Origin of the sequence: Halomonas salinarum (genome assembly GCF_012062845.1) — a bacterium.
Classification (GTDB): Bacteria; Pseudomonadota; Gammaproteobacteria; order Pseudomonadales; family Halomonadaceae; genus Onishia; species Onishia salinarum.
Genome location: NZ_WWNB01000001.1, coordinates 57264 through 114934 on the forward strand (window position 1 = coordinate 57264; position 57671 = coordinate 114934).

General features: G+C 62.0%; 44 protein-coding genes (2 of these 44 cut by a window edge). 21 read left to right on the plus strand and 23 right to left on the minus strand.

All coding sequences use genetic code 11. The features are described from left to right. Together HF027_RS00270 and HF027_RS00275 are read left to right on the plus strand one after the other, a co-directional pair. A protein-coding gene (locus tag HF027_RS00270) for a sigma-70 family RNA polymerase sigma factor (RefSeq protein ID WP_245184372.1) crosses the window boundary here: on the plus strand, positions 1-281 show its 3' portion. It extends 331 nt beyond the left edge of the window; only the last 281 of its 612 coding nucleotides appear in the window; its start codon lies off the left edge, out of view; it ends in the stop codon at positions 279-281. Positions 282-292: 11 nt separating this feature from the next. Then, on the plus strand, positions 293-508 hold the full coding sequence (locus tag HF027_RS00275) for a zf-HC2 domain-containing protein (RefSeq protein ID WP_245184374.1): 216 nt from the start codon (positions 293-295) through the stop codon (positions 506-508). Between the two features lie 95 nt (positions 509-603). Here the strand turns inward: HF027_RS00275 and HF027_RS00280 are convergent, their stop codons facing one another. The 13 genes from HF027_RS00280 to doeA form a co-directional block, all read right to left on the minus strand. After that, on the minus strand, positions 604-1068 hold the full coding sequence (locus HF027_RS00280) for a DUF302 domain-containing protein (RefSeq protein WP_168011821.1): 465 nt from the start codon (positions 1066-1068) through the stop codon (positions 604-606). A gap of 122 nt (positions 1069-1190) precedes the next feature. Beyond that, complete coding sequence (locus tag HF027_RS00285; protein WP_168011822.1) at positions 1191-1862, minus strand: haloacid dehalogenase type II; 672 nt, start codon at positions 1860-1862, stop codon at positions 1191-1193. 315 nt (positions 1863-2177) lie between these two features. Next, positions 2178-3131 (minus strand): cyclodeaminase, encoded by a 954-nt coding sequence (locus HF027_RS00290; RefSeq protein WP_168011823.1) that lies wholly within the window; start codon positions 3129-3131, stop codon positions 2178-2180. A 30-nt stretch (positions 3132-3161) separates the two neighbouring features. Beyond that, positions 3162-4160: a hydroxyectoine utilization dehydratase EutB gene (eutB, locus tag HF027_RS00295; protein WP_168011824.1), complete on the minus strand. Its 999-nt coding sequence runs from the start codon at positions 4158-4160 to the stop codon at positions 3162-3164. Between the two features lie 192 nt (positions 4161-4352). Next, positions 4353-5756, minus strand: a complete 1404-nt coding sequence (locus tag HF027_RS00300; protein WP_168011825.1) for an aminotransferase — start codon at positions 5754-5756, stop codon at positions 4353-4355. Positions 5757-5968: 212 nt separating this feature from the next. After that, complete coding sequence (locus HF027_RS00305; RefSeq protein ID WP_168011826.1) at positions 5969-7462, minus strand: NAD-dependent succinate-semialdehyde dehydrogenase; 1494 nt, start codon at positions 7460-7462, stop codon at positions 5969-5971. A gap of 286 nt (positions 7463-7748) precedes the next feature. Then, positions 7749-10538: an aminotransferase class I/II-fold pyridoxal phosphate-dependent enzyme gene (locus tag HF027_RS00310; protein WP_168011827.1), complete on the minus strand. Its 2790-nt coding sequence runs from the start codon at positions 10536-10538 to the stop codon at positions 7749-7751. 77 nt (positions 10539-10615) lie between these two features. Beyond that, complete coding sequence (locus tag HF027_RS00315; RefSeq protein WP_245184376.1) at positions 10616-11662, minus strand: C45 family autoproteolytic acyltransferase/hydrolase; 1047 nt, start codon at positions 11660-11662, stop codon at positions 10616-10618. Next, positions 11662-13131, minus strand: coding sequence for a biotin carboxylase (locus tag HF027_RS00320; protein ID WP_168011828.1), 1470 nt, complete (start codon positions 13129-13131; stop codon positions 11662-11664). Before HF027_RS00320 ends, HF027_RS00315 begins: the two co-directional genes overlap by 1 nt. Positions 13132-13313: 182 nt before the next feature. Continuing rightward, entirely contained in the window at positions 13314-14183 is an 870-nt protein-coding gene (locus HF027_RS00325; protein WP_168011830.1) for a carbon-nitrogen hydrolase family protein, read from the minus strand. A gap of 154 nt (positions 14184-14337) precedes the next feature. After that, positions 14338-14808, minus strand: coding sequence for an Lrp/AsnC family transcriptional regulator (locus tag HF027_RS00330; RefSeq protein WP_168011832.1), 471 nt, complete (start codon positions 14806-14808; stop codon positions 14338-14340). A 7-nt stretch (positions 14809-14815) separates the two neighbouring features. Next, complete coding sequence (gene doeB / locus HF027_RS00335) at positions 14816-15847, minus strand: N(2)-acetyl-L-2,4-diaminobutanoate deacetylase DoeB (RefSeq protein ID WP_168011834.1); 1032 nt, start codon at positions 15845-15847, stop codon at positions 14816-14818. Between the two features lie 10 nt (positions 15848-15857). Further along, positions 15858-17057 carry an ectoine hydrolase DoeA gene (doeA, locus tag HF027_RS00340; protein ID WP_168011836.1) on the minus strand — a complete coding sequence of 400 codons (1200 nt, stop codon included), beginning with the start codon at positions 17055-17057 and terminating at the stop codon, positions 15858-15860. Positions 17058-17331: 274 nt separating this feature from the next. On the opposite strand from doeA, the gene HF027_RS00345 reads away from it, so the two are divergent. Next, a complete protein-coding gene (locus HF027_RS00345) occupies positions 17332-18300 on the plus strand; it encodes a 2-hydroxyacid dehydrogenase (protein WP_168011838.1) in 969 nt (322 codons plus the stop codon). Between the two features lie 143 nt (positions 18301-18443). Here HF027_RS00345 and HF027_RS00350 read toward each other — a convergent pair whose 3' ends face one another. Together HF027_RS00350 and HF027_RS00355 are read right to left on the minus strand one after the other, a co-directional pair. Next, entirely contained in the window at positions 18444-19028 is a 585-nt protein-coding gene (locus HF027_RS00350) for a TetR/AcrR family transcriptional regulator (protein ID WP_168011840.1), read from the minus strand. A 279-nt stretch (positions 19029-19307) separates the two neighbouring features. After that, positions 19308-19865 carry a DJ-1/PfpI family protein gene (locus HF027_RS00355; RefSeq protein WP_168011842.1) on the minus strand — a complete coding sequence of 186 codons (558 nt, stop codon included), beginning with the start codon at positions 19863-19865 and terminating at the stop codon, positions 19308-19310. 189 nt (positions 19866-20054) lie between these two features. On the opposite strand from HF027_RS00355, the gene HF027_RS00360 reads away from it, so the two are divergent. The 14 genes from HF027_RS00360 (at position 20055) to betT (HF027_RS00425) (ending at position 39411) form a co-directional block, all read left to right on the plus strand. Beyond that, positions 20055-20783 (plus strand): hypothetical protein, encoded by a 729-nt coding sequence (locus tag HF027_RS00360; protein WP_168011844.1) that lies wholly within the window; start codon positions 20055-20057, stop codon positions 20781-20783. 185 nt (positions 20784-20968) lie between these two features. Continuing rightward, entirely contained in the window at positions 20969-21895 is a 927-nt protein-coding gene (locus tag HF027_RS00365) for a LysO family transporter (RefSeq protein WP_168012231.1), read from the plus strand. A gap of 236 nt (positions 21896-22131) precedes the next feature. Beyond that, positions 22132-23397, plus strand: coding sequence for an ABC transporter substrate-binding protein (locus tag HF027_RS00370; protein WP_168012232.1), 1266 nt, complete (start codon positions 22132-22134; stop codon positions 23395-23397). Positions 23398-23409: 12 nt separating this feature from the next. Next, the gene (locus HF027_RS00375; protein WP_168011846.1) at positions 23410-24387 is read left to right on the plus strand and encodes a carbohydrate ABC transporter permease; all 978 of its coding nucleotides are present in this window, start codon (positions 23410-23412) and stop codon (positions 24385-24387) included. Further along, positions 24384-25226 (plus strand): carbohydrate ABC transporter permease, encoded by an 843-nt coding sequence (locus HF027_RS00380; RefSeq protein ID WP_168011848.1) that lies wholly within the window; start codon positions 24384-24386, stop codon positions 25224-25226. The genes HF027_RS00375 and HF027_RS00380 overlap by 4 nt, the downstream gene beginning before the upstream one ends. 26 nt (positions 25227-25252) lie before the next feature. Next, positions 25253-26878, plus strand: a complete 1626-nt coding sequence (locus HF027_RS00385) for an alpha-glucosidase (RefSeq protein WP_168011850.1) — start codon at positions 25253-25255, stop codon at positions 26876-26878. A gap of 47 nt (positions 26879-26925) precedes the next feature. Then, the gene (locus tag HF027_RS00390) at positions 26926-28032 is read left to right on the plus strand and encodes an ABC transporter ATP-binding protein (protein ID WP_168011852.1); all 1107 of its coding nucleotides are present in this window, start codon (positions 26926-26928) and stop codon (positions 28030-28032) included. A 122-nt stretch (positions 28033-28154) separates the two neighbouring features. Further along, on the plus strand, positions 28155-29207 hold the full coding sequence (locus HF027_RS00395; protein ID WP_245184379.1) for a LacI family DNA-binding transcriptional regulator: 1053 nt from the start codon (positions 28155-28157) through the stop codon (positions 29205-29207). A 134-nt stretch (positions 29208-29341) separates the two neighbouring features. Further along, complete coding sequence (locus HF027_RS00400; RefSeq protein ID WP_168011854.1) at positions 29342-30715, plus strand: efflux RND transporter periplasmic adaptor subunit; 1374 nt, start codon at positions 29342-29344, stop codon at positions 30713-30715. Then, positions 30712-33891: an efflux RND transporter permease subunit gene (locus HF027_RS00405; RefSeq protein WP_168011855.1), complete on the plus strand. Its 3180-nt coding sequence runs from the start codon at positions 30712-30714 to the stop codon at positions 33889-33891. The genes HF027_RS00400 and HF027_RS00405 overlap by 4 nt, the downstream gene beginning before the upstream one ends. Further along, positions 33888-35327, plus strand: a complete 1440-nt coding sequence (locus HF027_RS00410; protein WP_168011856.1) for an ATP-binding protein — start codon at positions 33888-33890, stop codon at positions 35325-35327. The genes HF027_RS00405 and HF027_RS00410 overlap by 4 nt, the downstream gene beginning before the upstream one ends. A gap of 28 nt (positions 35328-35355) precedes the next feature. Next, entirely contained in the window at positions 35356-36069 is a 714-nt protein-coding gene (locus HF027_RS00415) for a response regulator (protein ID WP_168011857.1), read from the plus strand. A gap of 170 nt (positions 36070-36239) precedes the next feature. Continuing rightward, positions 36240-36914 (plus strand): hypothetical protein, encoded by a 675-nt coding sequence (locus HF027_RS00420; RefSeq protein WP_168011858.1) that lies wholly within the window; start codon positions 36240-36242, stop codon positions 36912-36914. 460 nt (positions 36915-37374) lie between these two features. Continuing rightward, positions 37375-39411 (plus strand): choline BCCT transporter BetT, encoded by a 2037-nt coding sequence (gene betT, locus HF027_RS00425; protein WP_209316371.1) that lies wholly within the window; start codon positions 37375-37377, stop codon positions 39409-39411. 189 nt (positions 39412-39600) lie between these two features. Here betT (HF027_RS00425) and exaC read toward each other — a convergent pair whose 3' ends face one another. Continuing rightward, entirely contained in the window at positions 39601-41121 is a 1521-nt protein-coding gene (gene exaC, locus HF027_RS00430) for an acetaldehyde dehydrogenase ExaC (RefSeq protein WP_168011860.1), read from the minus strand. A 225-nt stretch (positions 41122-41346) separates the two neighbouring features. After that, on the minus strand, positions 41347-42375 hold the full coding sequence (adhP, locus tag HF027_RS00435) for an alcohol dehydrogenase AdhP (RefSeq protein ID WP_209316372.1): 1029 nt from the start codon (positions 42373-42375) through the stop codon (positions 41347-41349). A 153-nt stretch (positions 42376-42528) separates the two neighbouring features. Here adhP and HF027_RS00440 point away from each other — a divergent pair, with 153 nt between their 5' ends. After that, positions 42529-43209, plus strand: a complete 681-nt coding sequence (locus HF027_RS00440) for a response regulator (RefSeq protein ID WP_168011861.1) — start codon at positions 42529-42531, stop codon at positions 43207-43209. Here the strand turns inward: HF027_RS00440 and HF027_RS00445 are convergent. The 3 genes from HF027_RS00445 to HF027_RS00455 form a co-directional block, all read right to left on the minus strand. After that, positions 43201-44664 carry a hybrid sensor histidine kinase/response regulator gene (locus HF027_RS00445; protein WP_168011863.1) on the minus strand — a complete coding sequence of 488 codons (1464 nt, stop codon included), beginning with the start codon at positions 44662-44664 and terminating at the stop codon, positions 43201-43203. The genes HF027_RS00440 and HF027_RS00445 overlap by 9 nt on opposite strands. Next, on the minus strand, positions 44603-45793 hold the full coding sequence (gene nosP / locus HF027_RS00450; protein ID WP_168011864.1) for a nitric oxide-sensing protein NosP: 1191 nt from the start codon (positions 45791-45793) through the stop codon (positions 44603-44605). The genes HF027_RS00445 and nosP overlap by 62 nt, the downstream gene beginning before the upstream one ends. Positions 45794-45902: 109 nt before the next feature. Next, the gene (locus HF027_RS00455) at positions 45903-46616 is read right to left on the minus strand and encodes a ZIP family metal transporter (RefSeq protein ID WP_168011865.1); all 714 of its coding nucleotides are present in this window, start codon (positions 46614-46616) and stop codon (positions 45903-45905) included. Between the two features lie 390 nt (positions 46617-47006). Here HF027_RS00455 and betT (HF027_RS00460) point away from each other — a divergent pair, with 390 nt between their 5' ends. Beyond that, on the plus strand, positions 47007-49079 hold the full coding sequence (betT, locus tag HF027_RS00460) for a choline BCCT transporter BetT (protein WP_168011866.1): 2073 nt from the start codon (positions 47007-47009) through the stop codon (positions 49077-49079). Between the two features lie 71 nt (positions 49080-49150). Beyond that, the gene (gene betA / locus HF027_RS00465) at positions 49151-50845 is read left to right on the plus strand and encodes a choline dehydrogenase (protein ID WP_168011867.1); all 1695 of its coding nucleotides are present in this window, start codon (positions 49151-49153) and stop codon (positions 50843-50845) included. Positions 50846-51011: 166 nt separating this feature from the next. Here the strand turns inward: betA and HF027_RS00470 are convergent, their stop codons facing one another. From HF027_RS00470 to ptsP, 3 genes are read right to left on the minus strand one after another with little or no spacing between them, the layout of a single operon-like run. Next, positions 51012-52757 carry a PTS fructose-like transporter subunit IIB gene (locus HF027_RS00470; RefSeq protein WP_168011868.1) on the minus strand — a complete coding sequence of 582 codons (1746 nt, stop codon included), beginning with the start codon at positions 52755-52757 and terminating at the stop codon, positions 51012-51014. Then, positions 52754-53728 (minus strand): 1-phosphofructokinase, encoded by a 975-nt coding sequence (pfkB, locus tag HF027_RS00475; protein ID WP_168011869.1) that lies wholly within the window; start codon positions 53726-53728, stop codon positions 52754-52756. The genes HF027_RS00470 and pfkB overlap by 4 nt, the downstream gene beginning before the upstream one ends. Next, on the minus strand, positions 53728-56616 hold the full coding sequence (ptsP, locus tag HF027_RS00480) for a phosphoenolpyruvate--protein phosphotransferase (protein ID WP_168011870.1): 2889 nt from the start codon (positions 56614-56616) through the stop codon (positions 53728-53730). Before ptsP ends, pfkB begins: the two co-directional genes overlap by 1 nt. Before the next feature lie 237 nt (positions 56617-56853). Here ptsP and cra point away from each other — a divergent pair, with 237 nt between their 5' ends. Next, positions 56854-57671, plus strand: the 5' portion of a protein-coding gene (cra, locus tag HF027_RS00485; protein ID WP_168011871.1) for a catabolite repressor/activator. The gene runs 175 nt beyond the window's last position; only the first 818 of its 993 coding nucleotides appear in the window; it begins with the start codon at positions 56854-56856; its stop codon lies off the right edge, out of view.

Below are 57671 nucleotides of genomic sequence, written 5' to 3' on the forward strand. Positions count from 1 at the left end.
ACGGCCGCTGGCAGGTAGCCGCCCGCCCCTCGGACTGGGGCGACCCGGAAGCCAGCTTCGCCAATGAACATTTCTGGCGGGTCTTTGACGCCTGCATGATCGCGTTGCCCGACAACATCGCCCGCGTCTTCTCGCTGCGCGAGCTGATGGGGCTCTCTACCGCGGATATCTGCAAGGAGACCGGACTGAAGGAGAACAACTGCTGGGTGATCCTGCACCGTGCTCGCCTTCGACTGAGGGCCTGCATCGAACGCGGTTTTCTCTCCCGGCACGACCTCTAGGAGCACAACAAATGATCAAGATGATGATGTGCAAGCAGGCCACCCGCCTGATGTCCAAGCGCCTCGATGTCCCCCTGAGTCTCAAGGAGCGTTTCGCCTTGCGTTTTCACCTGAGCATGTGCAATGCCTGCAGCGAGTGTGACAAGCAGTTCGAGCTGCTGCACCAGGCAGGCCAGCACTACCAAGACAGCCCGACACCGCAAGAGACTCCCGCTAGCGATGTCTAGGCCGGCATTGTCATGGCGTAACCGACCACCACCGTCACTACCCCTCACCAGCCCGGCAGACGGTCACCGGACAACGTGAGGGTCGCCGTCGTCGCTCAGGGCCTGGCGGCTTCTTCTGCCAGGGATTCGAGGAGGTTCGACACCTTATCCAGCGGCAGCTCGCAGTCGGTCAGCTGATGACGCTTGGCCAGGTAATGTGGGGAGTTCCATTCAAGGCGCGTACCGGCATCGCGCTGACGAATCAGCATCTTCTGTGGCAGATCCAGCGCCATGCTGCCCTGACACTGCATCATCGGCGTACCGGCCTTGGGATTGCCGAAGACGAAGGTACGGGTGGGCGGCAACGCGAGCCCCGCCTGCTCGGCATTGGCCGCATGATCGATGACCGTAAACAGGGTCAGGCCCTTGCTGTCCAGTGCCTCGCGCAACCCCTGATCGACGGCCTGTATATCCTTCGAGCTGTCCATAACCTCGATGCCATCGGCCCTGTCCTCGGCCAAGGCGATACCGGACAGGCTGAAGAGGGTCACGGCGACGAGCGCGAGTCTTGACTTGGTCATGGTGCTATTCCTTTCGGTTTGAAGCCTTCCTGTGGACAGGGCCGACACCGAGAAGTGCGGCACCTCGACGACAAGGCACGCCTCCTTGCATCAGCCCTAGTGCCTTACCCCCGTGCCAAGCCTCATCCCAGGCGATCGCTCAGCGCGAGTAGATCGGTCGCGGTAAGATCCGGCTCGCCCCCCCAGGCGTCGAAGGGTGCCTCGGCGCTACGACGTATCCAGGCGGCATGCAGGCCGGCATGGCGTGCCCCGATCACATCGAAGGGATTGCTCGAAATCAGCCAGGTGTCCTGAGCCTCGCTTTCCGTGCGATCACGCAGGTGCGCATAGACGGCGGGGTCGGGCTTGAAACGCTTGATTTCGTCGACGCTTATGATGTCGTCAAAGTGATCGCGCAGTCCGGCCTGGCCAAGCAACCCATCAACGGCATCACGGGTGCCGTTGGAGAAGGCCACGCAGGTGACCCCGGCCCGAGTGAAACGCGCCAGGGCCTCAGCGACCTCGGGAAAGGCCGGCAACTTGGCGTAGGTCGCCATCAGGCGATCCATCTGGCCTTCGCTCAGGCCGGTATTCAGGGCGCGGTCGGTAAATTCCAGTGCCTGCCGAGTGCAGTCGGAGAAAGGCGCATAGGCGCCCATCAGGCCCCGCCGAAAGCTGTATTCCAGCTGCTTGTCGCGCCAACGCTGGGAAAAGGCCTGAGCCCGCTCTCCCAGCGTGTCTTCCAGTTCGGCAATCACGCCGTGGGTATCAATCAGGGTGCCGTAGACATCGAAAGCCAGTACGCGCTTGCTCATGTTGCCTCCTTGTCCTTGGTCCTATGAAACGATGCTATGAAACGGTCCTATAAAGCGATATTGAGAACAACCCTGGGGAACGGTAGCGGCAACGTTCGGCAATTGGCTGAGGTGTCCTAGGCTTTGTCTGAAAAGTCGACGAGCGAAGGCCAGACAAGGCAAAAATTGGCGAAAGAGCGGAGTTTACGGGGTGTAAATGAGCATCTTGAGCCGATTTTTAACGCCGTATGGGCGAGCGCAGTACTTTTCAGACATTGCCTAATGAGCATAGTGGTCTTGACCAGGGGTGTCGGCAAGAAATCAAAGGTCACACGCTCAGACAAGCCGGCGCAGGGCGAAGTCAGCGATGGCGGTATCCTGCACACCGGTCCCGGTAAGATCGCAAACCGTGATGGTCGCCGGCGACAACCGCAGCCTCAGGCCCTGAGCCACTACCGAGCCAAGTTCGAAGACCTTGAAGGGCAGCTCGCCACCTTCTCCACCATCCGCGAATGCCTTGAGCTCACCGTTCTTGACACTCTGGGGGCGGCTATCGCAGACAAACGCATCGGCGCGGGTCAACACGCTGGTCTCCAGCTCACGCTTGTGCGGGCTATCAGACCCCATGGCGGTGACGTGCACGCCCTCGGGAAGGTCCGCCGCGGTAAGAATCGTTGTCTGTGACGAGGTAGCGGTCACGATGATATCGGCCTTTGCGCAGGCAGCCCGGACACTGTCATGCACCGTCACCGAAAGCCCCTTGGCGCGTAGCCGCTCAGCGTATTCCTGCGCCGCCTCTGAGCGACGCGCCCAGACATCGACTGCCTCGATATCCCGCACCAATCGCAGCGCCTCGACCTGGCGTTCGGCCTGCTCGCCGGCCCCCAGCACTGTCACGCGACGGCTGTCCTCACGGGACAGATGCTTGGCGGCAATAGCGCCAGCCAGGGCGGTGCGCAGCATGGTCAGGTAGCCCTCATCGAAGAGCACCGCCTCGACCAGGCCCGTCTGTGCCGAGAACACCATCATCAGGCCGTTGAGGCTCGCGAGCCCTTGCTTGGGGTTATCAAAGAACCCCGGACTGACCTTGATCGCGAAGCGGGAAAAGCCGCGAATATGCGCGGTCTTGACGTCGACTTCGCCATTGGCCTCTTCGATGGACATGGAGAGAACTGGCGGCTGTACCGCCTCACCACGCCCTAGCGCCGCGAAGCCTGCCTCCACGGCGGCCAGTGCATCCTGATCAAGCGTCACGGCCTCGCTGATCGCCGCCCGGTGGAAAAGCTGCACCCAAGCCTCCTGATGAATCAGTGTGATTGCTCAGCGTGCTACGAGACGCCGGGCGTGATCAAGCGTCTCGAGGGATACGCCATTGCCGGAGACAATCAGCGCAACCGTCTGCCCTCGAATGTCGATGTTGTGCTCCGCGATTGCCGCCAGCCCCACAACCGCCGCCCCTTCGACCAGCATTTTTTCATTCTCGAGCATGTCGACCATGGCGTGGGCGATGGCGGTCTCCGAGACCTGATAATGATCGTCCATCACCTCATCGACCAAGGCATAGCTGCAGCGGTTCTTAAGCCCGATGCCCCCACCCAGGGAGTCAGCCAGGCTTTCTGTTTCTTCGACCATTACCGGATGGCCGGCCTCGAGGCTCTTCCACATCGCCGCCCCGCGACTGAGGCTGACCCCGGTGAGCTGCGCCTCGGGGCGAATGGCCTTCATGGCTGCACCGATACCGCCAAGCAGGCCACCGCCTGAGAGCCCGACAAAGACCCGATCAAGTGCTGGCGTATCTTCCATGAGTTCAAGGCCGATGGTGCCCTGGCCGGCGGCGATCAGGGGATCATCGAAGGGGGGAATCAGGGTCATGCCCTCCTCGGCGACCAGGCGTGCCACCTCCTCGAAGGCCTCATCCTGGCTGGCCCCGACACTCGTGACGCGGGCACCCAGGGCCTCGATGGCGGCGACCTTGTTGGCCGGCACCAGCGTCGACAGGCAGATGGTCGCCGGCACCCCGAGGCGGGCGGCGGCGAACGCCACCGCCCGGCCGTGGTTGCCGGTGGAGGCGGTGGTGACACCACGCGCCAGGGCCTCGCGGCCATGGCGTTCAATCAGCGCGGCGATCATGTTGGTGGCCCCGCGCAGCTTGAAGGCCCCGGTGGGTTGGCAGGTTTCGAGCTTGAGCAGCACCTCGGCATCGAAGCGTTGCGAAAGCGCCGCTGAGCGCACCAGCGGTGAACGTACCACCTGGCCGGCAATGCGCTTACGGGCTCGGTAAAGCTCGGCCAGGGTGACGCCATGAAGGGAGCGAGACATGGGGCCTTTCTCCGAAATGAGTGACAGGGCCATCGCCGGGGCTAACACGAGAGCGAACCCCCGTGCCATCAGCAACGCTAGCATCTGATCGCTCGGGCCAGAACCAGACGCGCCGCCCTTATGGGCGGCGCATCTGGCTTGCTGTCAGCGCTTAGCTGTCAGGGCAAGCGAGCCACTCGCTGCCGGCAGCGCTCAGCGCAGGTCACCCGACTTGGTGAGCTCATCGGTCACCTTGTCCACGGCACGCTTGGTACGGGCGATGATCTCATCGACCTGCTCACGGCTGGCGATCAGCGGTGGCGCGAAACCGAGGATGTCGCCTTGGGGCATGGCCCGCGCGATCAGGTTCTCTTCTAGCGCCGCTGCTGCGATGCGCGGGCCGACCTTGAGACCTGGATCAAAGTGGACGCGCCTGGCCGGGTCGGCGGAGAACTCCAGCGAGGCCAGCATGCCCACACCACGTGCCTGCCCGACGATCGGATGGTCGCCGAAGGTGGCCTGCATCTGCTGCTGCAGGTAGGCGCCCGTCTCGGCGGCGTTGGCGGTGAGGCCCTCGCGCTCGATGATCGCCAGGTTGGCCAGGCCCGCCGCACAGCCCAGCGCATGGCCGGAGTAGGTCCAGCCATGGCCGATCGGGCCGTACTCGCCGGCCCCCTGCTCCAGCACCCGCCACACCCGGTCGCCGACGATCACCCCGGACAGCGGCTGGTAGGCACTGGTCAGGCCCTTGGCCACGGTGATCAGGTCCGGCTTGATGTCGTAATGATGGCTGCCGAAGTTGCTGCCGATACGGCCGAAACCGCATACCACTTCATCGGCGATCAGCAGCACATCGTACTTATCGAGCACCGCCTGGATCGCTGCCCAGTAGCCTTCCGGCGGCGGCACGATGCCGCCGGTACCAAGCACCGGCTCGCCGATGAAGGCCGCCACGGTGTCGGGGCCTTCATCGAGAATCATCTCCTCGAGCCGGGTCGCGCAGTAGGCCGAGAACTCCTGCTCGGTCATGCCTTCCTGCTCGGCGGCGCGATGGTAATAGTACGGCGCCTCGGTGTGGCGGATGGTATCGATCGGCAGATCGAAGTGATCGTGAAACGCCTTCAGGCCGGTCAATGAGCCGGAGGCGATACCTGAGCCGTGATAACCACGCATCCGTGAAATGACTTTCTTCTTCTGCGGCCGGCCGAGCACATTGTTGTAATAGCGCACCAGCTTGAGCTGAGTCTCGTTGGCGTCACTGCCAGACATGCCGTAATAGACCTTGGACATGCCAGGGCCGGCCAGTTCGAGGATCTTCTCGGACAGTGCGACCTGCACCTCGTTGGAGTGCCCCACATAGGTGTGATAGTAGGACATCTTCAGGGCCTGCTCGTAGATGGCATCTGCCACCTCGGTACGCCCATAACCGATGTTGACGCAGTACAGGCCGGCAAAGCCGTCGATGAACTCACGGCCGTCCATGTCGACGATGTTGATGCCCTGACCGCCGGTAATGACCCGGCCCGGCGCATCACCATGGGCGAAGTCACGCAGGTGGGTGGACGCATGGAAGGTAACCTTGCGGTCGCGGTCAATCAGCGCCTGATGGGGACTCATGTCTCTCTCCTGATACTCCCCGGCATGAAGGGAGGGTTTTAGTGTTGCCTTGTTCTGGAATAGGGGCTGGACTAGGTGTACTGGACTAGGTGTGCTGCATTAGGCGGGTAAGGTGGGCGCAAACACGCCATGACCCCCTCCCTGGGGGCTCGGCTTTTTCATCCCTGAAAAAGACGGTTCGCTTGGCACCTTGCCGCGCTGCCTGGGCGATATCAGCTGCCGGAAACAGATCCCAGCGCGCCGAGGCAGTAGTACTTGGTTTCCAGATACTCATCGATGCCGCTAACGCCGCCTTCACGCCCCAGGCCAGACTGCTTGACGCCCCCGAAGGGAACCGGCGGACCGGTCATCTTGACCGAATTGACCGAGACCATGCCGAACTCCAGCGCGCGCAGCAGTTTCCAGATACGACGGATGTCGTGAGTGTAGACGTAGGCGGCAAGGCCGTATTCGGTATCATTGGCCATGGCAATGGCTTCATCATCATCGCGATAAGCGGTGATGCCTGCCACAGGAGCAAAGTTCTCTTCCCGCCAGATTTGCATCTCGCGGGTCACACCGGTCAGCAGCACAGGCATGAAGAAGTTGGGTCCCGGCGCCGCCGACTGATCGCCGGCCACCAGCGTCGCGCCCTGGGAGATGGCATCATCGACAATGCTCGACGCCTTCTCGACCGCCTGGGCATGGATCAGCGGACCGAGATCGACCTCGCTATGAAGGCCGTTGCCGACAGTCAGCGCTGCCATGCGCTCGGCGAAATGCTCGACGAAGGCATCATGGATCGACTCGTGTACCAGAATGCGGTTGGCGGCCAGGCAGTCCTGACCGGCGGTCTGGAACTTGGCGGACACGGCCGACAGGGCGGCCTCACGCGGATCCATGTCCGGCCCGACGATAAAGGGCGCATTACCGCCAAGCTCCAGCGAAACCCGCTTGACGGTGCCAGCACACTGTTCAAGCAGCAGCCGCCCCACCCGGGTGGAACCGGTGAAGGACAGTGCCTTGACGCGCTCCTCCTTGCAAAGGATCGAGGACACCTCGGCAGCCTCGCCCAGCACCACATTGAAGACGCCGGCCGGAATACTGGCTCGCTCGGCCAGTTCAGCCAGGGCCAGCGCCGAGAACGGTGTCTCGCCCGCAGGCTTGACAATCACCGGGCAGCCAGCCGCCATGGCGGCGCCGGCCTTGCGCGTGATCATCGCCAACGGGAAATTCCAGGGGGTAATCAGGGCCGCGATACCGATGGGTTCCTTGAGCGTGCCCAGTGCCGCGTTAGGGATATGACTGGGGATGGTCTCACCAAAGGTACGCTTGGCCTGCTCGGCAAACCACTTGATGAAGCTGGCGCCGTACTCCACCTCGCCCCGGGCATCCGGCAGCGGCTTGCCCTGTTCCAGGGACATCAGGATGGCCAGGTCTTCACGGTGTGCCTGGATAAGGTCATACCAGGCCAGCAGCCGCTCGGCGCGCTCATCGACCCGCAGCGCACGCCACTGAACATACGCCCGGTCGGCGGCATCCACTGCGCTATGAATCTGATCCGCTTCCAGCCAGGGAATATGGCCCAAGACTTCGCCAGTGGCCGGGTCGGTCACGGCTTCCTCACGGCCCGCATCGCCATGGGTCCATCTGCCGTCGACATAGGCATACTGACGAAAGAGACGCGGATCCTCGAGTCGCTGAGTTACCGTCTTGGACACTTTCATGAAACACCTCCTGGAAAAGCAGCGCCAATGGCGCTCACGCTTGCAATAGGCTCCAACGGCAATGGCCGTCTGATACCTACAGGATAAAACGTTCAGGAAGATGAGACTTTTTGTTCGGCCGCTGTCAGTTACCTGTTTTTTTCGTGTTATGGCCCAAAGGACCAGAATCTTCTGCTTCCGAGACGAGGGAGCAGAAAGGCCATCATCTATGGGCCAGAAACGCCATCGCCCCGACCGAATGGCCGGGGCGATAGCGTTGCATGCGCTGCGAACTACAAGGCCCGCGTCAATCGGCACCCTCGGAGGTCGCCAACAGAGCGTCTTCGGTAAAGACGATCAGCCCCAGTTCAGGACGATAGCCGTGTATCTCGGTGACATCTAGCGCCTGCAGGAAATACAGGATTTCCTCGCTAACCACCTGACCTGGCACGAGAACCGGGAAGCCCGGTGGATAGGGAATCACGAAACTGGCCGATACAACGTCACGGCCCTCCATGATGGCTCGCTGCAGTTCGCCATTATCGAAGCGCAGGTACTCGGTGTTTTCCTCGTCGTAGCTGAGGAAGTAGGCCCGACGAATATCCCCATCGGGTGTGCCATCGGACACATGCGGCCTGAAGGCATCATGGAAGCGACTGAAGTCCGGCAGCGGCGGCAGATCATGCAGGAGCGACTTGACCTGATGTTCGATGATCTTGCGTTCGGGACGGCTGCTTTCTTCCCAGCGCCGATCGAAGGACTTGGCCAGCTTGATCAGCACGTCCAGCAGGTAAGCAATCGCCCCGCGCGTCGTACCGATATTGGTCATGAACAGCACAGTATTGCGCGAGGTCTTGTTGATCTGAATACCGTACTGGTTCATCAGGTAGTCGTTCTTGAAGGCATCACCATCGATACCCGTCTTGCCGATCGATATGGTGATGCGCGTCGGGTCCACCACGAACTCGTCCTGGGCCCAGGCCTCCTCCATCTTGTTCCAGCCGGCATTGGGATCATAGTAGGTCTCTACCCCTGACTGGCGGAACTCTGCCGGCACCAGATCGCTGTTCTTGAGTACCTCGAAGTACTTGTTCAACAGCGGATTGGTATAAAGCTGCTCGCGGAGCGAAAGCGCCGCTTCGACCTGGGAGTGCACCAGCTCGAAGCCTTCCATCTCGGCCTGCATCCGCCCCACATCGAGCGATGCCAGAATCTGATAGTTCGGCGATGTCGAGGTATGGGTCATGTAGGCTTCATGGAAAGGCGCCTCGACCTTCTGGCGGAAATCCTGATCGTAGACATGAATCATCGAGCCTTGGCGCAATGAGGTCAGGGTCTTGTGGGTCGAGTGGGTAGCATAGGTGCGAACCCGCACTACCTCGGGATCCGGCATCAGTGGGCGTTCGAGCCAGGTGGCGTCATCATCGGGATCGAGCTGATCGAAGTCGGCCTTCCAGGCGGCATACTCTGCGGCGTACTCCTCGCTTTGGTAGCGGTCGCGAAGGTGGCGCGCGGCATGCATGGCCGTGCGTGGCCGATAGGTCGGGTTGAAAGTAGCAAAGGCAAACCAGGCTTCATCCCAGAGGAAGACCAGGTCCGGCTTGATGGCCAGGCACTCTTCCATGACTCGGCGAACGTTGTAGACCACCCCATCGAAGGTACAGTTGGTCAATAGCAGCATCTTGACCTTGTGAAGCTGGCCAGAACGCTTGTATTCCAACAGTGTCTTCTTGATCTCGCGCAGCGGAACGGCGCCATACATCGAATAATCGTTAAGCGGATAGGAATCCAGATAGGCCACATGGGCACCGCTCAACACCATGCCGTAATGGTGAGACTTGTGGCAGTCACGATCGACCAGCACGATGTCGCGGGGCTTGATCAGCGCCTGGACCACAATCTTGTTGGCCGTTGAGGTGCCGTTGGTGACGAAGAAGCTCTGGCGAGAGCCGAAAGCGCGCGCCGCATACTCCTGCGCTTTCTTGATCGGCCCATAAGGCTGCAGCAGGGAATCCAGGCCGCCTGAAGTTGCCGAGGTCTCGGCCAGGAAAATATTGATGCCGTAGAAGTCGATCATCTGCCCCGCCCAGTGCGAGCGAGTGATCGATTTGCCCCGGGAAATCGGCATGGCGTGGAAAACGCCGGTCGGCTTGCGACTATACTCACGCAGCGCGTCGAAGAAGGGCGTGCGGAAGCGGTTATCGATGGCACGCAGGATGGTGTGATGCTGCTCGATATAATCCGTTTCGCGATAGAAGATCCGGTTGAAGTGACGGATATCCTTGCTCGCCGTCACCTCGACATCACCACTGGTCACCAGGAACTGGTCGATCTCAGGACGAATCTCGCGAACCATCGAACTCAGCAGGATACTGCGCTCTGCCTCGGACTTGTTCTCGAGTTCAACCTCGGAGAGTCCCTCGAGATAGTTGCGCAGCGCGCTCAAGTTGTACTTCGACTTGTAGGGAAATTCGTAACGAATCAGGCAAGCCTGGATGTTCGGGTTGACCAGGATCGCGATCAGCGCATCCTCGAAGCTTCGCACCGTCACTACATCGTAGACAAACTTGTCCTCGGGGCGGCGCAGGTTATGAAACGCCTCACGTACCACCTCCTCTTCCTGAAGCGACATGGCATCGACGATCAGCACTTCGAAATAGGGCTGAGAGGAGCTGTTCGATGTCGGGTGACCACGGCGCAGCTGCGCCAGGGCATCTGACGTCTCGAGATCCTCTGCATCGGCATCCGTTTCGCTGAGGTCGACTTGGCGCCGGCGGTAGGACTCGCTGATCAAGGCGCGTACCAGACGCTTGACCACCTTCTCGAGAAGTGAGTACTCCTGGCGGTTGAACAGGTGCCAGAGGTGGCGGAAATCTTCCTTCGAGGGGAAAGCGTGGTAGTCCTCGATGATCTCAAGCCGGGTCAACTTGATGTCGACAGCCTTGACCAGATTACGGGCTTGAGCATCGTCCTTCAGATGAATCAGCTTGCCAAGATCTCGCTTGAGTGCGTTCCAGGTATCGGCACGCAACTGAGAGATCTTGTGGTAGAACCCCAGGGCCGTATAAGGCGTGTCTGTTCCAGTCGTCTCGCTCATGTGCTTCCCCAGCAGTGCTGCTTGTCATTATTGCAACTGCCACGGGCATCCTGCCCGCATGCAGCCGAATCCCCGGACTAGCCGGCGCCGTGTTGCCGAAGCCCGTAGTGAATGGTGAAACTGGTTTCGGGAAAATGCGCGAAGCTCAAATTGACCTCGTGTTCCGGCCAGTGAAACTGCACGCGCCCCTGAAGAGGCCGGTAAACCGATGTATAGACGGTACCAAGCCCTCGCCGATGATCAGTACGATACAGTGGCGGGGCGAAGAATGCCGAGATCAGACGTTCCTCGGTGGTGGCATCATCATCGACCAGAATCGACAGTTGGCGCTCGCGAATCAGGGTTTCCGACGCCAGCGCATGGGCATACCACTCAATCTTCTTCTGATGATTGGTCGCCACCGGCACACGCTTGATGGTGGCCTTGCGATCCGGCGCAATCATCGCCGTCACATAACGTCCCTGGGCATCATTGACGGTAATGTTGTAAGCCATGTGCGTCGGCACTCGGGCAAGCACCTCGGCCGCTTCTGGCGTGGTATCGCAGAACTCCAGTATGTAGCGCAGGATGATCGGCGCACCGAAACCTTCGCCAACCACGGTTCGCCCACCAAAAGCCAGGGAAACCGCCAGACCGCTGTCGTTCATGCCATCAAGCACTCCCCACAGACAATCTGTCATGGCGATGACCTGACGACCATTCCAACACGAAGACAGGATAGTGCCTTCACACAGTTCGGTCGGGTAATCGTAGTTGCGCACCAGCACATTGCTGTTGCCATTGGCCAGCACCGCCTGTGAGCATCCGGTGATGTAGGCCGGTGGACGGTAGAGACTCAACATGCGTGACGACAGATCACCACCACCGGCCAGCGCACAGAGGCGCTCATAGGTCGGCAGCAGTTCAGGCATGTGGCGACGCAGCGCATTGAAGCCGGCCAGGTACCCTGGCCGCTCACGCTCGCCTTCGGACAGGAACCAGCGCTCATAGGCCGACCAGTGCAGCTCGAACAACGATTGCCACTTCTCGCCGGCCTCGGGCTCATGGACGGTGCGAAAGACCAGGTGCTTGACTTCGTCAGCCCCCCACTCGCGTCCGTACCGTCCCATTGCGGTATTTTTCATCAAAGAATCTTGAAGTTGCCGCCACCGACCGCATGACTGACGGCCACCTGCTCTACCACAGGATCCTGCAGTGACTGGCCGGCATACTGGCCACGAATGCCGTCGATCCAGGCCTTGGCACGCTCGGTCAGCTGGAAGTCATCATCCATCAGGCGGCCTCGGGTGATCAGGATGCCGAGATCTGCGCCCTCGTAGCGGAAATCGCCCACACCACTGATGCGCATGAAGAAGGCTTCCTGCTCGCTCTCGGCAGCATGCGGGTGGGAGTCATAGTGATCGAAGGCGATGTTACCGTCTTCGCCCATGCGCCAGACACCAGACTGCGGTGCCTGGGTAAGCAGGTCCACGGTTTCATCGGTGTGCTTGATGACCAGCTGGCTCCAGCTGTCGATGCTGTCCGGGTGTGCCCAGCGATCGTTGACAGCGTCGATATCAATGTCGAAGTCTTGGTCCGAGAACTCAAGCAGGTGGAACAGGAAAAGCGGCACATCTGAATGAGCGAAGGCAGCCACGTTGGTCAACGAGCTGGCACCGGTGACGCGCGGATTGAGTTCGCCGAGATAGACTTCATTGGTGTCTATATCGATCAGGAAATCGAGCTCGAAGTAGCCGCGATAGCCCTCTTCGCTCAGCGCTTCACCAAACTTGTTGGTGTATTCCTGTGCCTTGTCACGCACTTCTTGGGTGAAGGCGCCCGCGAACATTTCGTTGCCGCACCAGCCGCCCTTGTAAGGCGTCAGGGTCTTGAAGCCGACCAGTTCGGTCATCAGCGGTCCCACCACCGTACCGCAACGCGTCGCGCAGGCCTCAATCGCCGAACCACGGCAGTTGATGCGCTTCATGATCTTGACCTCTTCTTCGGCCTCGATCTCTTCGGCGTGGCGGTAATATTCATCTTCATTCGAGACGAAGAAGGTGGTGTGGCCGGAGTCACCATACGCCGACTGGATAACCAGATCGGTCGTACCCAACTCCTCGCAGATTTCCATCAAGTGCTGATAGCTGTCGACCTTGGCAAGCACGTTGGGCACGCTGGGCACACCGGCCTTGTTGCCGATGCGCACCGTTTCAATCTTGTTATCCATGCGTGAACGCAGCTTGGCCGGCGGAAAGGCGACCCTCAGCCCCAGCTGTTCACAGATCTCTTCGGTATGCTCGTCGAACATCAGGAAGGCAGCCACCCCCTTCTCGCCTCGAGAGCGGACATAGTCAATGACTTCCTTATGTTCGAGCAGATAATTGTTGATGTCCTCAATGCTCTCGAAGTCGCGGGGAAACTTCTCCTTGGGCACGAAGACGTTCTTCTGTTTGTCATCAAAGCAGTTGATGTAGTTGATATGGCGGAAGTTCCCCACCCAGTCGCCGATCCCCAGCAGGTTGAAGTTGGTCGCCGAAATGAAGTAGACCGGCTCCTTGTTGTTATGAAAGAAACGGCGTACGTCGGAGATGCTGGTCAATTTTTTTGTCATCGAATTGGCTCCAGTTGGGTGACGTTCCTGTGATGCTTTCGAGGCGGGGATTGAAGCGCCGCCATCCGGGGCGGCGCTGCTGTGACTCATCAGGCGAGAAAACAGACGCCGTAAACCTTGCATGAGATGGGTTACCACCACGAACTCCTTTTCAGTGCTCACCGCCCGTTAGCAGACAGCGATCAATATGGCTCGATATCCCGACGCGCAGGCTTCACGAGCGGGCCTAGTGTGTCGAGGAAGGGGAAGGAGCCGACTTCGCTCCGATACAGCGACAGATCCACCTGGCGGTCGCGGAAGCTCTTCAGTGGCTGGCCAAGCCCACGAAGCCCCGCCTCGCGCTCACGACGCACGCGTGAGACATCAATTTCGATCGGCATGATTTCTTCGCCGATACCCGCCTGGTGAATAACATCCCCGGACGGTCCGACCACGATAGAGCGGCCATTACCTAGTGCGCCGGCCCCGTTGATATCGAAGAAGTAGCACTGGTTGACCGCTGCATTGGTACGCGCGATCGACAACTCGATATCACGGTCGATGGTATCGGTCATGGTCGGGTGCAGAATGACCTCGGCCCCCATGGCGGCGAGCGTCCGCGTCGTTTCCGGGAACCACATGTCGTAACAAATCGAAACGCCGAAACGTCCGATATTGGGCACGTCGAAAACCACGAACTCGGTACCGCTTTCGACGCCAGTCTCGTAAGGGCGGAAGGGGAACATCTTGCGGAAACGATTGACCACCTGCCCCTGCGGATTGATCACGCTCAGGGTATTGTAGACGCTCTCACCGGCCTGCTCGAACATCGAGCCTGGAATCAGCCACAGGCGATGTTTCTCGGCAAGCTCACAGAACATGGCCTCGGTAGCGCTGGGCATGGGCTGAGCATTCAGCGTAGAAGCGCCGTGAGCCATCAGTTCGCTGAAGACCACCATTTGCACATGGGGAAAGCGCGACACCAGCGTCTCAATGCGAGCACGCATGGCTTGAGTGTTGTCACCGTGGTGGTGCGCCTGGAGCTGCACACCTGCAATCGTGAAGTAAGACATGTAAACCTCTTCGCTGCGATAGCCTAAAAAACGATTGGCTGCCTCATGCACCAATCACCCTCGTTGTAGGCGATATCGCCAAACTGCTTGCTACCAGACCAGCTTATGTCAGATTGGCTTTGAGTGGAATCCACGAGATTTACACGGGCACAATTTAATCTAACGCAAGCTCCATCGGCGGGGCGACATGCTTGACGGTCTTGGTGACGATATAGGTGAAATAGCGCTGGATACCGATTTCCGACATCAACCAGCCGTCGATCAGTCGCTGATAGGCATCGATGGATTGTGTTTCGACCTTGATCAGGTAATCGACTCCCCCGCCCACGGCCACGCACTCGGTCACCTCAGGCGTGGCCATGACCTCAGCCTCGAAACGCTGAAAATCGCCTGCATGATGTGACTTGAGCTCGATCTGTACCCAGACCGGTGTGCGGTGCACCACCATGCGGGAGTTGATACGCGCACTATATCCTTCGATGACCCCCGCCTTCTCGAGTCGCCGCACACGCTCCCAACAAGGACTGACCGAGAGATTGATGGCCTCGGCCAGGCGCGACTTGGTAATACGCCCGTCATTAGCCAGAATCTCGAGAATCTTCAGATCATAGCGATCGAGCTTCATCGTGGGCTCATCCGTCCAAAGCGTCGACAACGTCGGCGATGACAGCGATGGTATCGCCCATGCCCACCTGAGCCGGGAAGCGTCGCGCCACCAGGAGACCACTGCGACCGGCGCGATACTCAACCGGCGCGGTGCCAGTGCGGCTCATGTCATAGACCCTCGCCATCACGTCACCCTTGGTGACCGTTTCGCCCAGTGCCACCGTCAGCTCAAGCAACCCCTGGTGTTCGCTCTGCACATAGCAGGACGCATCCGGCATATCGACATAGACCTGTGGCCCGGCGGGGCCTTCGAGCTCGCCATCAATCAAGCCATAGTGGATCAGGAAGTTGTTGACCCCGCGTTCGGCGATTCTTAAACGCTCGGGCGTCGTGGTGCCGCCACCGCCCAGTTCGGTCGCCACGAAGACCTTGCCCTGTCGCTCTACGGCCGTATCGAAAAGCTTCTCGGCATCAAGCTCGAACATCATCATCGCGGTGGGTGCCCCAAAGGCTTTGGCCCCCTCCAGCGCTCGATGCTGCAAGTCCGAATCATCGAGCTGGTGAGAGGCCGCAAAGGGCACAATATCCAGTGTGCGCCCACCCGAGTGAAGGTCCAGCACCACATCACACAGCGGTACCAGATAGCGAGTGAAATAATCGGCGATCTGTTCGGTCACACTGCCGTCCGGATTACCCGGAAAGCTGCGATTGAGGTTGCCACTATCCATCGGCGACGTCCGCCTGCCCGCCTGAACAGCAGGCGTATTCATCATCGGCACGATGATGACCCGACCATGCACCTGTTCGGCGGAAAGATCATTGGCCAGCTTCATCAGCGCCGTGATGCCCTCATACTCATCACCATGATTACCGCCGGTCAGCAGTGCCGTGGGGCCCTCGCCATGCTTGATCACGGTGATCGGTATCATCACCGCCCCCCAGGCCGACTCGTCATTGGAGATCGGCAGTTTGAGAAAACCGTGCTGAACGCCATCGGCGTCGAAGTCGACCGTCGCGGAAATGGGGCTCGGCCGAATTCGGCTGGCAGACATGCTCATGAAGGTCTCCTTATTTAACGAACAGCTGGCGCGGGAAGTCGGCCAGCGTTTCGCAACCTGTATCGGTGATCAGAATGCTTTCGGTGATTTCCAGCCCCCAATCTTCATCCCACATACCCGGCATGAAGTGAAAGGTCATGCCCGGCTGGAGGATGGTCTCGTCCGAGGGGCGCAGACTCATGGTGCGCTCCCCCCAGTCAGGTGGATAGCTGATGCCGATGGGATAGCCACAACGGGCGCCGCCGCGGTCGAAGCCATACTTATCCATGGCCGCCCCCAGCGCCATGGCGATGTCCGCGCAGCGGTTACCGGGCTTGGCGACCTCCAGGCCATTTTCAATGCCCTCGAGCAAGGCCGACTCGGCGCGGATAAAGTCCCGTGGCGGCGTGCCCAGGTAAATGGTGCGCGACATCGGCGCGTGATAACGCTTGAAGACACCGGCAATCTCGAAGAAGGTGCCCTCACCTGTGAGAAAGGGGGTATCGTCCCAGGTCAGATGCGGTGCAGCGGCATCGCTGCCCGTGGGAAGCATCGGCACGATGGCGGGATAGTCACCGCCGAAGATCTTGCCCTGATCATCACGCCAGCCTTCGATACCGACCCGGTAGATCTCCGAAACCAGCTTGCTCTTTGGCAGCCCTGGCTCAATCATCTCGAGAATACGCGTGTGCATGCCTTCGACGATTTTCCCCGCCACACGCATGTACTCGACTTCTTGCGGCGATTTGATCGCCCGGCACCAGTTGACCAGGACATTGGCATCGATAAAGCGGGCGTAAGGCAACTCTCGCACCAGGCACTGATAGGCCTTGGCCGAGAAGTAATAGTTGTCCATCTCCATGCCTACCACGCCCTTATGCCAGCCGTAATACGGCAGGATAGTCTGGGCCAGATAGTCCATGGGATGCATATCCGGATTCTGAACATAGTAATCCGGATAGTAGGTAATGTTTTCTGGATCTATCCAGCAGGTCCGCAGGGCGCCGTTGGCATCCATCCGCCGACCGTACCAGACCGGCTCGCCTTCGAGTCCCACCAGCACGCACTGATGCACATAAAATGACCAGCCATCGTAGCCGGTCAGCCAGGCCATATTCGAGGGATCACTGACGATTATTACGTCGATACCACGGCTGGCCATCTCGACGCGCACCTTCCACAGCCGGCTTGCGTACTCCTCACGGGTGAAAGGCAGAGATACCTGAATCATGGGCCATTCGCCATTAAAGAATCACCAAAACCGGCCTTGGAGTCCAAGCCCGGGACCATACGGCGTGTCATCGCCACCACATGCAGCTACTTCGAAGAAACGGCGATTGCCTTGAACTGCGCGACACTTAATTATGACAATATTTGGTCATTGACCTAGTGCTGATACTAGCACCGGCGTCGAGCCCTCCGTCAAAGGCTTTATGGCCTTTTCTCGCCGACTATTAAAAGTACCCTCTCCTCTCACCAGAACTATTCCAAGGGAGCCAACTGCCATGCAGATCCTGATTCACGCAGCCGATGCCAAGCAGTGGCAAACCGCCATCGCCAGTGCCCTGCCAACGGCCAAGGTAATGACCAGCAACGCCGCCTTGGAAGACCGTCAGAACGCCGACTACCTTGTCGCCTGGCAGCCACCCAGCTGGCTTTTCGAGGAGCAGACAGGGCTCAAGGGCATCATCAACCTTGGTGCAGGCGTCGACTCCCTGCTCAACAACCCTTCCCTTCCGGCGGGAATCCCTATCGTCAAGCTGCGAGATGCCGGAATGGCCGGACCGATGATCGACTATGTCCGTTATGCCGTACTGCACTTCCAGCGAGACTTTGACTGTTACGCTCGCCAGCAGAGACGGTTCCAATGGCAGGAGCAGCCGCTGGTACCCAAAGAGGAGTGGGGCATTGGCGTACTGGGACTCGGCGCTATCGGCGCGCGCGTGGCGCAAGCACTGTCAGACGATGGCTTCCCCGTCCACGGCTGGAGCCGCAGCCCCAAGACATTGGACGGCGTCACCTGCCATCACGGCGAGTCAGGTCTCACCGCGCTGCTCGGCCAGGTCAAGAGCCTGGTGACACTGCTGCCGAACACCCAGGCAACCCGCCAGATCATCAATGCAGAGACACTGGCTGCCCTGCCCGTCGGCGCCAGCCTGATCAATCCCGGACGCGGAAGCCTGATCGATGAAGCCGCGCTGCTTGAGGCGCTGGGGATGGCCGAGGGAGAAGAGAGTGTCGACAAGACAGATGGCGAAGGCAGAGGGCGACTGCGAGGTGCGGTGCTTGACGCGTTTGACACCGAGCCATTGCCTGCAGACAACCCGCTTTGGGGGCACCCGCGAGTATTGATAACGCCGCACATGGCCGCCCCCACGCCCCGTCATGCCGCTCTTGATCAGGTCATTGAGACCTTGAAAGCGTGGCAGGCTGGCGAACACGTACCCAGTGTTGACCCCGCCGCCGGATACTAACGTCAATCGACGGCCACCCCCGGCGCCATTCAGCCTCAAACTGCATCGAGAAAAGAAGCAACATCGAGAAAGGAAACACCAGACAGGTGCTCTTGATTGCCCGCCAAACGGCAAAGGCCTGAAAGAACATGTCGGCTCAAGGATCAGTGCAGCGCACGGTCAAACAGGATGGCTTCGAAGTGCTCCATGGGCGTTACCGACTTGAGGGTCTTCGCCCGCAACAAGGCACCCTGCCAGCCACTCAGGATAAAACTCGCCAGGGCCTCGGTGTCGGTATCCGGGGCAAGCTCCCCTAAGGTTCGAGCATCATCCAGACAGTGCGCGAAGCGTCGCTCCCACTCACGAAGGATGCCGTCAAGCCGCTCGCGAAACAGGGCGTTGCGCGCCGATAGCTCTTGACCGAGATTCCCGATCAAACAACCACGACTGTGATCACAACCGGCCATCTCGGCACGCCCGGCGGCAAAGAAGCGTCGCAGCCGGTCCAATGGAAGACAGTCGTCTTCAAGCAATGCGTCGAGGCGCTGCTCATAGGCCTGAGCAAAGGCCTCGATCACGGCCAGCCCGAAATCTTCCTTGCTGGCGAAATAGTGATAGAAGGACCCCTTGGGCACCGCCGACGCCTTGAGGACGGCATTGATGCCAGTGGCATGGTAGCCCTGCTCGGCAATCAGTTCGGCACCGACCTGAATCAAGGTGTCGCGGGTGGTGGCATGCTTGGTGGTCATCGACGGGACCATCATGAAAGGGTGAAACATCAGAAGCAGACAGCGCTGAAAGGCTGATGAACACCATCATACGCAAGGCATCGGGGAGTGCGAAGCAACGGCGAGGTGCACCGGCAAGACCTGACACTTGATCAGAAAAGTGGCAATGATGACGGGCTCAATGATCAAGGTGCCGGGTCAGACGCCTGGCGACGTCTGACCCTATCAGCGGACATGCTCCTCTCAGGGTGTGGTCATGACCGACTGTTTTTACTCTTGTTGTTACTCTTGCGCTTGTTGTTACAAGAGGGCATTAAACTGCTTGAGCCATTCCGGGTGCGCTGGCCAGGCGGGTGCGGTAACCAGCTTGCCGCAGGTGATGGCATCGGTCACCGCGATATCGGCGAAGTCGCCACCCGCCAGCTGGACCTCAGGTGCACATGCCGGATAAGCGGAGACACGGCGCTTGTCGAGAGACACCGCGGCCGCCAACAGCTGCGCCCCGTGGCAGATCGCTGCGACCGGCTTGTCGGTATCGAAGAAGTGACGGACCATCTCCAGTACCCGCTCATCGAGGCGCAGATACTCGGGCGCCCGACCACCGGGCACCACCAGGCCATCGTAGTCGGCGGGATCGACCTCGGAGAAGGTCGCGTTAAGCCCGAAATTATGCCCCGGCTTCTCGGTGTAGGTCTGGTCTCCCTCGAAATCGTGAATGGCCGTCTTGACGCTATCGCCCTCACGCCTGTCCGGGCACACCGCATCCACCTGATGGCCCATGGCCTGCAGGGCCTGGAAGGGCACCATGATCTCGTAGTCCTCGACGAAGTCGCCGGCAATCAACAATAGCTTGGCCATCGAAACATCCTCTTGTCCATAAGTGACGGAGCATCACGACCTCGACGGATCGCGACGCCATAGCGGTTGCTCTAGCAGGTTAGCGCGCAATATCTGGCAACGATAGCCGCGGAACCTTTCCTCCTGCCACTTATCACAATCAAGGTGATAGGCGTCCCCCTTCGACACGCAGGCTCGGGAGCAATACCGATGACACTTGCTTTACTCAGGTGCAAGCGACGCCCGACAGCCCTGCTGCCAAGTCTCGTCCTTGCCCTTATCATCACCTCTGCCATGTCCTTCAGCGCCTGGGCGACCGGTACACCCTCATCGCCGCGCGCCTTCGACGCCATCTACCGACTGGAAATAGAGGGCTGGCCAGATGCCAACATCAACCACACGCTCAAACGCCGGGGTGATGCCTGGATCAGCGAAATGCGTGCCGCCATCGCCGTGGCCAACGGCTGGGAACGCAGTCGCTTCACGATCGATGAGAACGGAGTGAATAGTAGCGACTACGCCAGTGGCTACTCGCTGCTGGGCATTGGCGAGGATTACCACATGGGCCAGGGCGAACTCGATCGCTGGCCCGACCGCCAGGCCGCATTGTTCCAGCTATCGCAACAGGCCGACCAGGTCGCCTGCCGGCATCCCCAGGTAGCGCCCTGCACCCTGACCTACACCAACTACAAGGGCGAGGAAGAAACCTTTCTCTACCGCCGGCTCGACACCAGCACCCTTGAACTCACCGTCGGCAGCTTCCCTGCCGTGACCATTTCGCTGTGGCGTGGCGAGCATCCCGATCGCGACCTTCGACTGACCTTCACTCCTGAGGTACCGGGCTTACTGCTGGCGGCCGACTATTTCAAGGACGGTAAACGCACGAGCCGTCTGAGCCTGAGGAGCCTGCACGTCAATGACCTCGCCAGTACCGACTGACAGCGGATGATGGCCATGCAGCGACTGTCAAAGGGGCTAGACGCCATAGGCAAACGCGCTCCGGCAGCTCTCCATCATCTTTGTTGATAGCCTATCAGTGAAAATCATTTCTCCTCATATAAGAGTCTCGTTAAAGTGGCGCCTTCCAGTCGCCGCGTCGGCGACCCCGTATGCATGGAGTCTCGATGCTGTCCGGCCTGCTGATCGTATTGCTGCCCCTTATCCTCGGCTACCTGGTGCCGCTGACCCATAAAGGCCTGCTGGCGGGGGTCAATCGCGCCGTGAATGCTGCCATCTACGTCATCCTGCTGCTGATGGGGATGGGCCTCGCTGGCCTGGATAACTTGAGTGGACAGCTTTCGCGCCTGGGCGGCCAGACCCTGCTGCTGTTTCTGATCACCGCTGCCTGCAACCTGCCCGCCTTATGGTGGCTGTCGCGTCGCAGCGCCCTGCATACAAGCGGCGCACCGGTAGTAAAGAACGCCCCTACCAGCAAGCTTGCCGCCATGGGCGGCTCACTATCGCTGGTTGCTGTGGTAGTGGCGGGCGTTGTGCTGGGCTTGATCGGCAAGGCGTTAGCCATAGAGGGCCTGCATAGCGGCGCCGAAACCTTGGCCGAGTGGGTGCTCTACCTGCTGCTGGCGCTGATCGGCTGCCAGCTTCGCAACTCCGGTATGTCGCTACGCCAGATCTTGCTGAACCGTCACGGCCTGGCGATCGCCGCCACGGTGGTGGCGAGCTCGCTGGTCGCCGGTTTGATCGCCGCTCCTCTGATGTCGCTTGAATGGAATGAAGGCCTGGCCATGGCCGCCGGCTTTGGCTGGTACTCGCTGTCCGGCATCCTGATCGGCGATCAGCTGGGTCCGCTGATGGGTGGGGTCGCCTTCTTCAATGACCTGGCCCGGGAATTGATGGCCTTCATCCTGATCCCTCTGGTGATTCACCGCGCCACGCCACTGGCCATCGGCTATGGAGGAGCCACCTCGATGGACTTCACCCTGCCGGTCATCCAGCAGCATGGCGGCGTGACCTGCGTGCCCATCGCCGTGGTCAGCGGCTTCATTCTCTCGCTGCTTTCCCCGCCGCTGATTCTTTTCCTGTTGTCGCTCTAATCTAGCCTTCGTTACACCACTTCCCGCCTGCGGCGGGCCCATGAGGCCCGCACGCCTGACTAAGACCAAAGTATAAACACCCAAAGTCTAGGTTGATGGCAGTAGGTGCCAGAGCTAGTGTTCACACACCACGCAACTTAAACGATTAAGTTTTGCCTGATGCCTCAACCGACCTTGATGCTCACCAAGGGTCGCTCGCCCACCCACAACAAGAACACGACGAGGAATGCCTGATGATCAAGAAGCTGATACCTGCCATCGCCCTGGCAAGCATTACCGGCACTATCGCCACTCAAGCCCAGGCCGCTGAACTGACGATTTCCTGCGGTGCCGTCGGTGCAGAGCTGGCCCTGTGTGAAGAAGGCGTGAAGGCCTGGGAAAACAAGACCGGCCATAGCGTCAACATCGTCTCGACCCCCAACTCCTCCACCGAAAGGCTGTCGCTCTACCAGCAGATCCTCTCCGCTCAATCAAGCGACATCGATGTCATGCAGATCGATGTGGTCTGGCCGGGCCTGCTGGCCAACCATCTGCTCGACCTCAAGGAGACACTCGGCGCGGATGCCGCCGAGGGCCACTTCGAGACCATCGTCGCCAATAACACCATCGACGAACGCCTGGTGGCCATGCCCTGGTTCACCGACGCCGGCGTCCTCTACTACCGCAAGGACCTACTTGCGCAGTATGGCCATGAGGCTCCCGAGACTTGGGAAGAGATGACCGCCATCGCCGAGGAGATTCAGGCCGCCGAGCGCGCCGCCGGCAATGACAGGATGTGGGGCTACGTCTTCCAGGGCCGCGCCTACGAGGGCCTGACCTGCAACGCGCTCGAGTGGGTGGCGAGTCACGGCGGCGGCACCATCGTCGATACCGACGGCGAGATTACCATCGATAACGCCAAAGCCGCCGAGGCCCTCGACCTGGCCGCAAGCTGGATCGGCAACATCTCGCCGAAAGGCGCACTCAACTACACCGAAGAAGAAGCCCGCGGCGTCTTCCAGTCCGGCAATGCCGTCTTCATGCGTAACTGGCCCTACGCCTGGTCGCTGGCCCAGAGCGAGGACAGCGACGTCCGCGACCAGGTCGGCGTGGTCAAGCTGCCTCATGGGCCTGAAGGCGAGAGCGCCGCGACGCTGGGCGGATGGAACCTGGCGGTTTCCAGGTACACCGAGTCACCGGACGTCGCCGCCGATCTGGTGGCCTTCCTGACCGGCGAAGCCGAGCAGAAGCGTCGCGCTATCCAGGGCGCCTATAACCCGACCATCGCCAGCCTCTATGACGACGAGGAAGTACTGGCGGCCGTGCCCTTCTTCGGCACGCTCTACGACACCTTCACCAATGCCGTCGCCCGACCCTCCGCCCCCACCGGCGACAACTACGGGCGGGTCAGCAACAGCTTCTTCAATGCCGCGCATAGCGTGCTGTCCGGCAACCAGACCGGTGCCGAAGCGGTGTCCCAGCTGGACAGCGAACTGTCACGCATCAAGCGTCGTCGCTGGTAACCGGAGGTCGTCATGTCCACTCCTGCAACCGAAAGCGCCTCCCAAGCGGGGGCGCACGCTATCAAGGCAGGCTACCGGGGCACCAAGGTCCGTCGACAGCGCGTGCGCGCCGCCTGGCTATTCCTGATCCCGATGCTGATCACGCTAGCGCTTGTGGCCGGCTGGCCACTGGCGCGGACCTTCTACTTCAGTTTCACCGACGCCTCGCTGTCGGATACCGCCGGTGCCGCCTGGATCGGCATCGAGAACTACCTGGTCTTCGATGACGGCAACTGGTACGGCATCCTCACCGACCCCGTGTGGTGGCAATCGGTGTGGAACACGCTGTTCTTCTCGGTGGTATCGGTATCCCTTGAAGTGGTGTTCGGCATTATCGTCGCCCTGCTGCTCAATGCCGAGTTCAAGGGCCGCATGCTGGTGCGCGCCGCGGTGCTGATTCCCTGGGCCATCCCGACCATCGTCTCGGCCAAGATGTGGGCCTGGATGCTCAACGACCAGTTCGGGATCATCAACCACCTGCTGATGACCCTGGGCCTGATCGATGCCCCCCTGGCATGGACCGCCGATGCCAGCCTCTCGATGTGGGCCGTGATCATGGTCGACGTCTGGAAGACCATTCCCTTCGTCGCCCTGCTGGTGCTGGCGGCCCTGCAGATGCTGCCCAAGGACTGCTACGAGGCTGCCGAGGTCGATGGCATCCACCCGGTCAAGGTGTTCTTCCGCGTCACCCTGCCGTTGATCACCCCGGCCCTGCTGGTCGCCGTGATCTTCCGCCTGCTCGATGCCCTGCGCGTATTCGACGTCATCTATGTGCTGACCTCGAACTCCACCAACACCATGACCATGTCGATCTATGCCCGCCAGCAACTGGTCGAGTTTCAGGACGTGGGCTATGGCAGCGCCGCCTCGACCCTGTTGTTCCTGATCATCGCGCTGGTCACCGTTCTCTATCTATACCTGGGCCGCCGCCAGCTGGGAGTCGACGAATGAACCGTTATCAGCAGATAAAGCTCGCCAAACAGGTCGGCAAGTGGGCCCTGATCGCGGTGATCATGGTCTACGCCATCTTCCCCTTCTATTACGCGGTGATTACCTCGCTGAAGCCCTCGAGCGAGCTGTTTCAGGTCGATTACTGGCTGTCCTCGGTGGACTTCAGTAACTACCGACAGATCTTCTCCCAGGACAGCTTCGTGCAGGCCATCGGCAACTCGATCCTGGTCGCCATCAGCGTGGTGTTCATCGCCCTGCTGCTGGGCGTCACCGCCTCCTACGCACTGGGCCGGGTACGCTTTCGCGGCCGCACCACGGTGATGCTGGTGGTGCTCGGCGTGTCGATGTTCCCGCAGGTGGCGGTACTCTCGGGCCTGTTCGAAGTCATCCGCACCCTGAACCTCTACAACAGCCCCGGTGGCCTGATACTGAGTTACACCATCTTCACCCTGCCGTTTACCGTCTGGGTGCTGACCACCTTCATGCGTCAGCTGCCGATGGAGCTCGAGGAGGCTGCCATCATGGACGGCGCCACGCCCTGGGTGACCCTCACCAAGGTATTCCTGCCACTGATGTGGCCGGCCATGGCGACCACCGGGCTGCTGGCCTTCATCGCCGCCTGGAACGAGTTCCTGTTCGCCCTGACCTTCACGCTCACCGACAGCCAGCGCACCGTGCCGGTCGCCATCGCGCTGATCTCCGGCGGTAGCCAGCACGAGCTGCCCTGGGGGCCGATCATGGCCGCCTCGGTCACCGTCACCGTGCCGCTGGTCATCCTGGTGATGATCTTCCAGCGCCGCATCGTCTCTGGTCTCACCGCCGGCGCCGTCAAGGGATAACACTCATGTCATCGATGGAATCCAAGATGCAAGACTCAACCTTCTGGTGGCGCGGCGGCGTCATCTATCAGATCTATCCGCGCAGTTTCATGGACAGCAATGGCGATGGCATCGGCGACCTGCCGGGCATCACCGAGAAACTCGACTATGTGGCAAGCCTCAATGTCGATGGAATCTGGCTGTCGCCCTTCTTTACCTCGCCGATGCTCGACTTCGGCTACGACATCAGCGACTACCGCGATGTCGACCCGATGTTCGGCACCCTCGAGGACTTCAAGGTGCTGCTCGAGCGCGCCCATGGCCTCGGCCTCAAGGTGATGATCGACCAGGTGATCAGCCACACCTCGGATCAGCATCCCTGGTTCCAGGAGAGTCGCCAGGACCGCACCAACGACAAGGCAGACTGGTTCGTGTGGGCGGATCCCAAGCCCGACGGCACCCCGCCCAACAACTGGCTGTCGATCTTCGGCGGCTCGGCCTGGACCTTCGACTCGCGCCGCCGCCAGTACTATCTGCACAACTTCCTTGAGAGTCAGCCGGACGTTAACTTCCACCACCCGGCGGCGCGCCAGGCACAGCTCGACAACCTGCGTTTCTGGCTCGAGCTCGGCGTCGACGGTTTCCGCCTCGACACCGTCAACTTCTACTTTCACGACCTTGAGCTTCGTGACAATCCGCCGGTACCGGCAGGCGAGACCAAGACCCTGGGCGCGCCGGACAGCAACCCCTATACCTGGCAGCGCCACATCTATGACCTGAGTCGCCCGGAGAATCTAAATTTCCTCAAGGACCTGCGCGCCCTGATGGACGAGTTCCCCGGCACCACCACAGTGGGCGAGATCGGCGATGATAACCCGCTTGAGCGCATGGCCGAGTACACCGCCGGCGGCGACAAGCTACATATGGCCTATGGCTTCGACCTGCTCAATGCGCCCCATTCGGCCGGCTATATCCGTGAGGTAATCGAACGTTTTCAGCGCCTGGCGGGCGACGCCTGGCCGTGCTGGGCGCTCTCCAATCACGACGTGGTGCGCAGTGCCACCCGCTGGGGCGCCGATGAGGACCCCGTGGCCTATCCCAAGGTGGCGCTTGCCATGGTGATGTCGCTGCGCGGCAGCGTCTGCCTCTACCAGGGCGAAGAACTGGGGCTGCCGGAGGCCGATGTGCCCTTCGAGCGCATCCAGGACCCCTACGGCAAGGTGCTGTGGCCGGAGTTCAAGGGCCGCGACGGCTGTCGCACGCCGATGCCCTGGCGCCATGCCCCCCAGGGCGATTTCTCTGCCGTCGAGCCCTGGCTACCGGTCGAGCCCCGCCATTTGCCGCTCGCCGTCGAGAACCAGCAGGACGATCCCCGTTCGGTGCTTAACGCCACCCGCACCATGCTGGCCTTCCGTCGCGTCCATCCGGCGCTGATCGACGGCGATCTGACACTGGTCGATGTCGGCGAAGACCTGCTGGGTTTCATCCGCCAGACCGGTAACGGTCAGGATGGCGAACACTTGTTGTGCCTCTTCAACCTGACCGGTGACACCCTGAGCACCTCATTGCCGCAATCCGGCACACCGCTCCAGGGGCACGGCTTCGCCGCGGCACTCGATGGCGACATCCTTACCCTGCCGGCCTATCAGGCCGCCTTTATTTCGCTGGATTAACTGACTATCAGATGCCGGTGCCACAGGCACCGGCAGGGAGTCGCAAGATGGCAAGCGTGAATCTCAAAAAGATCAACAAGGTCTTCGGCAGTACCCACATCATCAAGGATCTCGACCTTGAGGTCGGCGATGGCGAGTTCGTGGTCTTCGTCGGCCCCTCTGGCTGTGGCAAGTCGACCCTGCTGCGCCTGATCGCCGGGCTCGAGTCGATCACCGATGGCGAGATGCACTTCGCCAACGACCTGGTTAACGACCTTCCGCCCCGCGAGCGCGGCGTGGGCATGGTCTTCCAGTCCTATGCCCTCTATCCGCACATGACGGTTTACGAGAACATGGCCTTCGGCCTCAAGCTGGCCAAGACCGACAAGCAGGGCATCGAGCAGCGGGTGATGGACACCGCCCGCATCCTTCAGCTCGAAGAGTTATTGCACAGAAAGCCCAAGGAGCTTTCCGGGGGCCAGCGTCAGCGGGTCGCCATGGGCCGGGCCATGGCCCGCGAGCCACGTATCCTGTTATTCGACGAGCCGCTCTCCAACCTGGATGCCTCGCTGCGCGTGCAGATGCGCAACGAGATCGCCCGCCTGCATCATCGCCTGGGCTCGACCATGATCTATGTCACCCACGATCAGGTCGAAGCCATGACGCTTGCTGACAAGATCGTGGTGCTCCGTGACGGGCGCATCGAGCAGGTGGGCAGCCCCCAGACGCTCTATCAGCAGCCCGCTACCCGCTTTGTTGCCGGCTTCATCGGCTCGCCGACCATGAACTTCATGCCCGCGGAGCTGATGAGCAGCCACAGCGAAGGATGCAAGCTCAAGGCCGCGGGCCTGGGTGAACTGGACCTGCCCCATGATGCAAGTACACAGCCCAAGGGCGCGGCCCTGACGCTTGGCGTGCGCCCTGAGCACCTGAGCCTCGCCAAGGCCGAAGGCGAGAATAGCTTCGAGATCGTCAACGTCGAGTACCTGGGCAACGAGGTCTATGTCTATCTCGAGCCCAAGGCCGGCGACACACTGTTGATCCACCGCAGCGAGGCCCCCAGCCAGTGGCAAGTCGGCCAAAAGGTCGCGCTGGTCCCACAGCTTGATCACGTTCATCTGTTCGATTCACAGGAGCGAGCGCTGATGCTCGCAACGACCGCCGCTGCTGCGTGAAAATCAGTCACTTCCAAGCGATGTGGTAGCGCCCGGCACGGCTTGGCCGGTACCGGGCGAACCTATCAAACCCCAGTTTCCACGGGTATCATCAGGCCGAGATCATCGTCATGGAATCGCCTGTGAGTCACGCCCCACCCCGCATCACCCTGAAAGACCTGGCGCTGGAGCTCGGCGTGTCCACGGCCAGCGTCTCCAATGCCTTCAATCGCCCCGACCAGCTGTCACCCCGCCTTCGCGAACGTATTCTCAGCGAAGCCAGCCGGCTGGGCTATTCGGGTCCCGATGCCAAGGCACGTAGCCTGCGTACCGGCCGCTCGCGGATCATCGCCGTGGTGCTCGCCGAGACCCTGACCTACAGCCTCAATGATGCCGTCGCCAGTGAACTGCTGGCCGGCATCGCCGAGGTGCTGGATACGCATGGTCACACCCTGCTGCTGCTCTCCGGTCGGCAGCACGTCTCACAGGCACCCGGCTCTGCCAATATCGCCGACGGTTTCATCGTCTATGGCCTGATGCCGAGCATGAAGGTGCTTTCCGATCTGCCAGCCGAACGGCCCATGATCGCGGTGGACTTCGATATCAACGAACGCCCCAGCGTGCATGTCGATAACGAGCCGGCCAGCCATGCCATCGCCACTCATGCCCTGGCCTCGCCCCCAAAGCGCCCCGGCATCATCAACCTGCGCCTCACCGAAACACCATGCAACGGCAGGATCACCGATGAGCACACGCTGTTGGTCGCGGGTCAGACCATCACCCGCTCGCGCTTGGCAGGCTTCCATGACGCCCTTGAGAAGCACGGCTTTGTTGCTGCCAACGTGCCGATGTGGAACATCGAGGAAAATACCTACGAGGTCTGTGCTCCGGTGATCGCGGCGATCCTCGACCTGCCCGACGATGAGCGCCCCGATCTGTTGCTGTGCATGTCGGACCGTATCGCCCTGACGGTGCTTACACTGGCCGAGCAGCGTGGCATACGCGTTCCCGAGGACCTGCGCATTACCGGGTTCGACGGTATCGCCGAGGGCCAGAATCGGGGCCCGCGCCTGACCACGGTGCGCCAGAACAGCGTCGAAAAGGGACGCATCGCCGCGCGCATGATCCTCGGCCTGGAGACCCGTGAAGACCGCATGCTGCACACCGAGCTGATCATCGGTGACACCTGTCCTTGAGACGCTGACCGGCGCCTGGGCAAGCATGACGCTAGCTCCGGCGGCTCCTTCGGGTTGCACGTTCTTTCCCCGCTTCCCATCAGCGAGCATGTCATCATGGATGGCTCGCTCGCTTCCGGCTGATTGGAGTCTTCATGTCTGCCTCACCATCTCATCCTCCTCGCCGCCCATGGCTGGCGAGACTGTCGGCGATCGCGATTCTGGCGCTTGCCGTCGCCGTGGCCGGCTACTGGCTTACCCATCGGCCGCAAGCGCCCAAGCGTGCGCCGACCGAGCGCCCGGTGCCCCGCGTCGAGGTGATGACGGTTGAGCACCAAGCCGAGGCACCGGTGCTGAGTGCCCATGGCCGGGTGCTGGCCGCGCGCGAGACGACACTGTCGACCTCGATCAACGGTCGTCTGGAGGCCTTCGCGCCAGAGGTCGAGCCCGGACGCCGTGTCGCCAAGGGCCAGTGGCTGGCGCGACTCGAGCGTACCGACTACCAACTGGCCCTGCGCGAGGCAGAGGCGGCACTCGCAAGCGCCGAGGCGGATCTTGCCTCCGAGCAGGGCGAGCAGATCCGCGCCGCCGCCGAGTACAGGACATTTGGTCGCGACCTGCCACCTGCCCGTCGTGCCCTGGTACTGCGCGAGCCCCAGCTCAAGGCCGCCAAGGCCGCCGTCGAGACCGCTCGCGCTCAGCGTGACCGGGCCCAGGCCGACCTCGACCGCACCGAGATCACCGCGCCCTTTGATGCCGTCATTCAGGAGAAGCTGGTCGGCGAAGGCGCCGGACTCGGCGCCTATGCCGATATCCTCAGCCTAGTCGGGATCGACCGCTTCTGGGTACGCCTCAACCTGCCTCAAGAGGTGCTTGGCTGGCTTGCCACGCACGATGCCGACGGCGAAGGCAGCCGTGTGGAACTCGAGAGTCCCGCTTGGCCGAACGGCCAGATCCGCGAGGGGGAAGTCTGGAGCGTGCTGCCAAGCCTCGAGGAAAACGGCTTGATGACTCAGGTCATGGTAGCGGTGGACGATCCGCTGGCACTTGAACATGAGGCGGCCCCGGCGCTGCGCCTGGGGGATCTGCTAGAAGCCCGTCTCTACCCGCGCCAGACACGCCAGTTGGTCCGTCTGCCGATCTCGGCCCTGCGTGGCAATCGCCAGGTCTGGGTGCTCGATGAGAACGATCATTTACGCATGCGTGACATCGACATCACCCATCGGGGCGACGAGGCCGCACTGGTCGAGGCGGGACTTGCCGACGGCGAGCGCGTGGTGCTGGGTAACCTGGCCAATGCAGAGGCCGGCATGGCCCTCAAGGCACGTGATCGAGATCTCGCCGATGAGAAAAACGACGCAGACAATGATGCCATGACGCCCGCTGATGCATCGGCCGCTTCGAGCATATCATCACGAGTACGCGACGCTTCACCACCTGCTGGAGCAGCGACTGACGAGGGCACCTCGACGCCGCCGTCCTCAACAGGCGAGGAGAACGCAAGCGCTCGTCAGGAGGCCAGCGCATGAGCCAAGCCCCCAACGACCCTTCCATCCGCGGCCCCATCGCCTGGATGCGAGACCATGGCGTGGCCGCCAACCTGCTGATGCTATGCCTGATCCTCGGCGGCCTGTGGAGCTCCACCCTGATCACCAAGGAGGTCTTCCCGAGCTTCACGCTGGAAAACGTCAACGTCTCGGTGAGCTATCCAGGCGCGACGCCCGAAGAGGTCGAACAGAGCCTGCTGCTGGCCATGGAGTCGGCGGTACAGGGGGTCGATGGCATCGAAAAGATCACCGCCACCGCCAGAGAAGGCAGTGGTTCGCTATCGGTCGAGCTGCAGGACGGCATCGAATCGATGCGCGCCTATCAGGACATCCAGCAGGCCATCGATTCCCTGACTACCCTGCCGGACGCAGCCGAGACGCCCAGCTACTCGCTGAGTGGCCATTCCCGAGAGGTCATCGAGCTGATGCTTCATGGCGACAGCGATGACCTGACCCTGCGCAACGTGGGCGAGCGGCTGCGCAGCGAGCTTCTGTCCAGTGATGCCATCACCAAGGTCGAACTGTCTGGCATTCGGGACCGACAGGTGCAGGTGACCCTCGACCAGACAGCGCTGCACCGCTTCGGCCTCGACCATGATGACCTGGCGACCCGCATCGCCAACGAGGCGCTTAACCTTGCCGGTGGCAGTCTTGATACTCGCGATGGCGAGTACATGGTGCGCTACGCGGCCCGTCGCGAAGGAGCCGAAGACTTCGCTCGACTGCCGGTACTGTCGACCCAGGATGGCAGTGTGGTTCGCCTGGGTGACATCGCCACCGTCAGGGACGGCTTTGCCGACAGTGACAGCGAAGTGCTCTACAACGGCCAACCCGCCATCGGTCTGGATATCTATCAGGTCGGCAATCAGACACCCACCGAGCTCTCGGCCGCGACCCGGGCGCTACTGCCGACCCTGCGCGCCAGCCTTCCCGAAGGCCTGTCGCTGAGCGTCGCCGACGACGACTCAGAGATCTATCAGGACCGCCTCGAGCTGCTGCTCAAGAACGCCTGGTTAGGGCTTGGCCTGGTACTGGTACTGCTCGGGCTCTTCCTCGAGGCGCGTCTGGCCTTCTGGGTCACCCTGGGCATTCCCACCGCTTTCCTGGGGGCGCTGCTATTCCTGCCACTGGTCGACGTCTCGATCAACATGATCTCGATGTTCGCCTTCATCATTGCACTGGGCATCGTGGTCGACGACGCCATCATCGTCGGCGAGAACATTCATGCCTACCGGGAGCGCGGCTTCAGCCCCAGGCAGGCGGCCATTCTCGGGGCAAAGGAGATCGCGGTTCCGCTGGCCTTCGCGATTCTCTCCAATATCGTCGCCTTCCTTCCGCTGCTGTTCCTGCCAGGCTTTCTCGGTCTGATCTTCGGCATCATTCCCCTGGTGGTGATCTGCATCTTCGCCCTGAGCTGGATCGAAGCGGTCTTCATCCTCCCTGCCCACCTGAGCCACCAAAGCACGGCACCCAATCGCCTTTTGGCGCCGCTGGACCGGCTCCGCCGCCGCGTGCAGGGGGGCCTCGACCGCTTTACCAAGGGGCCCTTTCGTTCGCTGCTCGAGCGAAGCCTCGACTACCGTGGCCTTACCGTGGCGCTGGCCCTTGCGATGTTGATTCTAGCGCTCGGGTGGCTCAGCAGTGGCCGGCTCGGTTTCACCCTCATGCCACGTGTGGAATCACATCAGGCTGGCGTCACGGCCAATCTGCCCGCCGGTAGCCCGATCAGCGAGGACAGGGCCTTGCGCAACCAGCTGCTCGCCGCCCTTAAGCGGCTCGAAGCGCGGGATGACGGCCCGGTCCTTGCTGCCAGCAGCGCCACCATCGATGCCGACAGCCTGAGCGTCGTGGCCTTTCTGGATAGCGAGGTCGACGATAACTGGTCCACCGGCCGGCTAAGCCGTGCCTGGCGGGAGGAAGTCGGCCATCCGGCAGGCGCCGAGTCATTGCGGTTCGCGTCCGATGTGGGCGGCCCCGGCAGCGGTGCCGGACTGACCGTTCGCCTATCGGCCAATGACAGCGCCTCGCTGGAAAAGGCCGCCAAGCGTCTTGCCGAGCGCCTCGCCGACTATCAACCACTCTCCGATATCGACAACGGCCTGGAAGACGGCAAGCGCGAGTTGCGCCTGTCACTGACCACGACCGGCCGTGCCCTGGGGCTCGACGGCAGCGGGCTCGCAAGCCAACTGCGCGGCCCACTGCAGGGCGCGACTGCCCTCAAGCAACAGCAGGGCCGTAATGAGGTCGAGGTCAAGGTACTGCTACCCGAGAGCGACCGCACCAGCCTCGCCCAGCTCGAGCGCCTTAGCGTGCTGACGCCGGATGGCATCGAGGTGCCCCTCTCGCGGGTCGCCAACGTCATTGCCGACACGGCCGCGTCAAGCATTACCCGCATCGACGGGCGCAGGGTCATCGACGTCACCGCCAACGTCACCCCGCCACCGGCGGTCAATCGCGTCATCACAAGCCTCGAAGAGGACGTCTTTCCCCAATTACGCGCCGACTTGCCGGGGCTTGCGATTGGCTACGGAGGACGCCAACAGGAAACCGACGACAACCTGAAGAGCCTTCAGACCTCGTTGCTCTTTACCCTGGCCGCCCTCTATCTGCTGCTGGCCATTCCCTTTCGCAGCTACCTTCAACCGCTGTTGGTCATGGCAGCGATTCCCTTCGGCCTGATCGGCGCGATCATCGGCCATCAGCTGATGGGCTTCGGCCTGTCGGTGATCAGCCTGCTGGGCATGCTGGCGCTGTCGGGCATCGTCATCAACGACGCCCTGGTGTTGATCGATAACGCGAACCGGCGGCGCCGCGCCGGGGACGATCCTCGCAGTGCCGTGATCGGCGCCGCCCTGCGACGCCTGCGCCCCATCCTGCTGACGACGCTTACCACCTTCTTCGGCCTGGCACCAATGATCTTCGAGACCTCGCGACAGGCGCGTTTCATGATCCCGATGGCGGTTTCGATCGGCTTCGGGATCCTCTTTGCGACCCTGATCCTGCTGCTGCTGGTGCCTTCGCTGTACCTACTAATCGAGGATGCCCGCCATGCGCTGGGGCTGACCCGACGCGATGAGCCCGGCGGGCATGATACGCACCCCAAAGCCCTTGAGACGCACCCCAAAGCCCCTGAGACTCAAAGCCCGGAGACCCCATGACCGACCATGCCCCGCCTGCCAAACGCCGCCTGGCGCGTCCGGCCCTGTCGGTACTGGGCCTGAAGCTTTTCGCGATCATCCTCATCGTCAATGTGGCGATCTCCGGGCTGGTGTTCGTCGGGGTGTCGCGCAGCATCAATGACGGTTTCATCGACTACCTGGAGACCACCCAGGCCGCACTTGTCAATAATCTGGCCGAGGCCCTGAGCGAGGAATGGAGCCGCCAGGAAAGCTGGCAGTGGCTGCGTACCGACCCGCGTGCCTGGCGCGAACTGGTGCGGCGCCAACTGTGGCCGGAGGGGCATCCGCCGCCGGTCGGTATCCAGCGCGACATGACCCAAGCCCGTGATTTTGTGCTCCATGATGCCAATGGCCTGCCGGTCATCAGCCTGCCACCGCGACGTGACCGCCAGCCGGCTCACCTCGAGTGGATACCGATTCGCCATGAGGGCCGCAAGGTCGGCACCCTGGGCTATGTGCCCCCCGACCAACTGATGGAGCACATGGAAAAGATTTTTCTCGAGCAGCAACAGCGCAACCTCGCCATCATCGTCGCGTCATTGGTGTTGGCCTCGCTGCTACTGGCCGGCGGCTTGTCCTGGTGGCTCGGGCGACGTACCCAGAACATGGCCCTGGCCACTCGCCGACTCACCCAGGGAGATTATGGCGCGCGGCTCACCGAGCGCGGACGCGATGAGCTGTCGCGCCTCTCACAGGACTTCAATGTGCTGGCCGCGACCCTTGAGGCCAACCGTGAATCCCGCCAGCGCTGGGTGACGGATATTGCCCATGAACTGCGTACCCCGCTTGCCGTGCTGCGCGGCGAGATCGAGGCCATGCAGGACGGCATCCGACCGCTGGATCAGGACAACCTGGACTCGCTGTCCCAGGAGGTCGGTCAGCTCGAGCGCCTGGTCGGTGATCTGCGCCTCCTCGCCCAGAGCGATGCCGGGGCCCTGGAGGTGTCGCTGGCCCCGCTGGATCTGGCCGAGAGCCTAGAGAGCCGCCTCGACGATGCCAGGGGCTGGATCGACGAACACGGGATCGGCCTTGTAAGCGATATTCCGGATTCGATGATGATTCGCGGCGATGCCCAACGACTGCGTCAGCTGTGGAGCAACCTGATCGACAACACCCTGGCCTACACCACGGCGCCGGGAGAACTGCGCGTTTATCTTCAGGTAAACGCTGACAGGGCCCAACTCATCTGGGAGGACAGCGCTCCCGGTGTGCCCGAGGCCGAGCTCGAGCGCCTCACCCAGCGGCTGTATCGTGTCGAGGGCTCGCGCAACCGCAAGAGCGGCGGCTCCGGTCTCGGGCTCTCGATTGCCGCGGCACTGATCAGCGCCCACGGCGGCACCCTTCATGCCTCACTTTCCTCGCTTGGCGGGTTACGCTGGACGATCGAATTCCCCTTGTTGACCAAGCCTCACTGACACCTATGGAACACACGGAGACATCGGCATGACACAGGCTTCCCCCGATCGCATCCTGATCGTCGAGGATGAACCCAAGATCGCCCGTCTAATCGGCGACTACCTCAACGGTAGCGGCTATACGCCCTTTCATCTCGACCATGGCGATGACGTGATGCCCTGGCTCAGCGATCAGCAGCCTGAGCTGGTACTGCTCGACCTGATGCTACCCGGCACCGACGGCTTGGTGCTGTGCCGCCAGATCCGTGATCGCTGGCCGCAGCTACCCGTGATCATGCTGACCGCTCGGGTCGAGGAGGTGGATCGCCTGCTGGGCCTTGAGCTCGGCGCCGACGACTATATTTGCAAGCCCTTCAGCCCGCGTGAGGTCGTCGCTCGCATCAAGGCGGTATTGCGGCGCAGCCAGGCGCTTCCTCAGGAGCGACCGGGCGCCCCGGGAGCACCCGGTGAGCTGGTCCTCAACGAGGATGGCTGGCAGGCACTCGCCGATGGTCATGACCTGGCGCTGACGGCAGTCGAATACAAGCTGCTCAAGGTGATGATGAATGCCCAGGGACGCATCTTCTCGCGGGACCAGCTGATGGATCACATGTATCGCGATCATCGCATCGTCTCAGAGCGCACCGTGGACTCGCATGTCAAGAAGCTCAGGAAGAAGATGGCCGGCGTCTGGCCCGAACGAGAGGTGATTCGCTCCATCTATGGCGTCGGCTACAAGTACGAGCCAGAGCCGATAGAGTGAGCCGGTGGGCTGAATCGATGCATCAAGGCGAGAGCGGCAGCCAAGAACTCCGCAGGTGCTGATTGTTGTCCCAATCGCTGCACATTGGCGCCACAATGCCAGCGGATACTCCGACTAACCCGAGTCGATCAGCGGCTCGGGTTGCCAAGCAGACAGACAGGAGTGTTCGCATGAACCGATTCAGACGTCACCTGATCGCCATCGGCCTGATATCGAGCCTCATCCTTCCGGTGACCGCCGCGGCTGGCATGCAGTCGGATGCCCGCCAGGCAGGCGGCCCTCATCAGGGACCGCACCTGGAGATGATGGCAGAGCTCAACCTCACGGAAGAGCAGCGCCAAGCCCTCAAGGAACCGCATCAGCGCTTCCAGGAAGAGCGCCAGACGCTTCGCGCAGAGCAGAGTGCTGCCATCGATGAGATCCTCACCGAGGAGCAGCTCACCCATCTACAGACTGCTCGGGAGGCACGTCACACCGGCGGGCAACATCATGAAACTCGACATGACCAGCAGCAGGAACGACTGGGTGCACTCTTTGCCAGCTGGTCACTGAGCGACGAGGAGCGCACCTCCCTGCACGAGGCGCATCAGACCCTGATCAACAAGCTGCGCGCCCTGCACGACGAGGAGTTCGCCAGCCGCGACGACAGGCGCGCCGCCATCGAGGCGCTTCGCCGCGAGCATGAGGCGGCGCTTGCCGAGGTGCTCACCGAGGAGCAGCGCCATGCCCTTTCGCTTGTCATGATGCCGCATCGTAGCCAGCACCCGCACGGTCATCATGGTGACAAGGGAGGCCATCAGCGCGGCGAGTCCCACCAGCACGACCAGGCCCACCGCGACAACTGAGTGCTCTCAGGCCTTGTCACCCTACCTGATGACGGCCTCCCAATCCTCGAAAGACAACGCCTAGCCTTGTGCCAGGCGTTGTGCATAAAAAGCCCGAGCCACTCCCCTTCGAGACGCCTATGACCGAGGCCAAGGCGCCCATGGCTCCACTCACCTGCCGACTCGAACCGCCTCTTGCCTCTGTGCAGGAAACGCCAAGAGCGCGTTGCCAGTCACAGGGGACGTCGACCACAACGGTTGAAGGTTCTCTCAGAAGCCTGTACTTTAATTGGACGGTCAATCAATAAAAAGCCGTCATGGGATGACGCCATTGCCATGACAAGACGTTCTGTAGCACCTGCCCTACAAGCGGTGTGCGGCAGATTACGTTTATCGCTATTTTATTAATTGTGCGTTCAATTAACAAAAAGAAGTACCTTCTTCCACGACACAAGGGAGTCTGCCCATCATGGCGCAAGACATGAAAGCCACCGAACGACGAGATCGCATTAATCCCGTCGTCTTCATCGGGTCAGCGGCCGGTATTCTGCTGTTCCTGATTTTCACCATGTCCTTCACCGAGAAGGCTGGTGCCATCTTCGACTCGGGCCTCGCCTGGATAAACGACACCTTCGGCTGGTACTACATGCTGGCCGCCGTCGCCTACCTGATCTTCGTGGTAGTGATCGGTTTCTCCCGGGCCGGCTCGATCCGCCTGGGGCCGGACCACTCACGGCCGGAATTCTCGCTGCTCTCCTGGGCATCCATGCTGTTCGCGGCGGGCATCGGCATCGACCTGCTGTTCTTCTGCGTGGCCGAGCCGCTGTCGCACTTCCTGACGCCGCCCGACATGCCGCCGGAAAGCGCAGCGGCCCTGCGCAATGCCGTACCCCAGACCTTCTTCCACTGGGGGCTGACCGGCTGGGGCATGTATGTGCTCATGGGCATGGCGCTGGCCTACTTCAGCTACCGCCATCGCCTGCCGCTGGCCATCCGCAGCGCCCTCTATCCGCTGCTCGGCAACCGTATCAATGGCCCTATCGGTAACGCGGTCGACATCACCGCCGTGATCTCCACGGTCTTCGGCATTGCCACTAGCCTTGGCATCGGGGTTATCCAGCTTAACTACGGGCTCAACTTCATGTTTGATGTGCCCGAAAGTCTGACCACCCAGGTCGTGCTGATCGTGATGGTAGTGGTACTGGCGACCATTTCGGTGGTCACCGGTGTCGAGAAAGGTATCCGCCGCCTCTCAGAGTTCAACATGCTGCTCGCCGCCGGGCTTCTGCTGTTCGTGCTCTTCCAGGGTCAGACCCTGCACTTGCTCGACGCACTGGTCCTGAATGCCGGTGACTACCTGAGTGGCTTCCTCGCCAAGAGCTTTGATACCTACGCCTTCGCCGGCGACGATGCTCAGCAGTGGATGGGCTGGTGGACGATCTTCTTCTGGGGCTGGTGGATCGCCTGGACGCCATTTGTCGGCTTGTTCCTGGCCCGCATCTCCCGTGGCCGCACCATCCGTGAATTCGTCACCGGTGCTCTGCTGATCCCGCTTGGCTTCATGATGGCCTGGATGTCGATATTCGGTAACAGCGGCATCGATATGGTCGCCAATCAAGGCTTGGTGGAACTCGGTCAGCAGGCGCTGTCGAGCCCGCAGACCACCATCTACACCTTCCTCGAGCAGTATCCCTACATCGGCATCACCGCCTCGGTGGTCACCGTGCTGGGTGTGGTGTTCTTCGTTACCTCCGCCGACTCCGGCGCCCTGGTACTGGCGAACTTCACCACCATCCTGTCTGACGTGAACCACGACGCGCCGATCCGGCTACGCATCTTCTGGTCCGCGGTGATCGGTCTGATCACCATCGCCCTGCTGATGGCCGGCGGTCTCAACGCCCTGCAAAGCGCCGTGGTGATCACCGCCCTGCCCTTCTCGCTGGTGATATTTGCCATCATGGCCGGTCTGACCCGCGCCCTGCGCCTGGAAACCCGCAAGGCCAATGCTCGCCAGCAAGTCAGCAGCGGTGCCGTCCAGGGTGACTGGCGCGAGCGCCTCGACCGGGCATTGGATACCTCTAGCCGAGCCGGTACGGCGGCGACCATCGAGCACGCTATCCGCCCGGCACTGACCCAGCTCGCCGAGGAGCTCAAGAGCCGCGGCCAGGCCGCCTACGTCAGCGAGATACAGAGTGAGGATGAAGCGCTGCCGCGGATAACGCTGCAGGTCGATCTCGAGGAAGCGCCAAGCTTCGTCTACGAGGTACGCTCGCATCGTATGCGCACGCCAAGCTTCCTCCAGGCGGATGATGACTACTACCTGCGCCTGGATGTCTACCTGGCCGAAGGTGCGCTGGGACAGGACCTCAACGGTTGTACCCGTAATCAGGTGGTGCATGACGTTCTTGCCGAGTACGAACGTCATCTGCAGTTCCTGAGCACGGCCAGGGAAGCCGGTGCCGTCCCCGCCATGCCGGGTTCGGTCGGTGATATGGATACCATGCCCAACGCGACCTAGGCGCTAACGCAACAAAGGCATGATCTCCCGGGGCCTCGCGTGATGAAGCGTGCCCCGGAACATCAAACGGCGACTCCATGGAGTCGCCGTTTTTGTAGGTGCTGTATCCAGTCGGCCATTCGCGCCTTGTATCGATGACGCAATGACCAGAGATGGGCGGCACCGAGCCACTTGGCTCGGTGCCATACCTCAGAAGAAACCCAGCGGATTGATGTCGTAGCTGACCAGCAGGTTCTTGGTCTGCTGATAGTGCTCGAGGGCCACCTTGTGGGTCTCGCGGCCAACGCCGGACTTCTTGTAACCACCGAAGGCGGCATGGGCCGGGTACTGGTGATAGCAGTTGGTCCACACCCGGCCGGCCTGGATGCCGCGGCCCATGCGGAAGGCGACGTTCATGTCACGGCTCCAGACCCCGGCGCCGAGGCCGAACTCGGTGTCATTGGCGATCGCCAGGGCCTCTTCCTCGTCCTTGAAGGTGGTCACCGCTACCACCGGGCCGAAGATTTCCTCCTGGAAGACCCGCATACTGTTGTTGCCCTTGAGCAGGGTGGGCTGGATATAGAAGCCATCATCATACTCGGCCTCGAGGTGCTCCTTACCGCCACCGGTCAGGAACTCGGCCCCCTCCTCACGGGCGACCTCCATGTAGGAAAGAATCTTGTCGAACTGCTCCTGTGAGGCCTGGGCCCCCACCTGTACCTCGGTATCCAGTGGATTACCACGCTTGATCGACTGGGTGCGTTCCATTACCCGCGCCATGAAATCGTCGTACATGCTCTCCTGGATCAGCGCCCGAGACGGGCAGGTGCAGACCTCGCCCTGATTGAAGAAGGCAAGCACCAGGCCCTCGACCGCCTTGTCGATAAAGGCGGGCTCGGCGTTCATGATGTCGGCGAAATAGATGTTCGGCGACTTGCCCCCCAGCTCCACGGTCGAGGGAATGATGTTTTCAGCGGCGCACTTGAGGATGTGCGAGCCAACCGGGGTGGAACCAGTGAAGGCGATCTTGGCAATGCGCTTGCTGCTGGCAAGCGCCTGGCCGGCCTCGGCGCCGTAGCCGTTGACGATGTTGATCACGCCTGGCGGCAGCAGATCGCCGACCAGCTCCATCACCTTGAGAATCGAGGCCGGCGTCTGCTCGGCCGGCTTCAGGACCACGCAGTTGCCGGCGGCCAACGCCGGCGCCAGTTTCCAGGTGGCCATCAGGATCGGGAAGTTCCAGGGGATGATCTGCCCGACCACCCCCAGCGGCTCGTGGAAATGGTAGGAAACGGTGTTGGCGTCGATATCCGCGGCGGTGCCTTCCTGGGCGCGGATGCAGCCGGCGAAGTAGCGAAAATGATCCACCGCCAGTGGCAGGTCGGCGTTGAGGGTCTCGCGCACCGCCTTGCCGTTGTCCCAGGTCTCGGCCACGGCCAGCGCCTCGAGATTCTGCTCGATGCGCTCGGCGATCTTGAGCAGGATATTGCTGCGCTCAGCCGCCGAGCTGCGCCCCCAGGCCGGGGCGGCGCGGTGCGCGGCATCCAGCGCCAGGTCGATGTCCTCGGCCGTGGAGCGTGGAATCTGGCAGAACACCTTGCCGTTCACTGGGCTGACATTATCGAAGTACTGCCCCTTGAGGGGGGCAACGAACTCGCCGTCGATGAAGTTGCCGTAGCGCTCGGCAAACGATACCAGTGCGTCGGCGCTACCGGGGTTGGCATAGATCATGGCGTGACTCCTGAGCTGACTATTGTCGTTATGGACGGATCGTGGATACCCGTACCCTCAGTCTTGGCCAGTTGTGCCGGCTGCAACATACGTCAATGGCAGGAGACCCCCTCCTCCTTCGGTAGGAGACGTGACGTTAGTGCCAATAACGCTAATGCCAATAACGTTAGTTCCAATAAAAAAGGCGCGATTCGCATCGCGCCTCTCTGCCGTCAAGCGGGTGGTTCACGTCGTCATGTCGAGTACTACGCGCCCTTCTATCTGGCCCTCGATCATGCGCTGGAAGACATCATTGATGTTCTCCAGCTTCTCGGTACTCACCGTCGCCTTGACCTTGCCTTCACCGGCGAAGTCCAACGATTCCTGAAGGTCCAGGCGGCTGCCGACGATGGAGCCCCGAATGGTCAGGCCATTGAGCACGGTATCGAAGATCGGCAGCGGAAAATCCCCCGGCGGCAACCCATTGAGCACCAGGGTGCCACCGCGCCGCAGCATGCCCTGTGCCTGGTCAAAGGCCTTAGGTGAGACCGCCGTCACCAGGGCGCCATGGGCGCCGCCGATCTCGCGCTTGAGATAGGCAGCCGGGTCGGTCTGCAGGGCGTTGACCGTCAGCGTGGCGCCCAGCCGCTTGGCCAACGCAAGCTTACCGTCATCGACATCGACGGCCGCCACGTTGAGTCCCATGGCCCTGGCATACTGCACGGCCATGTGACCGAGGCCGCCGATTCCGGAGATCACCACCCACTGGCCGGGGCGAGTGTCCGTCATCTTCAGCCCCTTGTAGACCGTGACACCGGCACATAGCACCGGGGCGATCTCGACAAAGCCGACGTTATCGGGCAGGCGCCCGACATAGCCGGCATCCGCCAGGGTGTAGTCGGCGAACCCGCCGTTGACGGAATAACCGGTGTTCTGCTGCGACTCGCATAGCGTTTCCCAGCCACCCAGGCAGTGCTCGCAACAGCCGCAGGCAGAATACAGCCAGGGCACCCCGACACGATCCCCTTCCTTGAGGTGCGTGACTCCCTCACCCACCGCCACGATATGACCCACGCCCTCGTGACCGGGGATGAAGGGCGGCTCGGGCTTGATTGGCCAATCACCATGAGCGGCGTGCAGATCGGTATGGCAGACACCCGATGCCGCCACCTTGACCAGAATTTCTCCCCGCTTGGGCCGGGGCGTCTGGACCTCCTCGATGGTCAGCGGTTCGCCAAACTGGCGAACCACCGCGGCTCTCATCGTTGCTTCCATCTCGACTCTCCTTTTTTACCGGCCGCGAGAATGATGTCGTTGTAGCGGCGCACTCCCAGTCTTGGTCAGCGGGGCCTTCTACGACATACTCTGATGGCAGGAGACGGCCTCCTCCTTCGGTAGGAGGCGAGACCATTCAAGGAGACGTTGACCATGTATACCCTGATGGTCGCCGATGACCATCCACTGTTTCGTGAAGCCATCGCCGCCGTGATCGCCGCCGGGCTGCCTGGCAGCCTGCTGTTGGAGGCCGACAGCCTGGAGAGTGCCCTGCAAAAGGCTGAGGAACACGAGGAGGTCGATCTGGTGCTGCTGGATCTCGGCCTGCCGGACGCCGAGGGGCTCTCGGGCCTCGAGCGGCTACGCGATCGGCGCCCCGACTTGCCGGTGGCGGTGCTCTCCGCCGAGCAGGAACGACGCACCATCCTCGACGCCCTCGACCTCGGTGCGGTGGGCTATATCACCAAGTCGACACCGCGCCGAGACCTGCTCGTCGCCCTGACGCGCATCCTGGAGGGCCAGCTCTACCTGCCCCCGGATATCATGCGCCGCCCCCCGGCCGAGGTTAACCGGCCACCGCCTGTCGACGACGCCGTCAGGCGGCGCCTGTCCGAGCTCACCGTCAAGCAGCTCGAGGTGCTGATCCGCCTGACCCATGGCGCTTCCAACAAGGTGATCGCCCGTGAACTGGATATCGCCGAAACCACGGTGAAGACCCATGTCTCGGCGATCCTGCGCAAGCTCTGTGTGTCAGGACGCGTCCAGGCGATCCTCGCCGCCGGTTCGGCCGACCTCGACGCCCTGCTGGCCGACCGGCACGACCCCTCACGCTGAGCCGTCGCCCAGCAGGCCGACCAGCTGCATGCGCAGCCGCAACGGCTTGAGGGGTTTGAGCAGGCAACCGTAGCCAAGCTGCCGGGCCAGGCTCTTGATCGCCGCGTCATGATTGGCGGTGATCACCACGACGGGCAGGGCGGGATGGCGACGGCGCAGGTGGGCGGCCACGGCCAGCCCGTCAGGGCTCGAGGCATCCAGGTGATAGTCGACCAGCAGCACGTCCGCGGTCTCGCCGACCGTTTCTCTCTCCAGGGCGGCGAGAGACGTTGCGGTCCGCACTCGGCAACCCCAGCCCGCAAGCAGCGCCGTCATCCCCTCGCAGATCCCGGGGTCATTGTCGATGACCCAGACCCGCATGCCCGCCAGGAGGTCTCCCTGCGAGGCCGACGCCGAGGTCGGGGAGCCGGCCGGTGACGCCGGCAGCCGCCCATAGGGCACCTGCACCGAGAAGAGAGAGCCACGTCCCGGCTGAGAGGCCAGTCGCAGCGGATGATCGAGCATGGTGGCAATCCGGTCGACGATCGCCAAGCCCAGGCCCAGCCCGCGATCCTGAGCGTCATGGCCGCTATCGGCGCGCTGGAATTCAACGAAGATCGCCTCGCGCTGGGACTCGGCGATGCCGGCCCCGGTATCCCCCACCACAATCTCCAATCCTTGCGGACGCCGCCGGCAGCCCAACAACAGATGCCCGTGGCGAGTGTAGCGAATCGCATTGGTGAGGAAGTTGCGTACCACCCGTGCCAGTAGCGCCAGGTCCGATTCGATCATCGCACTTGAGCCGACATAATGCAGTGTCAGCCCCCGTGACGCGGCGATCTGACGGTACTCTTCGGCCATCACGTCAAGCAGGTCGGCGGCGCGAAAGGCGGCGACATCCGGCTTCAGCACCCCGGCATCCAGCCGCGAGATATCGACCAGTGTGCCCAGCAGGGCTTCGACGTCCTGCAGCGAGCGGCCGATATTGGCGACCAGCCGCTGCGAGGTCGCGGGTACCGCTTCCTCGCCGAGGGCACTGGTGAACAGACGCGCGGCATTCAGCGGCTGCATGAGATCATGACTGACCGCCGCCAGGAATTTGGTCTTGGAAAGATTGGCCGCCTCGGCCTCGCGCTTGGACTCGCGCAGGCGCTGTTCGGCCTCGACCCGCACTGCGATCTCGTTACGCAGTTGGCGGTTGACCTCTCCCAGCTCATCTAGGGTGCGGTGCAGGGTTTCGGTGCGCTCGCGCACCTGCTCGGCCAGCAGCACCGCATGTTCGAAGGCGGCATAAGGGGCTCCACCGGCTGCCCCGCTGGACTCTACCCGCTCGATCAGTGCGCCACAGACCTTGCGCAGGCGTGCGTTTTCCTCGGCCAGCGCACGCTCGCGTTCCGTGGCCGCTTCAGGCGCTTCAGCCCCCGCCGGGTCGCCCAATGACAACCCCCGTGAAGGTCTGGTTGACGTGCATGCCATGGTGCTGCTCTCCGTAAGTATTGAAGCCGATCACCCGCTGTTCGCGCAGCCGCTGCGAAGCCAACGCCACCTTATCGAGCATCTCGATCTCGAGACGACGCAGGAAGCAGTCACAGCCGATGATCAACTGCGGCTCACCCAGACGTTCCTGCAAGGCGGCAAACACTGCATCCAGGTCTTCGAGAATCGGCGCCGGCTGCATGGCGGTGAGCACGATGCCGTGTTCCACCGCGCAGTAGAAGGTCAGACTGCCATCGGCGTTGACCCGCTGAATCGAGCGCACGTAGTGGGCATCACCGATGCGTACCGCCAGCGGCATACGGGCAAACACCTGCTCATCGAGGGCTTCGACGGCACACCCGGCGAGCCGTGCGTATTCCTCGGCGGCCGGGGCGGCATTGAGTTCCATGACCTGGCGACGCTCGTGATCGGCGCGAGTCACCACGAATTTCTCGTGGCGCGGCCGAAGGTGGTGCGTGGTGAAGACCTCGAACGGCAGCCGGGTGTTGATCATCACCACCACCGCCGCCTGGCTATGGAAGCGCCCCTGATGGAAGACATGGGTATGCGCCAGGCGATTGTCGTCCCCGGCCGAACCGCCAAAGCTCGGAATGCTGCCCAGCGCGGCGTCCAGGCTCGCCAGCACCTGTTCCTCGCTGCTGGATAGCCCATCGAGCAGCGTCAGGGCAAAGCTGTGGCCGCCGACCGGTGCCAGGGCCTGGCGTCGGCAGTCGTCCAGCAGCTGAGAGGTCAACCGCTGGGCGCCGATCAGGTCGAAGTTTTCAAGATCGCTGATCAACGCCTGCGACACCGAAAAATGGCGTCGATCGAAGCCAATCGCCACGATACAGCCGCGCCCGTAGCCGAGCGGCGTGATCTCACCGGCAGTGGTACAGCCGACCACGGCCACCAAGCCAAAAGCCTCCTCCAACGCCTGCTCCAGCACGCCGAGATCATACTCGGCGCTGCAGAAGAACAGCACGCAGCCGAGCTGCGGATGACAGAGGGTCGCCGCCAGCTCCCCGGCGGCGGCATGCGGGTCGTCCGCCTCACTATAGGCGACCCGTAGAGGTTCATCGTCGGCGGTCCGGGGCCGTGCCGTGGAAGCAACGCTAGACAGTTCAGACATGGCAGGCACTCATCGGGCAAGGTTGCCTCAAGTGTATGCCGCGTTTGGCAACGCTCACAACGCTGCCCCCACCTTGGCTGTCCTGTTCATTCCCGCTGACGGCGCCACGTCAACCCACCACCATCAGCCCCATCACCCCGAACACGAAGCCCAACACGGCCCCCATCGGCGGTGCCCAGTGTTTTTCCAGTCTCACCCCGGGGGCGATGTCCTGAAAGATGGAATAGAGGATACCTCCCGAGGCGACCAGCATGATGGCAGCGACGATGCTTTCCTGCTCCCGCAGCCAGGCGTGGCTGGAAATACCCGCCATCGGCCCCAGCAATGCCATCAGCGAGAAAACGGTGATGATGCGACGGGCACCGAAACGCCGCGACTGGAGGAACTCGCGATAGGCATTGAAGGCCTCGGGCACATTTTGCAAGGCGATCAGGGCCGCGATCAGCATCGCCTCCTCGGGGCGGGCGGCAAAAATGGCGCCTACCACGATGGCCTCGGGGATGAAGTCCAGCAACATGGCGAGCAGTTGGCTGGCCGGTAATGCCCAGCGCGCCATCGCCATGTCGATGAGCATGAACACCACCCCGCCGAGCAACAGGTACAGCGCAGCCAGGGGTTTCGAGGTGATGTCGATGCCATCCGGCACCAGTACCAGCGCAACCGCAGAAAGCAGCGCACCGCCCCCAAACGCTATCACGCCATGTCGAAATTCCAGTTCCAGCCACTGGGGGTGTATATGCTCGATGCGAGCCAAAAAGGCCCCCAATGGGATGGCCAGTCCCGCTAGAAGCGTGATCCCTACCAAGAGCAACAGATCGTACATGCGCCTTCCTTGTCGGTGAGATTTCCTGGCGACTCATGATAAGGCAAGCCTGCGCCATGCTGTCATGGCAAGAGCCAGACTTCTCGCGCTCTCCCACACTCACCACTGACCTACAGGCACTAACTGCCGACCCTCTCCCCGTAACGTTGAAATGACGTATGCCGGCACCTGTACAGGACGTCAGCAAGGCATCTATACCTCATAACGTCCAGGTGTCCTGAAACGGTGCTACTGGGGCTTAGCAGACGGAGCTTCGCAGATCAGCATCGACATCATGCCGCCCAACAGGCATTTCTCGGCAATCTTCTTCGCGGCAGGCCGCTTGAGCTGGCACGACGCTTAACCGGCGACGTTGCCAACAGATGTTTCCTCATCAACCAGGAGTTGAACATGGCGACAGCCTCGGATGACTCACAGCGCGATCTACACAAGGATCGCATCAACCCTACCGTCTTCTACGGCTCAGCCATCGGTATCGTGGCCTTCGCGCTGTGGACAATGATCTTCACCGACTCTGCCAGCGCGACGATCAATGCCCTGCTGGGCTGGATCTCGGACACCTTCGGCTGGTTCTATTTCGTCGCCGTCGTGGCCTACCTCGTGTTTGTGATCGTCATTGCCACCTCAAAGCTTGGCAAGCTCAGACTCGGTCCTGCGCATTCGAGGCCGGAATTCAACGTCGTGACCTGGGCCGCCATGCTGTTCTCGGCGGGGATCGGCATCGACCTGATATTTTTCTGCATTGCCGAACCGGTCACTCAGTTTCTCGCGCCACCCGACGGCGACCCCGAGACGGTGGCGGCGGCGCGTCGCGCCATGGAACTGACGTTTCTGCACTGGGGACTGTCCGGCTGGGGCGTCTACACCCTGGTAGGCATGTCCCTGGCCTTCTTCAGTTACCGCCATGGCCTGCCGCTGACCATTCGCAGCGCGCTCTATCCCATATTTGGCAAGCGTATCCACGGTCCCATTGGCCATAGCGTGGACATCGCGGCAGTGCTTGGCACCCTGTTCGGCATCGCCACGAGCCTGGGCATCGGCATTATCCAGCTCAACTTCGGCTTGAACTATATGTTCGATCTGCCGGAGAACACGATGACCCAGGCGATACTGGCCGTGCTGATCGTGATTTTCTCCGCCATCTCCGCCGTGACCGGTGTCGACAAGGGCATCCGCCGGCTCTCAGAGTTCAATATGCTGCTGGCGCTGATGTTGCTGCTGTTCGTGCTCTTTACCGGCAAGACCCTGTTCCTGCTCAACGCACTGGTAATGAACGTGGGGGATTACCTGACCCACTTCGTCTCTCTGTCGATGAACACCTATGCCTTCGACCCGCCCACCGACTGGCTCAACGGCTGGACGGTGTTCTTCTGGGCCTGGTGGATCGCCTGGGGACCCTTCGTGGGGCTGTTCCTTGCGCGCATTTCACGTGGTCGCACCATTCGTCAGTTCGTTACCGGCACGCTGATCCTGCCGCTGGCCTTCATGATGGCGTGGATGTCGATCATGGGTAACAGCGCTATCGACATGGTGATGAACGACACTGGCGTGGCCAACTTCGGCGAACAGGCCATGAACAACCCTGGCTCAGCCATCTATCTGTTCCTGCAGAACGTGCCCTGGGTCGGCCTGACCACGCTGGTCGTGACGCTGCTGGCGATCGTCTTCTTCGTGACATCGGGTGACTCGGGCTCGCTGGTGCTTTCCAACCTGACCTCGATTCTGAGCGACCCCAACCATGATGCACCGGCCTGGATGCGCGTGCTGTGGGCCGCCATCATCGGTGTACTGACCCTGGCGCTGCTGATGGCCGGTGGCCTGGGGGCACTGCAAAGCGCCGTGGTCATCACGGGGCTGCCCTTCGCTTTCGTGTTGTTCCTGATGATGGCGGGGCTCTACAAGGCGCTCAAGGTGGAAGGGCTCAAGGAAGACAGCCTGCAGCAAAGCATGGCAGGCCACCTATCGGGTCGCACCCTGCCCGGCGAGGGGGCAAGCCGCAACTGGCGCCAGCGTCTCAAGCGCTCTGTGAGCTTCCCAGGCCATGATCAGGTGAGCCAGTTCCTCGGCGAAACGGTCAAGCCTGCCATGGAGGAAATACGCAGCGTTCTGAGCGAACAGGGCTACCCCGTGGACATCGTCGCAGGTGAAAAGCCGGATGAGCATCTGGCACTGAATGTGAGCCTGGGCGGCGAGCAGGACTTTACCTATCAGATCTGGCCGCGCCAGTGCGCCATGCCGTCCTTCTCGATTCGAGACACCCATGCCGGCACCCACTACTACCGCCTGGAGGTACATATCATCGAAGGGGGCCAAGGCTACGATGTCTATGGCTACACACAGGAGCAGCTGATCGCCGATATATTGGATCAGTACGAGCGCCATCTGCTGTTCCTGCACATTCAACGAGAACAACCCGGCACTAATACCGAGATACCCGATGACCCGGCCACCGCCGGCCGCTAATGGCTACCTCACTGACGGCCCGACACCCAGGCGTCGGACCTTCCGAGATCAAGGCGTCAAGGAGCGATGACATGAGCGAACATTCCTTCGACCGATGCGTGGATTACGTAATCATCGGTGCAGGCTCAGCGGGCTCGGTACTCGCCAACCGGCTGAGTGAAGAAGGCGACCAAGAGGTACTGGTGCTGGAATTCGGTGGCAAGGACAACTCGATTTTCATCCAGATGCCGACCGCCTTTTCGATCCCGCTGAACAAACCGCGCTTCGACTGGGGGCTTCACACCGAGCCCGAGCCAGGCCTCAATGGGCGCAGCCTCCACCAGGCGCGGGGCAAGGTGATCGGCGGTTCCTCCTCGATCAATGGCATGGCCTATGTGCGCGGCTGTGCCGGTGATTACGCGGAATGGTCACAGCTTGGCGCCGAAGGCTGGGACTATGCCGACGTGCTGCCCTACTTCAAGCGAGCGGAGGGCTGCCTGTATGGCGACGACGACTACCGTTCAAGCGACGGCCCGCTGGGGGTATGCAATGGCAACAACATGCAGAACCCACTCTACAAGGCCTTCATCGAAGCGGGTCGCCAGGCAGGCTACGGGGAAACGCAGGACTACAACGGCTATCGCCAGGAAGGATTCTGCCGCATGGACATGACGGTACGCGGTGGGGTGCGCTGTTCCACCGCCAATGCCTACCTGAAACCCGCGCTCGGGCGCGATAACCTGCATCTGGAAATGCATGCCCTGACCCAGCGTATCCTGCTGGAGGGAAAGAAGGCGGTAGGTGTCGAATACACTCAGCGCGGCAAGACCTATCGCGTCCAGGCCCGTCGTGAGGTCATCCTCTCTGCCAGCGCCTTCAACTCACCAAAGCTCCTGATGCTCTCGGGGATCGGCCCGGCTGAGCACCTCAAGGAGCACGGCATCGAGGTCGTCCACGACCTTCCCGGCGTCGGCCAGAACCTGCAGGACCATCTTGAAGTCTGGGTCCAGCAGAGCTGTAAACAGAAGATCACCCTCAACGGATGGCTCAACCCCATCGGCCAGGCGCTGATCGGCATACGTTGGCTTGCTTTCAAATCCGGACTGGGTGCCACCAACCACTTCGAATCAAACGGCTATATCCGCAGCCGCCCAGGCCTTGAGTGGCCCGACCTGCAATACCATTTCCTGGCAGGCGCCATTGCCTATGATGGCTCAAGCGCCGCCGAGGGGCATGGCTTTCAAGTCCACCTGGGCGCCAACAAGCCCAAGAGCCGTGGCTGGGTAAAACTTTCCTCGGCGGACCCTGCCGCAGCGCCCAGAATCTTCTTCAATTATCTGCACGAGGAAGAGGACAAGCAGGCTTACCGTGACGGTCTGCGGCTGACCCGGGAAATCTTCGCCCAGCCAGCCCTCGATGCCTATCGTGGTGACGAGCTATCGCCCGGCAAGGACGTGGTCAGCGACGAGCAGATCGATGAATGGATCGCCAATAGTGCCGAAACCGCCTACCACCCCTGCGGCAGCTGCCGCATGGGCAGCGATGACATGGCCGTCGTCGACGCCGAATGCCGTGTCCACGGCATTGAGCAGCTGCGCGTGGTAGATTCCTCGATCATGCCCACCGTCACCAACGGCAACATCAATGCCCCGACCATCATGATCGCCGAGAAGGCGGCTGACCGGATTCTCGGGCGAGAGCCGCTGAAGCCCTCCACGGCCGCTGTCTTCACCATCAGCGACCCACAGCGCCAACGCGAGGAAGCGCCCGAACGCCCTGTGTCATAGGCGTGAAAAAGCCCTCAAGTCGCTTTTTCTAGCGTGTCTTGCCCCCAGGTTTTGCTGCATGAACCAACGCTAAAGCAGGATGCTTAGCCTTTGTACCACCTCATGCAAAAGCCCCTGGTGTCCTTGCGGACGCCAGGGGCTTCTTGCAGGGGTCGATGATGACCGATCAGGCGTTGGCAGACACCGCGACTTCCTGGCTGCCACGCTTGATCAGCGCGTAACCCAGTCCCGTCACCAACGAGCCGACGATGATGGCCCCTAGATACAGGAACACCGGCGAGATCGCATTGGGGATCAGCAGCACGAAGACACCACCGTGCGGTGCCATCAGCTTGGCGCCTACCAGCATCGAGATGGCACCGGTAAGTGCCCCGCCGACCATGCAGGCCGGGATCACCCGCAGCGGGTCTTTGGCCGCAAAGGGAATCGCGCCTTCGCTGATAAAGCACAGGCCCAGCACGAAGGAGGCCTTGCCGGCTTCCCGTTCGGGCTCGGAGAACTTCGCCTTGGCGACGAAGCTCGCGATCCCCATGCCGATTGCCGGCACCATGCCCGCCGCCATCACGGCCGCCATCGGCGCATAGGTTTCGGATGCGAGCAGGCCAACACCAAAGGTATAGGCGGCCTTGTTGACCGGCCCGCCCATGTCGAAGCACATCATGGAACCGAGCAGGATGCCCAGCAGCACGGCATTGGCCGAGCCCATGTTCTCGAGGAAGTTGGTCATCGCCGAGAGCACCGCCGCAACCGGCTCGCCAACCACATAGATCATGGTCAGGCCGGTGACCAGGCTCGCCAGGAGCGGAATGATCAGGATCGGCTTGAGCGATTCGATGCTCGCGGGCAACTTGACGTGCTCGGCGACCGCCTTGGCGACATAACCGGCAAGGAAGCCGGCGAGGATGCCGCCGATGAAACCGGCGCCGATCTCGGAGGCCAGCATGCCGCCAATCATACCTGGCGCGATGCCCGGGCGGTCGGCGATCGAATAGGCGATATAACCGGCCAGCACCGGCACCATCAGCGCAAAGGCGGTGCCGCCACCGATCTGCATCAAGGCCGCAGCCAGGGTACCCTCCTCCTTGAAGGCTTCGATGCCGAACACGAAGGAAAGCGCGATCAATAGGCCCCCCGCCACCACCATGGGCAGCATGAAGGACACACCAGTCAGCAAGTGCTTGTAGACACCCTTGTCCTTGACGCTCTTCTTGGCCTCGCCACCACTCGCCACACTGCCTGCAGATTCCACCTGGGCCTCGGCCAGAGCGGCTTCGATAGCCGGACGAGGCTTCTTCAGCGCATTGCCGGTGGACGTGCGATAGACCCGCTTGCCGGCGAAGCGGGTCGGGTCGACCTCAATGTCGCAGGCCAGCAGCACGACGTCGGCCGCCGCGATCTCTTCATCGGTGAGCTTATCTTGCGCACCCACCGACCCCTGGGTTTCGACCCGGATTTCATGACCCAGGGCACGCCCTGCCTCACTCAGTGCCTCGGCGGCCATGAAGGTGTGTGCCACCCCGGTCGGGCAGGCCGTCACGGCAACGATGCGCTTGGCATCGGCGGTATTCGCTGACACCGGCTGGGTATTCTCGGCCGGCGGCGTATAGGTCGACGCCTCGGCCTGAGCCCGCTCGAGGAAGTTGGCGGGATCGGGCAGCGCCTGGGCGATCGGCGCCTGATAGAGCATCTTGCCTTTGAACCGTTGCGGATCCGGTACCGTATCGGCGGCGACCACCACCAGATCGGCAGCGGCGATGGCCTCGGCGGAGGCCGGCTCGACGGGCGCCAGTTCGCCATGCATTTCCACCGTCGTGGTCCAGCCCAGGCGATTGGCCGCCTGCTCAAGCCGCCGCGCGGCAAGGAAGGTAGTGGCCATGCCGCTTGGGCAAGCCGTAATCAGGATGACATTCATGCGAGCGCTCCCCCTGCGTCTACGTCGTTCAGGCGACGCACGCGGGTCTGTTGTTGAAGGTTAGGGAAGTCATCGGCGTGGGCATTTCCCACACCGACATGGCGAACGGCTTCGGCGGACAGGGCTGTCGCGAAGCGAAGCGCCGCGTCGGGGGCATGGCCCTCGAGGACGCCGTGCAGCATAGCGGCGAGCAGGGTGTCACCGGCTCCCACGGTGCTGGCGACCGTCATCTTCGGCGGTATGGCATGCCATGCACCGCGCTGGCTGACCCACAGCACGCCTTCGGCGCCGGCGGAGATCAGTGCCTCTTCTATGCCGGCCTGATGAAGGCGCAACCCAGCCGCCAAGCGACGCGCATCGCTATCCAGGGCTTCACCGGCCCACTCGGCCAGCTCAAGCTCGTTGGGTTTGACGGCCGTGGGGGCGGATGCAATGGCGCTTGACAACGCAGGCCCGCTGGTATCGACCCACACCGCCAGGCCATGCGCCTTGAGACGCGCAATCAACGCGGCCTGATCGTCGACATCGATGCCTGGCGGCAAACTACCGGCGATGACCACTGCCTCGGGCCGCCGGCTGGCATCGGCAGCCAACGCCTCCAGCTCATCGAGGAAGGCGGCGAAGGTCGTGGCATCAATGGTCACGCCGGGGCCATTGATGTCGGTAACGCGGCCACTGTGCTCGGCAACCTTGGCATTGATGCGCGTCTCCCCCGGCACGCGCAGGAAGGCATCCTCGACGCCCATGTCGGCGAAGGCGCGCCGGAAGGGACTGTCGTTATCGGCCCCCAGAAACCCCGAGACCACCACCTCATGGCCCAGTGATGCCAGCACCCGAGCGACGTTGACGCCCTTGCCGGCGGCACTCAGCTGCGTTGTATCGGTACGGTTCACTTCGCCAAGCGTCAGCGCCGGCAGGCCAATCGCCAGATCCAGCGCCGGATTGAGGCTTACCGTCAGGACGCGAGCCATCAGCGCACCTCCAGGGCATTACGCACGTCATCGCTTGTTGCCTGGGCCAGCGCCAGCGTGGCCTGAGCCTGGGCGTCGGCGAGGTCAAAATCGCGCAGCCGCGCCTTGACCATCGGCACCTGACGGGCGCTGACCGAGAGCTCATCGACGCCAAGCCCCACCAGCACCGGCACCGCCTGGGCGTCCGAGGCCAGCTCGCCACACACCCCGACCCACTTGCCGTGGGCGTGGGCGGCATCGACAGTCATCTGGATCAAGCGCAGCACCGCCGGATGCATGCCATCGGACTGGGCCGACAGCGCCGGGTGGCCACGATCGATCGCCAGGGTGTACTGGGTGAGGTCGTTGGTGCCGATCGAGAAGAAGTCGACCTCGGCCGCAAGCGTCGGCGCCAGCAGCGCGCAGGACGGTACCTCGATCATCACACCGAGCTGCACGTCACTGGCGCGCTCCTCGGACGGGATCTCCTCGAGCAAACGATCGAAGATGGTCTTGGCCGCCCGGAACTCGGCAATGTCCTTGACCATCGGCAGCATGATGCGCAGCGGGCGCCCCGAGTTTTGATCTCCCCCCGCGCCGGCCATCAACAAGGCGCGCAGCTGTGTCTCCAGCACCTCAGGCTGAGTCAGGGCCAGGCGGATGCCACGCAGTCCCAGGAAGGGGTTGTCTTCCTGAGGTACCGGCCAGTAAGGCAGCGGCTTGTCGCCCCCCACATCCAGGGTACGGGCAACCAGGGGACGACCGCCGAGGGCATCCATGGCTTCCTTGTATTCGACAACCTGGGCATCCAGGTCCGGCGCTTCGGCATGCGCCATGAAGATGAACTCGGTACGCAACAGGCCCACGCCTTCCGCGCCGCGCTCGACGGCATCTGCCGTATGCGCGGTATTGCCCAGGTTGGCAGCGACCTCGACGCGATGACCGTCACGGGTGCGCCCTTCCTCGAAGCGCGCGGCCCAGGCCTCCCGCTCCAGACGTTCATGTTCCTTGAGGCTCAATTCGGCGCGCTGACGACGCTCGGCAGAGGGGGCAGGCGTGACCCGTCCGCGCTCACCGTCGAGAATCATCTCGCTGCCGTTCTCAAGCGTCAGCACCCGCTCGCCGGCACCCACCACGGCAGGAATACCCAGGGCACGCGCAAGGATTGCGCTGTGAGCCGTGGCCCCGCCGCGTGCGGTCAATAGGCCACGCACTCGGCTGGTATCGAGTTTGGCCACATCGGAAGGGCCTACATCATCCATCACCAGGATATAGGGATGATCCGGCGGCGTAGGCAGGCTGATGTCGCAGAGGATACCCAGTACCCGGCGCCCCACGTCGCGCAGATCAGCTGCGCGTTCGGCGAGCAGACGGTCGGCGAGCATTTCCTGAGCCCGAGCGGCGGTTTCGATGGCGTTCCACCAGGCTGCCTCGGCGGAATAGCCTTCCTGGATACCCTCACGGGCGGCTTCATGCAGCTCGGGGTCGTCGAGCATTTCCTCATGCATCGACAATATTTCGGCGACCTCGCCGCCCTGGGCGCTGTGTACCAGGGCCTCGAGTTGCTCAGTGCCCTCGCGGATGGCAGCGTCCAGGCGTCGCGTCTGTTCGCTGACGTCATCAGCCCGCTCGGGATACTCGAAGCGCGGCGTACGCATCACGAACACCGGCGCAATGGCCATGCCCGGAGACGCGGCGACCGCCGGATAGGGCGTATCATCCGGCAGCGGCTCCGGCGCCTTGGCGCCCTCGGGCGGTGTGCTGGCCACATGTTCACGGCCTTCTTCGAAGGGCTGAACGACTTCACCCAGGCCGTCCTGCATGGCCTCGCACATGGCGTCCAGCGCCTGGCTGGCGCCCTCACCTTCTGCGGAGAACACCAGCTGCTGGCCACGCCGCGCGCCGAGACCAATCACCTTGGTCAAGCTGGCAGCGGACACGGCCTCGCCGCTGCCATCCACCAGACGCACCTTGATCGGGACGCTCTGACGACGCGCCACCTGAATCAGCTGCTTGGCGGGGCGCGCATGCAGGCCGTGAGCGTTGAGTACCCGAGCTCGAGCCGTCTGGGCACTGGCCGACTCACCTGACAGTCGCGCCAGCACGTTCTCGGCGGAGAGTTGATGCAAATCATGGCCTTCTCCGCGATCCAGCAGCGTCGACAGCCGCTCCAGCAGACTCCGATGGGCATCGCCCTGCGCCGCCAGGCAGAAGACACCGCTGACCGCACTGGCCCCCTGGCCAATCACCGCTTCAGGAGTGGCAAGCGATAGTGCCGGGTTATTCACCCCCTTGGCGCTGGTCGCGAGCCACAGGCCCTGCCCCAGCGCTAGCGGCGACTGTGAGGCGATGTCGGAGACGAAATCATGGCCGACACAGCCTGACTGGCGCAGCCGAGCGGCAGCCGCCAGGGCAAGCTCGAGTCGATCCCGAGCGGGGAAGTTGAGACACAGGGTGTCTTCATCCAGGCGCGCCTCAACGACGGCTTTCGACAGCAACCCAGCCACCTCGGCGCGCGATTCTGCCGCCGCCAAGCGCTCGGCCACACCGTCGCGGTCCAGCACATGGGTCAGCTGGCGCAAGATATCCAGGTGCTCATCGTTCTGGGCGGCAATGGTGACCAGCACGTAAACGCGGTTGCCATCGTGCCAGTCGATGCCTTCGGGGAACTGCAGCACCCGCACACCGGTGCGTTTGACGTGGGTACGGCTATCCGGCGTGCCATGAGGAATGGCGATGGCATTACCAAGAAAAGTGGAGGACTGCGCCTCTCGGGCATGCAAGCCATCGCGATAGGCCGCGGCGACAAGGCCGGCATCAACCAGGGTCGAGGCCGCCAGATCAAGGGCCGCACGCCAGTCATCCGCCTTGCGGTCGAGCAGGATATCGTCCTGTCCGAGTGTCAACATACTAACCTCCTGTGCCTGGGAGCGGGACAGCGGGGATGCCGACCGCTGGCTGGTGGGCCATGACGCCGGGCCTTGCCAACCTTGCTTCCCCATGGCTGAATCGTGTCACCTAAGGGTTTGTGTAATGCTGGCTCGAGTAAGCTGATTTATCAAGCGCGATTACCTACGACCTTGGGCGTAGCCGGTGACACCAGTGACTCGGGTAGAATGAACCGCATCGGACACAAGGGGGTCACCATGACACTCGAAGAAATCGCCCGCCTGGCCGGCGTCTCACGGACGACAGCGAGCTATGTCATCAACGGCAAGGCCAAGGAACGGCGCATCAGTCAGGAAACTGTCGACCGAGTCATGGCGGTTGTCGAGCAACATCATTACCGGATCGATGCCCAGGCAGCAGCACTTAGACGGGGCGCCAGTCGCACCATCGGGCTTATTATTCCCGATCTGGAGAATGCCAGTTACGCCCTGCTTGCCAAGCGTCTTGAACAAGGCGCGCGACGTCGCGGTTACCAGCTACTGATCGCAGGCTCTGAGGATAACCCGGACAGCGAACGCGAACTGGCCCGTGCACTGCGTGCTCAGCGTTGCGAAGTGCTGATCGTGGCCAGCTGTCTGCCAATGGACGATGCCTTCTATGTCGATCTGATGGCAAAAGGACTCCCCGTCATCGCCGTGGACCGAGCCCTGAACCCGGACCATTTCATCAGCATCGTCAGCAATAATCAGTCGGCTGCCCAGGCGCTGACCGAATCGGTACTCACCTCCAGCCTCAAGTGTATTGCCTGGCTGGATGCCGTGCCTCAGCTGTCGATCAGCACCGAGCGACTATCCGGTTTTCACAGGGCACTAAAGGGTCATGATTGCCACGCGGTGACACTCAGTGGTGTCCGCTATGACAGACGGGAAGGAGCTCGTCTGATGCGGGAACTGCTTGAAGAGCAAGGCATGCCCGATGCGCTAGTCACCGCATCCTATACCCTGCTCGACGGAGTGCTCGACGAGCTACTGGAGAGCGGCGGCCTACCTCCCTCACTGCGACTGGCAACGTTCGG

What these genes read in the sequence shown, in the direction of transcription:
- HF027_RS00315 (WP_245184376.1), bottom strand. Translation starts at nt 11,662, where the DNA reads ATGAAAAATACCGCAATGGGACGGTACGGACGCGAGTGGGGGGCTGAC.
- HF027_RS00310 (WP_168011827.1), bottom strand. Translation starts at nt 10,538, where the DNA reads ATGAGCGAGACGACTGGAACAGACACGCCTTATACGGCCCTGGGGTTC.
- exaC (WP_168011860.1), bottom strand. Translation starts at nt 41,121, where the DNA reads ATGATCTATGCCAACCCCGGTAGCGCCGACGCACTGGTATCGTTTGCC.
- HF027_RS00445 (WP_168011863.1), bottom strand. Translation starts at nt 44,664, where the DNA reads ATGGCATGCACGTCAACCAGACCTTCACGGGGGTTGTCATTGGGCGAC.
- HF027_RS00350 (WP_168011840.1), bottom strand. Translation starts at nt 19,028, where the DNA reads ATGACCACCAAGCATGCCACCACCCGCGACACCTTGATTCAGGTCGGT.
- betT (WP_168011866.1), top strand. Translation starts at nt 47,007, where the DNA reads ATGGCGACAGCCTCGGATGACTCACAGCGCGATCTACACAAGGATCGC.
- HF027_RS00345 (WP_168011838.1), top strand. Translation starts at nt 17,332, where the DNA reads ATGCAGATCCTGATTCACGCAGCCGATGCCAAGCAGTGGCAAACCGCC.
- HF027_RS00325 (WP_168011830.1), bottom strand. Translation starts at nt 14,183, where the DNA reads ATGTCTTACTTCACGATTGCAGGTGTGCAGCTCCAGGCGCACCACCAC.
- doeA (WP_168011836.1), bottom strand. Translation starts at nt 17,057, where the DNA reads ATGATTCAGGTATCTCTGCCTTTCACCCGTGAGGAGTACGCAAGCCGG.
- HF027_RS00275 (WP_245184374.1), top strand. Translation starts at nt 293, where the DNA reads ATGATCAAGATGATGATGTGCAAGCAGGCCACCCGCCTGATGTCCAAG.
- HF027_RS00280 (WP_168011821.1), bottom strand. Translation starts at nt 1,068, where the DNA reads ATGACCAAGTCAAGACTCGCGCTCGTCGCCGTGACCCTCTTCAGCCTG.
- HF027_RS00305 (WP_168011826.1), bottom strand. Translation starts at nt 7,462, where the DNA reads ATGAAAGTGTCCAAGACGGTAACTCAGCGACTCGAGGATCCGCGTCTC.
- HF027_RS00415 (WP_168011857.1), top strand. Translation starts at nt 35,356, where the DNA reads ATGACACAGGCTTCCCCCGATCGCATCCTGATCGTCGAGGATGAACCC.
- betA (WP_168011867.1), top strand. Translation starts at nt 49,151, where the DNA reads ATGAGCGAACATTCCTTCGACCGATGCGTGGATTACGTAATCATCGGT.
- HF027_RS00380 (WP_168011848.1), top strand. Translation starts at nt 24,384, where the DNA reads ATGAACCGTTATCAGCAGATAAAGCTCGCCAAACAGGTCGGCAAGTGG.
- HF027_RS00365 (WP_168012231.1), top strand. Translation starts at nt 20,969, where the DNA reads ATGCTGTCCGGCCTGCTGATCGTATTGCTGCCCCTTATCCTCGGCTAC.
- eutB (WP_168011824.1), bottom strand. Translation starts at nt 4,160, where the DNA reads ATGTCTCGCTCCCTTCATGGCGTCACCCTGGCCGAGCTTTACCGAGCC.
- betT (WP_209316371.1), top strand. Translation starts at nt 37,375, where the DNA reads ATGAAAGCCACCGAACGACGAGATCGCATTAATCCCGTCGTCTTCATC.
- HF027_RS00390 (WP_168011852.1), top strand. Translation starts at nt 26,926, where the DNA reads ATGGCAAGCGTGAATCTCAAAAAGATCAACAAGGTCTTCGGCAGTACC.
- adhP (WP_209316372.1), bottom strand. Translation starts at nt 42,375, where the DNA reads ATGGAAGCAACGATGAGAGCCGCGGTGGTTCGCCAGTTTGGCGAACCG.
- nosP (WP_168011864.1), bottom strand. Translation starts at nt 45,793, where the DNA reads ATGTCTGAACTGTCTAGCGTTGCTTCCACGGCACGGCCCCGGACCGCC.
- HF027_RS00410 (WP_168011856.1), top strand. Translation starts at nt 33,888, where the DNA reads ATGACCGACCATGCCCCGCCTGCCAAACGCCGCCTGGCGCGTCCGGCC.
- HF027_RS00385 (WP_168011850.1), top strand. Translation starts at nt 25,253, where the DNA reads ATGCAAGACTCAACCTTCTGGTGGCGCGGCGGCGTCATCTATCAGATC.
- doeB (WP_168011834.1), bottom strand. Translation starts at nt 15,847, where the DNA reads ATGAGCATGTCTGCCAGCCGAATTCGGCCGAGCCCCATTTCCGCGACG.
- HF027_RS00300 (WP_168011825.1), bottom strand. Translation starts at nt 5,756, where the DNA reads ATGAGTCCCCATCAGGCGCTGATTGACCGCGACCGCAAGGTTACCTTC.
- HF027_RS00405 (WP_168011855.1), top strand. Translation starts at nt 30,712, where the DNA reads ATGAGCCAAGCCCCCAACGACCCTTCCATCCGCGGCCCCATCGCCTGG.
- HF027_RS00440 (WP_168011861.1), top strand. Translation starts at nt 42,529, where the DNA reads ATGTATACCCTGATGGTCGCCGATGACCATCCACTGTTTCGTGAAGCC.
- HF027_RS00360 (WP_168011844.1), top strand. Translation starts at nt 20,055, where the DNA reads ATGACACTTGCTTTACTCAGGTGCAAGCGACGCCCGACAGCCCTGCTG.
- HF027_RS00320 (WP_168011828.1), bottom strand. Translation starts at nt 13,131, where the DNA reads ATGACAAAAAAATTGACCAGCATCTCCGACGTACGCCGTTTCTTTCAT.
- pfkB (WP_168011869.1), bottom strand. Translation starts at nt 53,728, where the DNA reads ATGGCTCGCGTCCTGACGGTAAGCCTCAATCCGGCGCTGGATCTGGCG.
- HF027_RS00470 (WP_168011868.1), bottom strand. Translation starts at nt 52,757, where the DNA reads ATGAATGTCATCCTGATTACGGCTTGCCCAAGCGGCATGGCCACTACC.
- HF027_RS00285 (WP_168011822.1), bottom strand. Translation starts at nt 1,862, where the DNA reads ATGAGCAAGCGCGTACTGGCTTTCGATGTCTACGGCACCCTGATTGAT.
- HF027_RS00355 (WP_168011842.1), bottom strand. Translation starts at nt 19,865, where the DNA reads ATGGCCAAGCTATTGTTGATTGCCGGCGACTTCGTCGAGGACTACGAG.
- HF027_RS00420 (WP_168011858.1), top strand. Translation starts at nt 36,240, where the DNA reads ATGAACCGATTCAGACGTCACCTGATCGCCATCGGCCTGATATCGAGC.
- HF027_RS00455 (WP_168011865.1), bottom strand. Translation starts at nt 46,616, where the DNA reads ATGTACGATCTGTTGCTCTTGGTAGGGATCACGCTTCTAGCGGGACTG.
- HF027_RS00375 (WP_168011846.1), top strand. Translation starts at nt 23,410, where the DNA reads ATGTCCACTCCTGCAACCGAAAGCGCCTCCCAAGCGGGGGCGCACGCT.
- ptsP (WP_168011870.1), bottom strand. Translation starts at nt 56,616, where the DNA reads ATGTTGACACTCGGACAGGACGATATCCTGCTCGACCGCAAGGCGGAT.
- HF027_RS00330 (WP_168011832.1), bottom strand. Translation starts at nt 14,808, where the DNA reads ATGAAGCTCGATCGCTATGATCTGAAGATTCTCGAGATTCTGGCTAAT.
- HF027_RS00400 (WP_168011854.1), top strand. Translation starts at nt 29,342, where the DNA reads ATGTCTGCCTCACCATCTCATCCTCCTCGCCGCCCATGGCTGGCGAGA.